Annotated in this window: 57 protein-coding genes (2 of these 57 only partly in view); 27 read left to right on the top strand and 30 right to left on the bottom strand. The window is 62.7% G+C overall.

All coding sequences use genetic code 11. From position 1 onward, the window contains the following. Both trpD and H0241_RS08735 read right to left on the bottom strand, forming a co-directional pair. On the bottom strand, positions 1–27 hold the start of the coding sequence (trpD, locus tag H0241_RS08740) for an anthranilate phosphoribosyltransferase (protein ID WP_181057038.1). It extends 984 nt beyond the left edge of the window; only the first 27 of its 1,011 coding nucleotides appear in the window; its start codon is at positions 25–27; its stop codon lies beyond the left edge, outside the window. 30 nt (positions 28–57) lie between these two features. Then, entirely contained in the window at positions 58–1,953 is a 1,896-nt protein-coding gene (locus H0241_RS08735) for a peptidyl-prolyl cis-trans isomerase (RefSeq protein WP_181057037.1), read from the bottom strand. 146 nt (positions 1,954–2,099) lie between these two features. On the opposite strand from H0241_RS08735, the gene tpiA reads away from it, so the two are divergent. The 5 genes from tpiA (at position 2,100) to H0241_RS08710 (ending at position 7,222) form a co-directional block, all read left to right on the top strand. Further along, positions 2,100–2,870: a triose-phosphate isomerase gene (gene tpiA / locus H0241_RS08730; RefSeq protein WP_181057036.1), complete on the top strand. Its 771-nt coding sequence runs from the start codon at positions 2,100–2,102 to the stop codon at positions 2,868–2,870. Between the two features lie 179 nt (positions 2,871–3,049). Continuing rightward, entirely contained in the window at positions 3,050–3,544 is a 495-nt protein-coding gene (gene secG / locus H0241_RS08725; protein ID WP_181057035.1) for a preprotein translocase subunit SecG, read from the top strand. A gap of 202 nt (positions 3,545–3,746) precedes the next feature. After that, the gene (locus tag H0241_RS08720; protein WP_181057034.1) at positions 3,747–4,865 is read left to right on the top strand and encodes a L,D-transpeptidase; all 1,119 of its coding nucleotides are present in this window, start codon (positions 3,747–3,749) and stop codon (positions 4,863–4,865) included. A gap of 155 nt (positions 4,866–5,020) precedes the next feature. Next, positions 5,021–6,658 carry a CTP synthase gene (locus H0241_RS08715; protein WP_112561656.1) on the top strand — a complete coding sequence of 546 codons (1,638 nt, stop codon included), beginning with the start codon at positions 5,021–5,023 and terminating at the stop codon, positions 6,656–6,658. A 24-nt stretch (positions 6,659–6,682) separates the two neighbouring features. Continuing rightward, positions 6,683–7,222 carry a DUF1697 domain-containing protein gene (locus H0241_RS08710; RefSeq protein WP_181057033.1) on the top strand — a complete coding sequence of 180 codons (540 nt, stop codon included), beginning with the start codon at positions 6,683–6,685 and terminating at the stop codon, positions 7,220–7,222. Between the two features lie 53 nt (positions 7,223–7,275). Here H0241_RS08710 and H0241_RS08705 read toward each other — a convergent pair whose 3' ends face one another. The 5 genes from H0241_RS08705 to H0241_RS08685 form a co-directional block, all read right to left on the bottom strand. Beyond that, on the bottom strand, positions 7,276–8,733 hold the full coding sequence (locus H0241_RS08705; RefSeq protein WP_181057032.1) for an NCS1 family nucleobase:cation symporter-1: 1,458 nt from the start codon (positions 8,731–8,733) through the stop codon (positions 7,276–7,278). Positions 8,734–8,933: 200 nt separating this feature from the next. Beyond that, positions 8,934–9,704 (bottom strand): trehalose-phosphatase, encoded by a 771-nt coding sequence (gene otsB / locus H0241_RS08700; RefSeq protein WP_181057031.1) that lies wholly within the window; start codon positions 9,702–9,704, stop codon positions 8,934–8,936. Continuing rightward, entirely contained in the window at positions 9,701–11,479 is a 1,779-nt protein-coding gene (locus tag H0241_RS08695) for an alpha,alpha-trehalose-phosphate synthase (UDP-forming) (RefSeq protein WP_181057030.1), read from the bottom strand. Before H0241_RS08695 ends, otsB begins: the two co-directional genes overlap by 4 nt. 134 nt (positions 11,480–11,613) lie before the next feature. Next, positions 11,614–13,776 (bottom strand): amylo-alpha-1,6-glucosidase, encoded by a 2,163-nt coding sequence (locus H0241_RS08690; RefSeq protein WP_181057029.1) that lies wholly within the window; start codon positions 13,774–13,776, stop codon positions 11,614–11,616. 43 nt (positions 13,777–13,819) lie between these two features. Continuing rightward, complete coding sequence (locus H0241_RS08685) at positions 13,820–14,881, bottom strand: glycosyltransferase family 4 protein (protein ID WP_181057028.1); 1,062 nt, start codon at positions 14,879–14,881, stop codon at positions 13,820–13,822. Between the two features lie 195 nt (positions 14,882–15,076). On the opposite strand from H0241_RS08685, the gene H0241_RS08680 reads away from it, so the two are divergent. From H0241_RS08680 to H0241_RS08655, 6 genes are all read left to right on the top strand, one after another. Next, the gene (locus H0241_RS08680; RefSeq protein WP_181057027.1) at positions 15,077–15,379 is read left to right on the top strand and encodes a DUF982 domain-containing protein; all 303 of its coding nucleotides are present in this window, start codon (positions 15,077–15,079) and stop codon (positions 15,377–15,379) included. A 180-nt stretch (positions 15,380–15,559) separates the two neighbouring features. Further along, positions 15,560–15,718, top strand: coding sequence for a hypothetical protein (locus H0241_RS08675; protein WP_181057026.1), 159 nt, complete (start codon positions 15,560–15,562; stop codon positions 15,716–15,718). 115 nt (positions 15,719–15,833) lie between these two features. Beyond that, positions 15,834–16,175 carry a hypothetical protein gene (locus H0241_RS08670; RefSeq protein ID WP_181057025.1) on the top strand — a complete coding sequence of 114 codons (342 nt, stop codon included), beginning with the start codon at positions 15,834–15,836 and terminating at the stop codon, positions 16,173–16,175. A gap of 131 nt (positions 16,176–16,306) precedes the next feature. Continuing rightward, positions 16,307–16,708 carry a FixH family protein gene (locus H0241_RS08665; protein WP_181057024.1) on the top strand — a complete coding sequence of 134 codons (402 nt, stop codon included), beginning with the start codon at positions 16,307–16,309 and terminating at the stop codon, positions 16,706–16,708. Further along, positions 16,705–18,159: an efflux RND transporter periplasmic adaptor subunit gene (locus H0241_RS08660; protein WP_181057023.1), complete on the top strand. Its 1,455-nt coding sequence runs from the start codon at positions 16,705–16,707 to the stop codon at positions 18,157–18,159. Before H0241_RS08665 ends, H0241_RS08660 begins: the two co-directional genes overlap by 4 nt. Beyond that, the gene (locus tag H0241_RS08655) at positions 18,156–21,326 is read left to right on the top strand and encodes an efflux RND transporter permease subunit (RefSeq protein ID WP_181057022.1); all 3,171 of its coding nucleotides are present in this window, start codon (positions 18,156–18,158) and stop codon (positions 21,324–21,326) included. Before H0241_RS08660 ends, H0241_RS08655 begins: the two co-directional genes overlap by 4 nt. A gap of 54 nt (positions 21,327–21,380) precedes the next feature. On the opposite strand, the gene H0241_RS08650 is transcribed toward H0241_RS08655, so the two are convergent. Both H0241_RS08650 and H0241_RS08645 read right to left on the bottom strand, forming a co-directional pair. After that, positions 21,381–22,427, bottom strand: a complete 1,047-nt coding sequence (locus H0241_RS08650) for a LacI family DNA-binding transcriptional regulator (RefSeq protein ID WP_181057021.1) — start codon at positions 22,425–22,427, stop codon at positions 21,381–21,383. 81 nt (positions 22,428–22,508) lie between these two features. After that, entirely contained in the window at positions 22,509–23,735 is a 1,227-nt protein-coding gene (locus H0241_RS08645; protein WP_181057020.1) for a glycoside hydrolase family 88 protein, read from the bottom strand. Between the two features lie 150 nt (positions 23,736–23,885). On the opposite strand from H0241_RS08645, the gene H0241_RS08640 reads away from it, so the two are divergent. The 6 genes from H0241_RS08640 (at position 23,886) to dusA (ending at position 31,193) form a co-directional block, all read left to right on the top strand. Next, positions 23,886–24,812, top strand: coding sequence for a carbohydrate ABC transporter permease (locus tag H0241_RS08640; protein ID WP_181057019.1), 927 nt, complete (start codon positions 23,886–23,888; stop codon positions 24,810–24,812). Continuing rightward, positions 24,805–25,701 carry a carbohydrate ABC transporter permease gene (locus tag H0241_RS08635; RefSeq protein WP_181057018.1) on the top strand — a complete coding sequence of 299 codons (897 nt, stop codon included), beginning with the start codon at positions 24,805–24,807 and terminating at the stop codon, positions 25,699–25,701. Before H0241_RS08640 ends, H0241_RS08635 begins: the two co-directional genes overlap by 8 nt. 43 nt (positions 25,702–25,744) lie before the next feature. Then, on the top strand, positions 25,745–26,827 hold the full coding sequence (locus H0241_RS08630) for an ABC transporter ATP-binding protein (RefSeq protein WP_181057017.1): 1,083 nt from the start codon (positions 25,745–25,747) through the stop codon (positions 26,825–26,827). A gap of 34 nt (positions 26,828–26,861) precedes the next feature. Continuing rightward, a complete protein-coding gene (locus H0241_RS08625) occupies positions 26,862–28,088 on the top strand; it encodes an ABC transporter substrate-binding protein (RefSeq protein ID WP_181057016.1) in 1,227 nt (408 codons plus the stop codon). A 139-nt stretch (positions 28,089–28,227) separates the two neighbouring features. Next, positions 28,228–30,093, top strand: a complete 1,866-nt coding sequence (locus H0241_RS08620; RefSeq protein WP_181057015.1) for a DUF2264 domain-containing protein — start codon at positions 28,228–28,230, stop codon at positions 30,091–30,093. A gap of 98 nt (positions 30,094–30,191) precedes the next feature. Next, entirely contained in the window at positions 30,192–31,193 is a 1,002-nt protein-coding gene (gene dusA, locus H0241_RS08615; protein WP_181057014.1) for a tRNA dihydrouridine(20/20a) synthase DusA, read from the top strand. Between the two features lie 5 nt (positions 31,194–31,198). Here dusA and H0241_RS08610 read toward each other — a convergent pair whose 3' ends face one another. Together H0241_RS08610 and H0241_RS08605 are read right to left on the bottom strand one after the other, a co-directional pair. Further along, complete coding sequence (locus H0241_RS08610; protein ID WP_181057013.1) at positions 31,199–31,903, bottom strand: TIGR02281 family clan AA aspartic protease; 705 nt, start codon at positions 31,901–31,903, stop codon at positions 31,199–31,201. 13 nt (positions 31,904–31,916) lie between these two features. Beyond that, positions 31,917–32,150 (bottom strand): DUF1289 domain-containing protein, encoded by a 234-nt coding sequence (locus tag H0241_RS08605; RefSeq protein ID WP_181057012.1) that lies wholly within the window; start codon positions 32,148–32,150, stop codon positions 31,917–31,919. A 198-nt stretch (positions 32,151–32,348) separates the two neighbouring features. Between H0241_RS08605 and H0241_RS08600 the strand changes: the two genes are divergently transcribed. Continuing rightward, positions 32,349–33,347, top strand: a complete 999-nt coding sequence (locus H0241_RS08600; protein ID WP_181057011.1) for a nicotinate-nucleotide--dimethylbenzimidazole phosphoribosyltransferase — start codon at positions 32,349–32,351, stop codon at positions 33,345–33,347. Between the two features lie 9 nt (positions 33,348–33,356). Here the strand turns inward: H0241_RS08600 and H0241_RS08595 are convergent, their stop codons facing one another. Then, complete coding sequence (locus H0241_RS08595; protein WP_181057010.1) at positions 33,357–34,877, bottom strand: sensor histidine kinase; 1,521 nt, start codon at positions 34,875–34,877, stop codon at positions 33,357–33,359. A gap of 75 nt (positions 34,878–34,952) precedes the next feature. On the opposite strand from H0241_RS08595, the gene H0241_RS08590 reads away from it, so the two are divergent. From H0241_RS08590 to H0241_RS08575, 4 genes are all read left to right on the top strand, one after another. Beyond that, entirely contained in the window at positions 34,953–35,576 is a 624-nt protein-coding gene (locus H0241_RS08590; RefSeq protein ID WP_181057009.1) for a thermonuclease family protein, read from the top strand. Positions 35,577–35,624: 48 nt separating this feature from the next. Next, on the top strand, positions 35,625–36,236 hold the full coding sequence (locus H0241_RS08585; RefSeq protein ID WP_181057008.1) for a glutathione S-transferase: 612 nt from the start codon (positions 35,625–35,627) through the stop codon (positions 36,234–36,236). A 1-nt stretch (position 36,237) separates the two neighbouring features. Next, the gene (locus H0241_RS08580) at positions 36,238–36,855 is read left to right on the top strand and encodes a uracil-DNA glycosylase family protein (RefSeq protein WP_181057007.1); all 618 of its coding nucleotides are present in this window, start codon (positions 36,238–36,240) and stop codon (positions 36,853–36,855) included. Positions 36,856–36,999: 144 nt separating this feature from the next. Further along, the gene (locus H0241_RS08575) at positions 37,000–37,491 is read left to right on the top strand and encodes an Lrp/AsnC family transcriptional regulator (protein WP_006333679.1); all 492 of its coding nucleotides are present in this window, start codon (positions 37,000–37,002) and stop codon (positions 37,489–37,491) included. A gap of 11 nt (positions 37,492–37,502) precedes the next feature. Here H0241_RS08575 and H0241_RS08570 read toward each other — a convergent pair whose 3' ends face one another. The 14 genes from H0241_RS08570 to moaA form a co-directional block, all read right to left on the bottom strand. Next, complete coding sequence (locus tag H0241_RS08570) at positions 37,503–38,072, bottom strand: DUF3299 domain-containing protein (RefSeq protein ID WP_181057006.1); 570 nt, start codon at positions 38,070–38,072, stop codon at positions 37,503–37,505. Positions 38,073–38,118: 46 nt separating this feature from the next. Continuing rightward, positions 38,119–38,703, bottom strand: a complete 585-nt coding sequence (locus H0241_RS08565) for a GNAT family N-acetyltransferase (RefSeq protein WP_181057005.1) — start codon at positions 38,701–38,703, stop codon at positions 38,119–38,121. Then, positions 38,663–39,367: a DNA alkylation repair protein gene (locus tag H0241_RS08560; RefSeq protein WP_181057004.1), complete on the bottom strand. Its 705-nt coding sequence runs from the start codon at positions 39,365–39,367 to the stop codon at positions 38,663–38,665. Before H0241_RS08560 ends, H0241_RS08565 begins: the two co-directional genes overlap by 41 nt. A 7-nt stretch (positions 39,368–39,374) precedes the next feature. Then, positions 39,375–40,244, bottom strand: coding sequence for an NAD(P)-dependent oxidoreductase (locus tag H0241_RS08555; RefSeq protein WP_181057003.1), 870 nt, complete (start codon positions 40,242–40,244; stop codon positions 39,375–39,377). A gap of 112 nt (positions 40,245–40,356) precedes the next feature. Then, positions 40,357–41,178, bottom strand: a complete 822-nt coding sequence (locus H0241_RS08550) for an ABC transporter permease (protein WP_181057002.1) — start codon at positions 41,176–41,178, stop codon at positions 40,357–40,359. After that, positions 41,175–41,894 carry an ABC transporter permease gene (locus H0241_RS08545; RefSeq protein ID WP_181057001.1) on the bottom strand — a complete coding sequence of 240 codons (720 nt, stop codon included), beginning with the start codon at positions 41,892–41,894 and terminating at the stop codon, positions 41,175–41,177. Before H0241_RS08545 ends, H0241_RS08550 begins: the two co-directional genes overlap by 4 nt. Positions 41,895–41,977: 83 nt before the next feature. Then, positions 41,978–42,763 carry an ABC transporter substrate-binding protein gene (locus H0241_RS08540; RefSeq protein ID WP_181057000.1) on the bottom strand — a complete coding sequence of 262 codons (786 nt, stop codon included), beginning with the start codon at positions 42,761–42,763 and terminating at the stop codon, positions 41,978–41,980. A 216-nt stretch (positions 42,764–42,979) separates the two neighbouring features. Continuing rightward, complete coding sequence (mobB, locus tag H0241_RS08535; protein ID WP_181056999.1) at positions 42,980–43,483, bottom strand: molybdopterin-guanine dinucleotide biosynthesis protein B; 504 nt, start codon at positions 43,481–43,483, stop codon at positions 42,980–42,982. Continuing rightward, positions 43,480–44,112, bottom strand: a complete 633-nt coding sequence (gene mobA, locus H0241_RS08530; protein WP_181056998.1) for a molybdenum cofactor guanylyltransferase MobA — start codon at positions 44,110–44,112, stop codon at positions 43,480–43,482. Before mobA ends, mobB begins: the two co-directional genes overlap by 4 nt. 4 nt (positions 44,113–44,116) lie before the next feature. After that, positions 44,117–45,037 (bottom strand): DMT family transporter, encoded by a 921-nt coding sequence (locus tag H0241_RS08525; RefSeq protein ID WP_181056997.1) that lies wholly within the window; start codon positions 45,035–45,037, stop codon positions 44,117–44,119. A 224-nt stretch (positions 45,038–45,261) separates the two neighbouring features. Continuing rightward, on the bottom strand, positions 45,262–45,618 hold the full coding sequence (locus tag H0241_RS08520; RefSeq protein WP_181056996.1) for a hypothetical protein: 357 nt from the start codon (positions 45,616–45,618) through the stop codon (positions 45,262–45,264). A gap of 122 nt (positions 45,619–45,740) precedes the next feature. Then, entirely contained in the window at positions 45,741–46,214 is a 474-nt protein-coding gene (locus H0241_RS08515) for a hypothetical protein (RefSeq protein ID WP_181056995.1), read from the bottom strand. Between the two features lie 35 nt (positions 46,215–46,249). Beyond that, entirely contained in the window at positions 46,250–46,549 is a 300-nt protein-coding gene (locus H0241_RS08510) for a hypothetical protein (protein ID WP_181056994.1), read from the bottom strand. 102 nt (positions 46,550–46,651) lie between these two features. Then, entirely contained in the window at positions 46,652–47,647 is a 996-nt protein-coding gene (gene moaA, locus H0241_RS08505; RefSeq protein WP_181056993.1) for a GTP 3',8-cyclase MoaA, read from the bottom strand. 200 nt (positions 47,648–47,847) lie between these two features. Between moaA and H0241_RS08500 the strand changes: the two genes are divergently transcribed. Then, positions 47,848–48,201 (top strand): gamma-butyrobetaine hydroxylase-like domain-containing protein, encoded by a 354-nt coding sequence (locus tag H0241_RS08500; RefSeq protein ID WP_181056992.1) that lies wholly within the window; start codon positions 47,848–47,850, stop codon positions 48,199–48,201. Between the two features lie 66 nt (positions 48,202–48,267). Next, positions 48,268–48,879, top strand: a complete 612-nt coding sequence (locus H0241_RS08495) for a pyridoxamine 5'-phosphate oxidase family protein (protein WP_181056991.1) — start codon at positions 48,268–48,270, stop codon at positions 48,877–48,879. Between the two features lie 26 nt (positions 48,880–48,905). Here the strand turns inward: H0241_RS08495 and H0241_RS08490 are convergent, their stop codons facing one another. Next, positions 48,906–50,048, bottom strand: a complete 1,143-nt coding sequence (locus tag H0241_RS08490) for a TolB family protein (protein ID WP_181056990.1) — start codon at positions 50,046–50,048, stop codon at positions 48,906–48,908. Positions 50,049–50,137: 89 nt separating this feature from the next. Further along, positions 50,138–50,590, bottom strand: coding sequence for a MarR family winged helix-turn-helix transcriptional regulator (locus tag H0241_RS08485; RefSeq protein ID WP_181056989.1), 453 nt, complete (start codon positions 50,588–50,590; stop codon positions 50,138–50,140). 48 nt (positions 50,591–50,638) lie between these two features. On the opposite strand from H0241_RS08485, the gene H0241_RS08480 reads away from it, so the two are divergent. Next, positions 50,639–51,547: an alpha/beta hydrolase gene (locus H0241_RS08480; RefSeq protein WP_181056988.1), complete on the top strand. Its 909-nt coding sequence runs from the start codon at positions 50,639–50,641 to the stop codon at positions 51,545–51,547. Positions 51,548–51,568: 21 nt separating this feature from the next. Here H0241_RS08480 and H0241_RS08475 read toward each other — a convergent pair whose 3' ends face one another. Further along, positions 51,569–51,967 (bottom strand): rhodanese-like domain-containing protein, encoded by a 399-nt coding sequence (locus H0241_RS08475; protein ID WP_181056987.1) that lies wholly within the window; start codon positions 51,965–51,967, stop codon positions 51,569–51,571. A 66-nt stretch (positions 51,968–52,033) separates the two neighbouring features. Next, entirely contained in the window at positions 52,034–52,642 is a 609-nt protein-coding gene (locus tag H0241_RS08470) for a TetR/AcrR family transcriptional regulator (RefSeq protein ID WP_181056986.1), read from the bottom strand. Between the two features lie 101 nt (positions 52,643–52,743). Here H0241_RS08470 and H0241_RS08465 point away from each other — a divergent pair, with 101 nt between their 5' ends. Both H0241_RS08465 and H0241_RS08460 read left to right on the top strand, forming a co-directional pair. Continuing rightward, on the top strand, positions 52,744–53,490 hold the full coding sequence (locus H0241_RS08465) for a 3-oxoacyl-ACP reductase family protein (protein ID WP_181056985.1): 747 nt from the start codon (positions 52,744–52,746) through the stop codon (positions 53,488–53,490). Between the two features lie 216 nt (positions 53,491–53,706). Then, positions 53,707–55,434 carry the 5' portion of a L,D-transpeptidase family protein gene (locus tag H0241_RS08460; protein WP_181056984.1) on the top strand. Its footprint extends 150 nt past the window's final position, so only the first 1,728 of its 1,878 coding nucleotides appear in the window; its start codon is at positions 53,707–53,709; the stop codon falls past the right edge of the window.

Here is a 55,434-nt window from a genome sequence, read left to right as displayed (position 1 = left end):
GGCGATATGGATCTTCAGGGTGCTCATGGGGCCAAGACGTTCATTGAGCCAAGCCGTTCATTGGGCCAAGGCCTGGGCAACGGCGGCCTGGTCGACGCTGACGGCGTACTGCGTCTGCAACTGTGCCACCAGCTGGTCGAGCAAATCGTCGGACATGCCTTGCGTGAAGGATTTCTGCGCATCGTCGGGCACCGAACTGGCGTCGGCTCCGGCCGGCTCGAACACTTCGGCCACCTTGAACAGAATCTGGCCTTCGCCGGTGGGCGAGGGGATCAGCCCGGTGCCGCCTTCGCCGACGCCGAACATCGCTGCGGCGCCGTCCTTGCCGAAATCGACGTCGTCGGCCTCGCGCTTCACGCCGCGCTTGGTCTGCTTTTCGAGTTTCAGCTCGCCGGCGATGACGTCGAGCGTGGCACCGGCCTTGAGGCGCTTTTCGAGCTCGTCAGCCTTGGCGGTCAGCCGCTTGGTCGTTTCCTCTGTCGTCCAGTCCGCCACCACCCTCTGGCGAACCTCGTCCAGCGTGCGGTCGCGAGCCGGCGTGATCGATGTCAGCTCGTAGAACACGAAGCCGTTGTTGGTCGTGGTCAGAGCTTGATTCTCGGTGTTGGGTTCGGCCTCGAACACCGCCTTGATCAGGTCCGGCGATGCCGGCAGGTCCTTGATGATGGTTCCATCCGGCTTGAGGCCGGTGCGGTCGATGGCCTCGACGGTGACGTCCTTGAGCTTCAGCTTTGCGGCGGCTTCGGCGAGCGTGCTGCCGGCGGCGCGGGTGTCTTCGTAATTGTCGTGCACGTCGAGCAGGATGCGGCTTGCTTCGCCCAGTGCCAGATCCTTGCGGATCTGGTCCGACACTTCGGCCAGCGGTTTCACCACTTCCGGCTTGATATCGGTGACGCGCAAAAGCACCGGGCCGAACGTACCCTGGACGACCGGGCTGACTTCATTGACGGCAAGCGCGAATGCGGCATCGGCGACCGCCTTGTCGCTGATCTTGTCCTTGGAGAGCGTGCCAAGCAGCGTGTCGGCCTGGGTCTTGCCCTGCGCGATAACGATCTTGTCGAAGGTGGCGCCCGTCTTCAGCGAATCGGATGCTGCCTTGGCGGCATCCAGCGTCGGAAACACCAGCTGTTCGATGGTGCGCATTTCCGGCGTGGTGTAGCGCCCCTTGTTCTTGTTGTAGTCATCGCCGACCTGTTGGTCGGTCACGGCGCTGACATCCATGATGTCTTCAGGCTCGAGCCGGACATAGGAGAATTTGCGGTATTCAGGCGCCGCGTAGGTTTTCTTGTTGGCCTCGAAATAGGCCTGAAGCACACTGTCGGATGGCGCCTCGATCGGCTCGACCAGCGCCTTCGGCAAGGTCAGATAGTCGATGGTGCGGTCTTCGCCGCGATAGAGCGCGACCGCCTTGAAGAAGGTGTCCGGAGCCTTGAGGCCGTCCGAAACCGCCTCGACGATCTGCTGGCGCACCGCCACCTGGGACCGGTTCTTGAGATAGTCCTCCGGCCGCATGCCGAGCTCGCGCAGCCGCGATTCGAACAGCCGGCGGTCGAACTGGCCATTCGGGCCCTGAAAGGCGGGTTCCTGGCGCGTCAATTCGGCTAGCTTGTCCTTGGAGAAGCCGAGCCCGAGCTTGCGCGCCTGTTCGTCGAGAACGGCGCCCGACACCAATTGCGCCAGAACCTGGTTGTCGATGCCATAGGCCTTGGCCTGCTCGCGGCTGATGCGCTGGCCGATCTGCTGCTGCAGCATATTGATCTGGCGATCGTAGGCGAGGCGGTATTCGGTGATCGACACAGTGGTGCTGCCGGCGGTTATGACCGCGTGATGGCCGGCCAGGAAGCCGCCCGCCAAGCGGGTGGTGACGCCCCAGGCGGCAAAGCTTGCCACCAGCAGTAACAGCAGGGTCTTCGCGACCCAGGTCCCCGCCGCGCTTCTCAGAATACCAAGCATTGTTACTTCCGATTTTTCCGCACTTTCGTGTGCGCCCGAGTCTGAAACAAGCGCAATAGCGCCCTTCCGGCTCACTGTCGATTGCTTTGTGGCCTGATTTTGATAGGGAGGGCGAGACCCTAATGTCGCCCGGAGAACCAGATCCCATGACGCCAGGAATTCGACCGCTCGTTGCCGGCAACTGGAAAATGAACGGCACCAGCGCCTCGTTGAACGAGCTCAGGATGATCGGCAACGGCTTCATGAGCGGCCTCGACGCCGAGACCGAAGCATTGGTCTGCGTGCCTGCCACCTTGTTGTCGCGCGCGGCCGAAATCCTGTCGCGCACGCCGGTGCGGGCTGGTGGCGAGGATTGCCACATCAAGGAGAGCGGCGCCTTCACCGGTTGTGTCTCGGCCGAGATGTTGAAAGACGCCGGCGCCAGCCACGTCATTGTCGGCCATTCCGAATGCCGCGAGCAGCGCAACGAGGACGATGCGACTGTCCAGGCGAAGGCGTCTGCCGCATGGCGAGCCGGGCTCGTCGCCATCATCTGCATCGGCGAGACCAGGGCCGAGCGCGAAGCGGGCGCCGCCCTCGACGTCTTGTCGCGCCAGGTCGCCGGCTCGGTGCCGCCTAGCGCGACGCCAGCCAACACTGTCATCGCCTACGAGCCGGTATGGGCGATCGGCACCGGCCTGACACCGACCGCCGACGACGTGGCCGAAGCGCATGCGCATATCCGCGAAAAACTATCGGAGGGGCTGGGCGCCTCGGTGGCCGGCAGGATCCGCATCCTCTATGGCGGCTCGGTCAAGCCGTCCAATGCGGTCGAACTGCTCGGCGTCAAAAACGTCGACGGCGCGCTCGTCGGTGGCGCCAGCCTTAAGGCGGCGGATTTTCTCGCCATCGCCGAAGCCTACCAGAATATCGGCTAGCCGGCGTTCCGTCGCCGACTTGATCAAAAGCCGCGCTGCGGCCGAAATCGTTGCAAAGGGCGCATTGCTTCCCATATTCCGGCCACGGGCTTGGAAATGCCGTTAAAGCATTGTATGGAGCCGCCTCCAAATCACCGGCCCTGATCGCCAGGGAGCGGCAGGGCTTGCCAGGATAAAATATGGAAACCGTACTGATCGTCATCCACCTCATGGTCGTGCTCGCCCTTGTCGGCGTGGTGCTGCTGCAGCGCTCCGAAGGCGGTGGTCTCGGCATTGGCGGCGGTTCCGGCTTCATGACCGCGCGTGGCGCCGCCAATGCACTGACGCGGGCGACGGCGATCCTGGCCGCGGCTTTCTTCGTCACCTCCCTGACACTCTCGATCGTTGCCCGCTACGGCGAAAAGCCGATCGACATTCTCGACCGTGTACCGGCCGACAGCGGCAATGGCGTGCTCAACCAGTTGCCCGGCACGACGGCGCCGACGCCACCCGCCGGCACCACCGCACCGGCTGCGCCTTCGGGCAATGGCGCCGCCACGACGCCTCCGGCGACCACTCCCGCCACCACAGCCCCGGCGACTGCTCCGGTCCCAGCTCCGGCGACCGATTCGGCCACGCCGCCGGCTGCCAACGGCGTCACCTTGCCGGTCACGCCGCAGGTTCCGAACCAGTAGTCGGATAGGGTCAGATGCCGCGATCTGTTGTTGTTTCAACACAGTCGCGGCAAATGGCGCATGATCACGAAGATTCGACCACGCGTTCCGCTTGAGGCCCATCCGGCACTTCGATTATAGATTGCGCGCGGCACTTTCTGCGCCCTTGGGGGGCGCCGGGCGACGCCGTGGGCAACAAGCATTGAACGATCGGATCTTCGCTATGCAGCTTCGCAGCTTCATTTTCATGGGGTTTTGTGCCGTACTCGGCATGAGCTCCGCGGCCTTCGCCGGCACTCCGGCAATGACTTCACCGCAGGCGGTTGGCAAAACCGCTGTCATCAACGTCGCCGCCAAAAGCGATGCGGCGCAGCTGAAGCTTCTCAAGAAGAAGAAAAACCCGAGCTCGGATGATCTGGCTCAGATCAGCAAGCTCGAAGACAAGATCGCGGCCGACAAGGCGGCTGCCGGCGCCAAGGCGCTCGAGGCCCGCAAGCTGGCCATGCGCGATGCGGCGAAAGCCAAAGCAGACGCCCAGCGCCAGGCCTTCCTGGCCAGCAAGGGTAAGCCGGCTGTGGTCGCTGACGCCAAGTCGGGCAAGAAGATCACCAAAATCATCGTGCCAGTTGATCCGATTGCGCCGATCGAGCCGATCGAGTCGGCCGAACCGCTTCCGGCCGAAGCGATGAACGTCGCGCTGACCGGCAACAATGGCGAATTGCGCAGCGAGGCCCCTGGCCAGAAGCCGCAGAGCGGCGGGCTTTTCGCCGGCCTGTTCGGCGGCACATCTTCTGCCTCCTCGATTGCCTATCTCCCCGAAACGCGGGCGCTCGACCAGGCTCTGGAGAAGCGGCAAGCCAAGAAGCAGTTCAAGGTGAAGCCTGAGTTCGTGCCGCAGGAAGTCGAATTCTCCGGCTACAGCGCTGGCACGATCGTCATCGATACCAGCGCGCGCCGCCTCTACCTTGTTGAATCGGCTTTCACCGCACGCCGCTACGCCATTGCCGTCGGCCGCGAAGGCCTGCAGTTCAAGGGCACGGTTGCCGTTGGCGACAAGCAGGAATGGCCGCGCTGGATCCCGACGCTCGACATGCAGAAGCGCGAGCCCAAGCACTATGGCCAGTACAAGGACGGCATGCCCGGCGGCGGTCAGAACCCGCTCGGCGCCCGCGCCATCTATCTCTATGACGGCAAGAAGGACACGCATCTGCGCATCCACGGCACCATCGCGCCGCAGTCGATCGGAACCAGCGCCTCCAATGGCTGCTTCCGCATGATCAACGAGCACGTCATGGACCTCTACAGCCGCGTCAGGGTTGGCACCAAGGTCGTCATCATCTGACGTTCTCCTAATTCTGCCGAAGGGGCCGGCTTCTGCCGGCCCTTTTGTTTTGACTAAGAACAACAGTCTCGAACCTCGGGACTATCGCGCCTTCTCTGGAAAAAGCTTCAGCGGCGGTTTTTTCTCTGGCGGAATCAATTCGGCCGCGTTAAGCGATGACTCCCATGGCGCGATATGTATTCATCACAGGCGGCGTGGTTTCCTCACTTGGAAAAGGCATTGCCGCAGCGGCCCTTGGGGCTCTCTTGCAGGCGCGAGGCTATCGCGCACGCATCAAAAAGCTCGACCCCTACCTCAATGTCGATCCCGGCACGATGTCGCCTTACCAGCATGGCGAGGTCTTCGTCACCGATGACGGTGCCGAGACCGATCTCGATCTTGGCCATTACGAGCGCTTCACTGGCCGTTCGGCCAATCAGCAAGACAACATCACCACCGGCCGCATCTACAAGAACATCATCGAGCGCGAGCGGCGCGGCGACTATCTCGGCGCGACTGTCCAGGTCATTCCGCACGTCACCGACGAGATCAAGCATTTCGTCCTCGACGGCAATGACGATTACGATTTCGTGCTGTGCGAGATCGGCGGCACCGTCGGCGACATCGAGGCGATGCCGTTCCTGGAAGCCATCCGCCAGCTCGGCAACGACCTGCCGCGCAACAACGCCGTCTATGTCCACCTGACGCTGATGCCCTACATCCCGACGGCCGGCGAGCTGAAGACCAAGCCGACCCAGCATTCGGTCAAGGAACTGCGCGGCATCGGCATTGCGCCCGACATCCTGCTGGTGCGCGCCGACCGTGCCATCCCCAAGGAAGAGCGCAGAAAGCTGTCCCTGTTCTGCAATGTCCGGGAAAGCGCCGTCATCCAGGCGCTCGACGTGCCGCACATCTATGACGTGCCGATGGCCTATCACAAGGAAGGCCTCGATTCGGAAGTGCTGGCCGCCTTCGGCATCGACCCGGCACCCAAGCCGCGCATGGAGCCCTGGCAGGCGGTGTCCAACCGCATCCACAATCCGGAAGGCGAGGTCACCATTGCCGTCGTCGGCAAATATACCGGCCTCAAGGACGCCTACAAATCCCTGATCGAGGCGCTGTCGCATGGCGGCATGGCCAACCGCGTCAAGGTCAAGCTCGACTGGATCGAAAGCGAGATCTTCGAAAAGGAAGACCCGACGCCGTGGCTGGAAAAGGTGCATGGCATTCTGGTGCCCGGCGGTTTCGGCGAGCGCGGCTCGGAAGGCAAGATTCTGGCAGCGAAATTCGCGCGTGAGCGCAAGGTGCCGTATTTCGGCATCTGCTTCGGCATGCAGATGGCCTGCATCGAGGCGGCGCGCTCGCTGGCCGGCGTCGAGCATGCCTCGTCGACCGAATTCGGCCCGACCGACGAGCCGGTTGTCGGCCTGATGACGGAATGGCTGAAAGGCAACATGCTGGAGAAGCGCCGGGAGACCGGCGACCTCGGCGGCACCATGCGGCTCGGCGCCTATCAGGCCGAGCTCACCAAGGGCTCGAAGATCGCCGAGATCTACGGTGACACCCAGATTTCCGAGCGCCACCGCCACCGCTACGAGGTCAACGTCGACTACAAGGAGCGGCTCGAGGATTGCGGCCTGGTGTTTGCCGGCATGTCGCCCGACGGCGTGCTGCCGGAGACGGTCGAATATCCTGACCATCCCTGGTTCATCGGCGTGCAGTATCATCCGGAGCTGAAGAGCCGGCCGCTCGAGCCGCATCCGCTGTTCGCCAGCTTCATCTCGGCCGCGGTGGATCAGTCGCGGCTGGTCTAGGTCGCCGGCGGGGTTTCGCAGCTGATGCAAACCTATGTCGCGCTGCTCTATAGCATCATCCTCGGCGACGGCCGCCGGGTCGTCATGTCCGACCTCAAGGCGATGGCCGAAGGTCTCGGGCTGAAAAACCCGCGCACGCTGGTCGCGACCGGCAATCTGGTCTTCGAGGCGCGGGCGAGCGATATCGCCAGGCTGGAACAGCGGCTCGAAACGGCCTTCGAAAAAACCTTCGGCCGCCATGTCGTCATCATCGTGCGCACTGCCGAGGACTGGCTGAAGCTCGCCGCCGGCAATCCGTTCCCGGCCGAGTCGGCTGAAACTGGCGATCAGGTGGCGGTGCGCATCATGCGCCAGCCTGCGCCCACAGACAGCGTCGCAGCGCTCCAGGCCTATGCCGCCGAGGATGAGAAGGCGGATTGCGTCGACGGCGACATCTGGGTCGTCTTTTCGCGCGAGCGGCCAAGCTCACGGCTGCTCGCGGCGATGAACCACAAGCGCATGGGCATCGGCACCACACGCAACTGGAACACGGTGCGGAGGTTGGCTGAGATGGTGGGGCAGTAGGCAGTAGGCAGTAGGTCTCTATTCCTTGGCACCTACTGCCTATTCCCTTCATTTCATGCCTTTGCTGTCTTCGCCCCAGCGCCGAGCGCCATGGTGCGCAGCACGTAGTAGATCGCGCCGGCGATCGCCACGCCGAAGAACCAGCCATAGACGCCCCACCACGACGGCAGCCAGTTGGTGAAGTTGGGCAGGATCGACGAGAAGATCGCGCCGATGCCGGCGGCGATGAAGGCGTTGACGTGCCAGCCGCCCTGGAAGCGGAACTCGCCGTCCTCGCGATACAGCGCCTCGACATCGACCTCGCCTTTGCGGATCAGATAGTAGTCGACCATCATCACGCCGAAGATCGGCCCCATCGTCGCGCCGATGATGTTGACGAAGGAGGCGGCGCTGCCATCCCATGGCGCGAAGGGATAGAGCACCAGCGCGATCAGCGCCGCGATGTAGCCCCCCTTCTTGAAGTCGATCTGCCGGGGAAAGACATTGGAGAAGTCGAAGGCCGGGGAGACGAAGTTCGCCACCACGTTGATTCCGAGCGTCGCCACGGCGAAGGTCAGTGCGGCAAGTGCTGCCAGGAACCAGCTGTCGAACTTGGCCGAGATCTGGTCGGGGTGCAGCAGCACTTCGTGATAGACGTCGTAGGCGGCGATGGTGGTGACGCCGGCGACCAGCGAGAACAGGATGAGGTTGACCGGCAGGCCCCAGATGTTGCCCTTGCGCAGCGACGCCTGGTCCGGCGCATAGCGGGCGAAATCGCAGAAGTTGAGATAGAGCGCCGAGAAGTAGGTGACCCAGATGGCGGCGACCGCAAACAGCGCCGTCCATGAGCCAGGGGTGCCCGGCACGCCGGCGTCCTTGGTCTTCTCCAGGAGAACATCCATCGGGATGTCGCTGGTGAAGGCGAAGGTCCCGGCCTTGATGCAGAGATAGATCGCCAGGATCAGCATCATCACCCACACGGCAGGGCCGGCCCAATCCTGGAAGCGGCGCACCGTTTCCATGCCGCGCTGGATGATCAAGAGCTGCAGCGCCCAGATGACGACGAAGCAGATCACTTCGAGGCCGCTATGGCCGAGGAAATGCGCGTTGGCGTTGAAATCGGCGAACCATTGCGAGCGGATCAACAGCGCCACGATGGCCCCGGATGCGGCCGCCGTCTGCGCGCCGTACCAGAAGCAGGCGACAATGGCGCGCACCAGCGCCGGAATGTTGGCGCCCCAGATGCCGAAGGAGGCGCGCGCCAGAACGGGGTAGGGCACGCCGGTCTTCACGCCGGCATAGCCGACCATGTTCATCAGCACGTAGATGATCAGTGAGCCGATGCCGATGGCGATGATGAAATTGACGAAGCCGCCGCAAAACAGGAACAGGCTGGCAGCGAGGTAATAGCCCCACAGGCTGTGAACGTCCGACGTCCAGACGTTGAAGATCGAGAATGGCCCCCAGTTCCGCACCTTCGCCGGAGCGAGGTCCTCATTGTAAAGGCCAGGCGATGCGCCTTGTATTGTCACGGTGAATTCCTCCCCTTTTGCCGAACGCACCTCCATGCGTTGGCTGCGCAGGTTAGGCCTGACGCAGGGGAACCGGCAAGCAATCCATTTGCCGGCTTTGGCCTTAAAGATATTCAACGAGAATCGCGCTTATCGATCGGCCTTTGTCGGAGACGGGGCGCAATCGCGGCGGTCTTGATTCGATATGCTGGCTGCCGCGATCACGACGCTTTGCGATTCAACACCGGTGACGTTTCGAAATTGGCGGCAAGCCAGCCTATCGCGCGGGTCACGTCATCGAGCCGGTATTGAGCTACGGTGGGGCCGCGCGGCTTGACCCGGATCGATATACCACCTGCCTCGTTGATCGCCTCGAAACCGTTTTCGTCAGCGGTATCGTCGCCGAGGAAAACCGGCCGCCTCCCGGCAAAGGGCGGGATGGCCATGAAGCGCCGCACGGCAGCGCCCTTGGCCGCCTCGAGCGGCATGAGTTCGACACCGGCATTGCCTGGAATGACCCGGTATCCCTTGGGAAGTTCGGCCAATGCCTGGTCGACAAGCTGGGTGGCCCTGGCCAGCAGATGCGGCGTCGCCCGCGTATGGATGGCGAGGATCGGACCCTTGCGCTCGATATGAACCAGGCCGTCATCCAGCTCGGCTTCGATGGCGTCGGCAAGGGCAGCAATATCGGCGGGCGCATCTGCGGCAACGACCGGACTGTCTGGTGTCAGTCGGTGTTCCAGCCCATAGAGGCCGGCAACACGCAGTCTCAGCGGATGAAACAACCGGTCGGCAACCTCAACCGAACGTCCCGTGATGAAGGCGACGGCGCCGTCCAGTCGTTCGTTGATGGCGCCGAGCAGGTTCCGCAATTCGTCACTGACAGAGACCGCGTCCGGGTGAGCGGCGTGTTCCAGCAAGGTGCCGTCAATGTCGAGGAAAAGCGCCCATTGCCCTGCGGGGAGGTTGGGTGCGGTTGGCAGGCTTGTCATGACGCCACCTTGTGCATGCGCTCGGCTAGCGAGACGATGTTGGTGTCAGTGTTTGCAGGCCGCTCGCCGGCTCCTGTCGCCCGGTCGAGATCGCTGCGTTTGCGTAGCCGCGCCGCGTCCAGCAACATGCTGCCGGCCCAGCGATAGACATTGTTGTCACGCACATTCTCGCGCATGCGCCGCATGCGCTCGCGTTGTTCTTCCACCGGCATGGTCAGGGCCTGCAGCAGTGCCTCGCTCATCATCGCCGCGTCGTAAGGGTTGACGATCAGCGCCTCCAGCAATTCTCGCGACGCGCCGGCGAATGTGCTGAGCAAAAGCGTGCCTTGCTCGTCGTCGCGCGCGGCGACGAACTCCTTGGCGACAAGGTTCATGCCGTCATGCAGGCTGGTGACCATGCAGATGTCTGCGGCGCGATAGATTTCGTAGACTTGTTGCTGCGAATGATGTTCGGCCACCATGATGACCGGCTTGTAGCCGTCATGCCCATAGCGCTGGTTGAGGTCGTCGGCATGGCGCATGCATTCGTCATGCAGTTGCTGGTAGGCCGGCAGCGTGCCGCGGCTGGGCGCCGCAATCTGCAGGAACACCAGTTTGCCGATCCATTCGGGGTGGCGCGTGAACAGCTCGTCCAAAGCCTGAAAGCGGTCGAGAATGCCCTTGGTGTAGTCCAGCCGTTCGACGCCGATGCACAGCTTGACGTCCGGCCGTAGGCCGAACCTGTCACGCAGGCGGGTGCGGCATTCCTCGACAGTGGGAAGCTTTGCCAGCAGTTCGGCCGGCCATTCGATGGAGATGGGGTAGGCGTGCACCAGCGTCGTCTGGCCACCATAAGAGATCGCCGCATCGGCGCGTTCGATACGGCTTTCCAGGAAGCGATCGACGCTTTCGGTAAAATTGTTGGCGTGGAACTGGGTGTGGAAGCCGATGATCGAGCTGCCGAGCAGCCCCTCCAGGATGCGTTCACGCCAGGGGCAGATGCTGAAGACTTCGGAGTTCGGCCACGGGATATGCCAGAAGGTGATGATGATCGCCTCCGGCAGGCGCTCGCGGATCATGCGTGGCAGCAGCGCGAAATGGTAATCCTGGACCAGCACGATCGGCCGCTCGTTGCGTGCCTCTGCCACCACCGTATCGGCGAATTTGCGGTTGACGGCCTCATAGGCCTCCCAGTCCGAGGCGCGGAAGATCGGCCGAGTGAAGGCGATATGGCAGAGCGGCCACAGGCCTTCATTGGCAAAACCGAGATAGTAGCCCTGATATTCGTCCTCGCTCAACCACACGCGGCGCAGCGTGTAGGACGGATTGTTCGGCGGCACCGGCACCCGGTCGTTCTCGTCGACCGTGAGACGATCCGCGCTGCCGCCGCCATAGGCGATCCAGGTGCCGCCGCAGGCGCGGGTGATGGGCTCCAGCGCCGAGACCAGCCCGCTGGCAGGCACGACAAGCTCGACGCCATTGTCCTTGACGTTGTGGATGTAAGGCTCGCGGTTGGAGACGACGATGACCTGTGCGTCCGGCAGGTCATCGGCGAGGATCTTGCGCAAGGTTTCGGGTGACCATGTCACAAGGGCCGCATCGACGGACTGGCCGTTCTTTTCGAATTCGCGCATGACCTTGCGCGCCGCTTCCGCCGCCACATCCTCGCCCACCGTTCGAGCGACTGGTGGGTGGCTGCCGCGCTGCCGGGATATCGAAAACAAAACGGCAAGGGCGGATAGACCGAGGCTTGCCAGGATCACGATCCAGAGCATGTCGACGCCATAATTTGTCATTGAAGTGCCAATCTCCGCCTTCGGCGGTCAGTCTTCTTCGTTGAATTTGAACACGCTCGCCGACGGCTGGCCGCCGGCAGCTGTCATTTTGCAACGCACAAAACTGCGATCGGTTCCCGCGAAAATGATCCAGCTCAGCTTCGCACGATCAGCGGAACCAACCCTTCGTGACGGTCGGCGAGAAAGGCGACGACACGGTCGCCAACGCGCTGGAAAGTCAGATCGACTTTCTTTTCGCCGACACCCAGATGCCTGAGTGTCAGCGTGTCGATACCGATCGGCAGCCGCGGCCGCGTGACATGGATTTCGCCGTTCCAGCCGTCGATTTCCAGGCCGAGGCAGGCCTGCATCAGCATGAAGGCCGAGCCGGCCGACCATGCCTGCGGCAGGCAGGCGACGGGATAGGCGATCGGCGCTTCGCCGACCAAGCGGGTAAAGCCGCAAAACAGTTCCGGCAACCGCATGTTGAAATGCACGGCGGATTCGAATGTGCCGCTCATAAGCCGCACCACATTGTCACGCTCGCCAAACCGCGCCAGGCCGGCGCCGCAAATCGCCGTGTCGTGCGGCCAGATCGAGCCATTGTGGTACGACATCGGGTTGAACAACACCGCATCGTCGGCAAGCGTCCGCACGCCCCAGCCCGACTGGAAGGACGCCGATAGCAGTTGGTCGGCGACCATCTGCGCCCGTGCTGGTTCGGGCAGGCCGACATAGAGGAGGTGGCCGGCGTTCGACGTCCGAACCTTGCAAGGTTCGCCGGCCCCATCGATGGCGAGCGCATAGAAGCCGAGATCCTCCAGCCAGAAATCGCGCTCGACGGCGATCCGCATTTCTTCGGCGCGGTTTTCCCAATGCTCGGCCTGTGCGAACTCGCCCCGGCGGCGGGCGAGAGCGGCCAGGCCCCTGAAGGCGGCAAAGACATAGCCCTGCACTTCGACCAGCGCGATCGGTCCTTTGGGTATCCGCCCGTCGGCGTGGAAGACCGAGTCGAAACTGTCCTTCCAGCCCTGGTTGGCAAGGCCGGATTCGGCGGCGCGCTGATAGGTGACGAAGCCTGTCGCGCGGCTGGCTTCCTCGGTCCACTCGGCGGCGGCGCAAAGCGACGGCCACAAGCTGGCGATGAAGTCCATGTCGCCGGTGCGCTCGGCATAGGCACAAGCGAGGTGGATGTAGAGCGGCGTGGTGTCGACGCCGCCATAGTAACGGCCGAAGGGCAGCTCCTGCAGCGCCACCATCTCGCCCTTGCGCGTCTCGTGCATGATCTTGCCGGGCTGCGAGTCGCTGAATGGCGAGGTCTCGGTCGCTTGGTGCTGGGCGAGGAAGGAAAGCACGCCGCGCGCCAGACCCGGATTGAGCCACAGCATCTGCAGGGCCGAGATCACGCCGTCGCGGCCGAACGCGGTCGAGAACCAGGGAATGCCGGCATAGGGGTACGGGCCGGTCGACAGCTCGGTGGTCAGCAGGGCAACATCGGCGCGGGCGCGCTCGACCCAGTCGTTGAAGACGCGGCCCGAACTGTGCACCGTCGCGCCATGGCGGCGCTTGGCTCGCATGCCGAAGCGGGCGCGCGCCGCAGCCGCGCGAAAGCGATCACGATCAGGCGGCTCGGTGAGTTCCGAACCGACCTCGACATAAAGCACCTTGCTGCTGCGCTTGGTCACCGCGATGAGGAAATCCGCGCGTTCGGCGCTCAACTGGTCCGGCGCCTGCGAGAACGAGATCGCCGACACGCGCGCCAGCCCGTCCAGCCCGTCGTAACGCAAGAGCACGGAAGCGGGCTCGATTTCGGCCGCATGCGCCATACCGCGCTTCGGCCGGGTCGAGCCACGCACCTCGAACATGTCGCGAAAATCGGCCGCGAAGTGCAGCGAAATGCGGATCGCCGAGTGCTCCTGGCTATAATTGGACAAGGTGATGCGTTCGAATAACCGGTCCTGCCACAGCAATCTGACCCGCTCGATATGGATTGCGCCTTGCGGGATGTCGCGGCCGCCGACGCTTTGCATCGGCAGGTTGGTGAGGTTGCTGGTGAACAGCACATTGTCCTGGCTGAGCGAGGCGCCGAGCAGCGATGTCTGCCGCCCGCCGACGGTCAGCCGGAACTCCGACAGCACCCGTGTGTCGTCGCGGAAGAAACCGTCGCCTGCGCCCCTGATATCGCCATAGGCATCGGCCACCGCAAAACAGTCGCCTTGTTTCAGGGCGAACAGCCGGTGCGGCTCGCGCGGCGCTGTTTCGTCGAGGGAGGCAAGGGCCACGGCAGGGTCGAGCTTGCGCTCGTCAAGTTGGGTCATCAATCACAAATCTCTGTTTTGGCCTCGGAACATCCGCCGTCGCTCAAGACGCTTTCGCTTCCGCTGGAATGCCGATCAGGCGCGCATAGGCAGTGAGATAGTCGCGGGCCATCCTGTTGGCGGAGAACCGCTTTTCGAAAACGGCGCGCACCTTGCGCCGGTCGAGCCGCAGCAAGGCCGGTACCGAGGCGACTGCGGCGTCGAGCGAATCGACGATAAAGCCAGTAACGCCCTGGTCGATGACTTCCGGCAGCGCACCGCAATTCCAGCCGATGGTTGGCGTACCGCACGCCATCGCCTCTATCGCGGCAAGGCCGAACGGCTCCGGCCAGTCGATCGGAAACAAGAGCCCGGCGGCATTGCCGAGGAAGACAGCCTTCTCGTCCTCGGCTATCTCACCGATATAGTCGATGCGGTCGCCGTCGATCAGCAGTTCGATCGTCTCGTGGAAATAGGCGCGGTCGTCATCGCCGATCTTAGCCGCCAGCTTCAACTTCATGCCCGAGCGCAAGGCGATGTCGATGGCGCGGTCCGGCCGCTTGTCGCGCGACAGCCGGCCGAGAAAAGCGAGATATGGTTCGTCCGCCGGAGGCTCGAATGTCGGCTGATAGAGCCCGGCCGGCAGGCCGTGGTGGATGGTCGCCAGCCAGTTGGCGTTGGCCAGTCCGGTCCTCTGGCTGCCCGAGATCGAGATTAGGGGAAAGCGCGGAAAGCGCTCATAGGCCGGCGCCAGATCGACATAGTCCAGCCGGCCATGTGGCGTCGTCACCGTCTTATCCGGCATGGTCTCGAAGAACGAGAAATGCAGGAAATGGCTGAGGTGAAAATGAATGATATCAAAGTCATCGGCTCGATTCCTTACATCGGCCAGCATCGCAAGATGCGCTGCTGTCTCCGACTTGAGCGGGCGCGGATCGAGGCGCAGCGCGCGTTCGCGTCCGGGTATCAGTCTGGCCGAGGTGTGACTGTCGCCGCTGGCAAACAGTGTCACCTCATGGCCGAGTTCGACCAGCCCTTCGGTGAGATAGGAAACGATCCGCTCGGTGCCGCCATAGAGCCTGGGCGGCACGGATTCGTGCAAAGGGGCGACGTGGGCAATGCGCATGTGCTGAACTGTCCCTCAAAAGGCGAATACGGGAACGAAATGCATCAGCCGGCCGAACGTTCCGGACAAAAGCCGGCCGCCGGCGATCTCAAGCCAACCAGCGCGAAATTTTTTTGCAACAGGCGGGAACCAAAGCGCGGTGAGCGAGTTTAATAGGGTTGGTTCGCACTGCGGCCGACCAGGGAGAGAAACAAAATGGACCGCCTGCATTTCTTTACGCCGGTGCGCATTGCGCGCGGGCAGGGACACCCCGTCGAGGAAGTCGATAGCGTTGCCGAAGCGATGGTCTTTCTGCAGAAATGGCCGTCGGGACGGCGTGGACCTGTGTATCAATGTGCCCTGAATTGCTGCTCCGCGGCGCTATCTGGCCGGATGTCGCCTGAGGAGGCAAGGAAGGCCTTCACCGGCTTTGCCCGTATCACCCGCCTGCTCGACGACGACATGGCTATGCCAATGGGCGGCGAAAGTATCGCCGAAGTTTACGCGCTGAGGCGCTAGGCGGTCGGTCCAGCCATTTGACGATTGAACACCTGCGCCGTGGCGACGCGGGCAGCGTTCTTCACGCCAGAGTATTCTGGCGCGGCCCTTCACCTTACAGTCTACACTGTGCTTTCATGCGGTGTTTCGCACGACCGGTGGTTGACGGCCCCGGACGGTCCGCACGTGGAGGGGCAGACATTGCCGAGACTGATCCTGGGAACGCTCGGCGCTATCGTCATCGCCCTCATCTGGGCGGTCCTTGCCAGTTTGATGGGCGCGCCATCGATCGTGATCACAGTCGGCGCGGTTGCTATCGGAGCCGGCGTCTACACCTACATCGACAGACGCTCGAATTGAGCCGCAGGTAGGGCGGACGCGGCGAACAATTCAGTCCGCCTCCATTGATCACGTGTTCATCACTTCGCCGCGAACGTCTGTTCAAGCGGCTGGAGTTGTGGCAAGGCTCAACGCAATGAAGCGGTTCGTGCTTGGACGATTGCTGGTGATACTCGCTTTGGCCGGGCTGCTGCTCGCGCCAATCGGCGCGGCTATTGCCGGACCTGCCATGCCGGCTGTTTTGACCGCAGGTATGGCTGTCGACATGGACTGTTGCCCCAAGCAGCAGACTCCGCAGAATGATTGCGGCAAAACCTGTCCCTTCGTCGCTTTGTGCCTGACCGGCCTCAGCGGGCTCGCCGCCGGTGAGGTGCTGTTTACCCCACGGGTGGTAGCGAGTCAGTCGTTACGGCATGGCCGCGAGTTTGAGCTTGCCTCTCTGGCCAGCAAACCACCTTCCCGACCTCCCCGAATCTGATCGTCCAAGGCGATTCTTTCGCCGCTGACGGCGCGGGCTGACACCCACGCCGCCTTTTGCATGGCCGTATGCGCTGTGCAGCCATGCCGTGCGCAGGCACGGCCCGATCAGATCACGGGAATGAAACATACATGAAATCGCACATCAGACTGAATGTCCTGGCGCTCGCTGCGCTGGGCTCCTTCCTCGCCGTGGGCTCGGCATTTGCCGGCGCCGCCGACTACGAATTCCGGCTCGTCGACACGCAAATCAAGCAAGGTGAGGGCGCAATCGTCGCCGTGCGCCTTGTCGACAAACGCTCGGGCAAGACCGTGCCAGACGCGGTGATCTTTACTACGCGTATGGATATGGCTCCTGATGGCATGGAAATGATGGCCACCACCGTTGAGCCGACATCATCCGATGAGCCTGGCGTCTACCGGTTCAAGGCCAACCTCAGCATGGCCGGCGGCTGGCGTTTTTCCGTCGCTGCCAAGGTCCAGGGCGAGGCGGAAACCGTCGAGAGCAAACTGGTTCTCAAGGCTGTCCAATGAGCCGAACATCGGCTTTCTTCGTCCTCGCCGTAATCGCGGCGGGGACGGGGGCGGGTGGCTATTGGGTCGGGCACCAAGGGCTCGATGCCAGCACCGCTATGCCGACCCTCCAAGCCTTGGCAGCACGGCTCACCGGTCAGGAGCCGCAGGCGATGGCTGCGGACGTCCCGCAGGAAACGGTCATCTATTACCGCCATCCCGACGGCAAACCAGCTTACTCGGCAGTGCCGAGGAAGGCCCCCGACGGGCATGATTTCGTCGCCGTTCGCGCCAGTAAAGACGTGAGTTTCGCGCCGCAGGCCACACCCTCGGTTGAAGTTACGCCAGCCCAAACAACAACGGCCGCTGAATCTGGCGTGCGCAAGATCCTCTACTACCGCAACCCGATGGGCCTGCCGGATACCTCGACCACGCCGAAGAAGGATTCGATGGGGATGGACTACATCCCGGTCTTCGAAGGCGAGGCGGACGACGGCGCAACGGTCAAGGTCTCCACCGGCAAGCTGCAACGAACCGGCGTCAAGACGGTGCTGGCGGCAATGGGACAGGTGGTGCGGCCGGTGCATGTGCCGGGCACAGTTCAGCTCGACGAGCGCCGCATCAGCGTGATTTCCACCCGCACCGAGGCCTTCATCGAGGACGTCGCCGACGTGACCGCCGGAGAGGTGGTGGCGGAGGGCAAACCGCTGGTCGGGCTCTATGCCCGCGAGATCACCAGCGCCGGGGCCGCATACGCAGTCAATCTCAAAAGCGGCGCTGCCGCCGATGGCGCGGTGCAGCGCCTGAAAAACCTCGGCGTGCCGGCCGAGACCATCGATACCATCAGAAAGACCGGCAAGGTGCCGCTCAGCGTCACCCTCACCGCACCACGCGGCGGGGTGATCCTCGAGCGGATGGCGGTCGACGGCATGATGGCCTCGGCCGGCCAGACGCTGTTCCGTATCGCGGACATATCCAGCATGTGGGTCATGGCCGACGTGCCGGAATACGAACTGAGCTCGATCCGCGTCGGTGCCGTTGCGACGATCCAGATACGCAGCCTGCCGGGTCGGGAGTTTGCCGGCCGGGTTGATCTGATCTACCCGGAAATCGCGATGCAAACCCGCACGGCCCGAGTGCGCATTCAACTGCCGAATCCTGACCGGGTCTTGCTCGCCAACATGTACGCCGACGTCGATATTGCGACGGGCGACGGCAAGGCGGTGGTGACCGTGCCCGATAGCGCGGTGATCGACACCGGCGATCGCCAGGTGGTGATCGTCGACAAGGGCGACGGTGCCTTCGAGCCTCGTGATGTGAAAATCGGCATGCGCGGTGACGGCATGGCCGAAATTATGACCGGCATCGCCGCCGGCGACCGGGTCGTGGTCTCGGCGAACTTCCTCATCGATGCCGAAAGCAATCTCAGGGCCGCTCTCTCCGGTCTGACACCGGCGGAGGCCAAGCCATGATCGCCAAACTCATCGCCTGGTCTGCGCGCAATCTGCTGCTTGTGTTCTTCGCAGCCACATTCGCCGCCGGAGCAGGGATCTACGCGGTGAAGACCTTGCCGCTGGACGCGATCCCCGATCTGTCCGACGTGCAGGTCATCGTCTTCACCGACTACCCTGGACAAGCGCCGCAAGTGGTCGAGGACCAGGTCACCTATCCACTGACCACCGCCATGCTCACCGTGCCGAAATCGAAGGTAGTCAGGGGTTTCTCGTTCTTCGGCGTGTCCTTCGTCTACGTGATTTTCCAGGATGGAACGGACCCGTATTGGGCCCGCAGCCGCGTGCTCGAGTATCTGAATGCTGCGGCAAGTCGCCTGCCTGCCGGCGTCACGCCAACGCTCGGTCCCGACGCCACCGGCGTTGGTTGGGTCTATCAATACGCAGTGGTCGCCAAGAACATGTCGCTGGCCGAACTGCGTTCGTTGCAGGATTGGGTCGTGCGCTTCGGTGCCTCCAAGGCCGAAGGCGTCTCGGAAGTGGCCGGCGTAGGCGGTTTCGTCAAGCAATATTCAATCGTCGTCGACCCGGCGCGCCTGCGCGCTCAGGGCGTCACGCTCGCCGAGGTCGGTGCGGCAGTGCGAAGCAGCAACATGGACACCGGCGGGCGCACCGTCGAGATCTCGGAATTCGAGTTCATGGTGCGTGGCCGCGGTTATCTGAAGAGCACCGCCGATATTGAGAGCATCGTACTCAGGACCCAAGGCGGTGTGCCGCTGCGGCTCGGTGACGTCGCTCGTGTCGAGATCGTCCCCGACGAGCGCCGCGGCATCGCCGAACTGAATGGCGAGGGCGAAGTGGCCAGCGGCATCGTTCTACAGCGTGTCGGCGCCAACGCGCTCAGCGTCATCGACAACGTCAAGCAAAGCCTCGCCGACGTTCAGAAAAGCCTGCCTGAAGGCGCCGAGATCGTATCGGTCTATGACCGCTCCAAGCTGATCGATTCTGCGATCGAAACGTTGAAATCGACCCTGGTCGAGGAAAGCATCGTGGTAGCGCTGGTGACGATCCTGTTCCTGCTCCACGTGCGGAGCGCCTTGGTGGCGATCATTATGCTGCCGGTCGGCATCCTGATGGCCTTTGGTGCCATGAAGGCGCTCGGCATCGGCTCCAACATCATGAGTCTCGGCGGCATCGCCATCGCGATCGGCGCCATGATCGACGCGGCGATTGTTATGATCGAGAATGCGCATAAGCATCTTGAGCGCGCACCCCCAGACAAGCCACGCATCGAAATCCTGATCGACGCGGCGAGCGAGGTCGGCCCGGCATTGTTTTTCAGCCTGCTGATCATCACGGTCTCTTTCCTGCCGATCTTTACGCTGGAAAGTCAGGAGGGACGACTGTTCGGCCCGCTCGCCTTCACCAAGACATTTTCCATGGCAGCGGCGGCGCTGCTGTCGGTGACGCTTGTGCCGGCGCTGATGGTGGTGTTCGTGCGCGGCCGCATCATCCCCGAGCACAAGAACCCGCTCAACCGCGTTCTGATCGCGCTCTATCGGCCGATCATTGCCGGCGTGCTGCGGGCCAAGACGCTCACCATTGTTCTGGCGCTGGCTGCACTGGCGATCACGGTATGGCCGGCACGGCAGCTCGGCAGCGAGTTCATGCCGGCACTCGATGAAGGCACACTGATGTATATGCCGACAACCCTGCCGGGGATCTCGGTCACCAAGGCGGGCGAGCTTTTGCAGATGCAGGATCGCATCATCAAGTCGTTTCCAGAGGTGGAAAGCGTGTTCGGCAAGGCCGGCCGGGCGCAGACAGCAACCGATCCGGCGCCTACCGAAATGTTCGAAACGATTATCAACCTCAAGCCGAAATCCCAATGGCGGCCGGGAGTCACCGCTGACAGCCTGAAAACCGAGATGGACGCAGCGTTGCAGTTTCCAGGTGTCTCCAATGCCTGGACGATGCCAATCCGCGCCCGCATCGATATGCTCGCCACCGGCATCCGTACCCCCGTTGGCGTCAAGGTCTATGGCACTGACCTCGCGGAAATCGAGAAGGTCGCCCGACAGGTTGAAGGGGTCCTGAAGACGGTACCGGGCACGTCGAGCGCCTATGCCGAGCGGGTCATCGGCGGCTACTATCTCGACATCGTCCCCGACCGTGATGCGCTCGGCCGCTATGGGCTTTCGATCGGCGACGTCCAGGATGTCATCTCCATGGCATTGGGCTCGGAGGTGATCACCTCGACGGTTGAAGGGCGCGAACGCTATGGGGTTGCCATCCGCTATCCACGTGCCTTGCGCAGTGATCCGCAGTCAATCGCCCGCGAGGTGCAGATAGCGATTCCCGGTGGCGGCACGGTGCCGCTCGGTGAGGTCGCCAAGGTCGAACTGACGCGGGGTGCGACCTCCATCCGCACCGAGAACGGCCAGCTGGCGGTTTATATCTTCGTCGACATTGCCGGCCGTGACCTTGGCGGCTACGTCGCCGCCGCTCAGGCGGCTGTGGCGAAGAATGTCACATTGCCAGCTGGCTACTCAGTCGCCTGGAGCGGGCAGTTCGAATATCTCGAGCGCGCCGCAGAGCGTCTGAAGATTGTCGTCCCGATGACGCTGGCGGTGATCTTCCTGCTGCTATTTCTGAACTTCCGTCGCCTGACCGAAACGCTGATCGTCATGTTGTCGCTGCCGTTCGCGCTGGTTGGGGGAGTGTGGCTCATGTGGTGGCTGGGGTTCAACACCTCGGTTGCCGTGGCCGTGGGGTTCATTGCCCTTGCCGGCGTGGCCGCCGAGACCGGCGTCATTATGCTGATCTACCTCGATCATGCGCTGTCCGAAGCGAAGGCAAAGGCAGTTGCCGGGGGGCGGGCGCTGACGCGGCTTGATCTGCACTCTGCAATCATGGTGGGCGCAGTAGAGCGCGTGCGACCGAAGATGATGACGGTGGTGGCGATCATGGCGGGCCTGCTGCCGATCCTGTGGAGTACCGGCACTGGATCGGAGGTCATGCAGCGCATCGCCGTTCCGATGATCGGCGGCATGATCTCGTCGACCTTGCTGACGCTGGTGGTGATCCCGGCGGTCTATGGCCTGGTCAAGGGCTGGCGGCTGCCGCGCGCTGCCAGTGCGCCTAACACCGTTGAACGGGTCGCAGCGCTGCCGCTAGCTGCCGAGTGAAGAGGTCGCCGCCACGCCCTCCGCCGATGGGGGTGGCGGTGCCCCTCGATGCTTTCACCGAGCCGTTTTTCGCACCGGGCCGACGGTGGCGCGTTCGACCAATTGCACGCCGATGTTGACGCGCACAATGTTTGCGCCCGGATCCGCGATGCGTTTCATCAGCATCTGTATGCCGGCACGGCCCAGTTCGAGCCGGTCGATGCGAATGGTCGTCAGCGGTGGGCGGCTATGAAGGGCGACCGCGATATCGTCGAGGCCGATGACGGAGAAATCTTCCGGAACCGAGAAGCCGCTGCTTTGCAGCGCCTGCATGACACCCAGCGCGACGATGTCGGTGCTGCAGAAAAAGGCGGTTGCATCGGCCAGGCTGCCGTCCTGCAGCGCCTGCCGGACAACCTGCTGCGTTTGCGATTCCTGGACGCCGAATTTGGACAGGTCCAGGACATGGCGCTGCGGATCGAACCGGATGCCGGCTTCCTCGAGCGCAACCCTGAAACCCTCGAGCCGGCGGCGCAAGGACAGGCGATGTGGCAGGGCGACATGAACGATCTCGCGATGCCCAGCGCTCAACAAACGCTGCGTCGCCAGCCAACCCGCTGACCAGTTGTCGGGCAGGACACTGTTCAGGCGCATCGTGCGGTCCATGCCGTTGATCAGAACGGCAGGCAGTTTACTGGCGATGATCCTTTCCAGCGCTTCCGGCTGGTCGAGGCCGATCGCGACGATCGCCCCGGTCTTGCCGGCCTGCAGCAGCTCCTCCACCTCGGCCACCACCGAATCGAGGGAAATCAGGCGCACGTCGATCTTCAGCGAATGGGCGGCCGCCTCGTCCAGGGCGCCACGGATGACGTCCTCGTAGAACTGCGAACGCGAATAGAATTCCGCCGGCATCAGCATTGCGGCGCTGTCGACACCCGCTTTATGCAGCGACCGCGCCGTCTTGCCCTGGTAACCGTAACGCTCGGCTATATCGAGGATCTTGCGGCGGCTCTCCTCGCCAACGCCGCTCCTGTTGTTGAGGACCTTCGAAACGGAAGCCACCGAAACGCCAGCCGCATCGGCAATATCGCGAAGGGTAGGGGCGTTGGCTTCGTCGTCCATCAGGAATGTTGCTTCCGATGCTGGGTTTGCTGATTTCCTGAAGGTCGTACAGGCAGGTTACTGTGTATTGCCATTGATTCTCTACCAAAAGAACTGGGTGTGCCCAAGTGAACGCATCAAGGCTTCCATGAAATAATAATCGCCGTAAGGCAGCATGTTGTCCGAAAAGCCGGCAGTGACATGCGCGGCGCCATGCGCGAGCATGCCCTGCGCACCCGCATCTTCGGTGAGATCGCAACTGTCGAGCAGTCCGGCAAGCAGGCGCGCCCCAAAAGCGCGCCAGCGCGCGGCCTCTTCCGGCTCACACTGGTGGGCAAGCATATACACGCCGGCAGCCATGATCGCGCCGGCGGAACTGTCGCGCGGTGCGTTGACGGCATTGGGCGCTGAGTAGTCCCAGACGGGGACGCCGTCGGTTTCCATCAACCCCTCCGCCTTGGCGGCAAGGCGGCGGGCCGCGTCCAGGTAGAGCGGGCTGCCGGTGGCGGTGGCGCATTGCGCGAAGCCATGGATCAGCCAGGCCTGACCGCGCGACCAGCAGGAACCGTCGGCATAGCCCTGGTGCGTCTCGCCACGCAGCGGCTTGCCGCTGGCGGTATCGAAAACGAAGGTGTGGAAGCTGGTGTCATCGGCGCGCACCACATGTTTCAACGTGGTGGCCGCATGTCCCTCGGCGACATCGTAAAAGTCCATGCGCCCGGTCTCGCCATGCGCCCAGTGGAGCAGCGCGAGGTTTTGCATCGTGTCGGCAATGATGCGGCCATTGGCAAATTCGGCCCGCGTCCCGCCATGAATGGACCGCGCGTTCCAGGCCTGGATATAACGACCTTCCGGTCGATATCTCCCCAGCAAGGCGGTCGCGGCCTCCAGCGCCATCTGACGCACTTCGCGGTCACTCGTCATCAGCCAATCGGAGACGCAGCCCAGCGAGAACTGAAAGCCCAGGTCGTGATCCTGCGCGCCGTGGTTGGCCAGAATGCCCCGGAACACAGGGCGGCGGGCACGGGCAGCGTTCAGAAAAACCGGATCACCCGTCAGTTGCAGCGCCAGCCACAATTGTCCTGCCTGGAAACTGATCACCCAATCATAGGGGCCGCAATAGCTCCATGTGTTGTCGGCAAGGCCGATCTTGGGATTGCGCAGACCGATGACGGGCATCGTGGCGCGCAGCCGCTCGATGCAACGGGCCAGCGCCTGCTGGCGCCGGTCGCGCTGGGGGTCCGGATCGGTGACCTCGACGGCCTGGAAATAGCTGCTTCGCTCGACGCCCATGTTGCTGACCTTGTTCAACTGCAGGTCATTTCGCATGTCGACTAAATTTCTGTCAATAGAGAAACTTTCTCTTGACGACAAAACTTTCGAATCCTAATTTGCCGGCATCGGAGGCGTCCGGTTTGGAAAATCGCCGTTCGTGAGCTGCAGCACAGTGCTGTCGCGTCGTTGGGAAAGAGGGATGGCATGTCGGCAGTCGCCGCATTCGAATTGAAGGCGCCTCGCGACCGCTCTGGTCTGCGAGAGCAGCTGGCCGGCTATGGTTTCCTCGCGCCATGGCTCATCGGCTTCTTCGCCTTGACCCTCGGGCCTGCATTGGCCTCGCTTTACTTCTCCATGACCGACTACAGCGGCATGTCGGCGCCGAACTGGGTCGGCGCCGACAACTACCTCCGCATTGCTACCGACGATCCGCGCTTCTGGACGGCAATGAACGTCACCTTCACCTTCGTTCTGCTCTCTGTGCCGCTAAAACTGCTGTTCGCACTGGCGGTTGCAGTTGCGCTGAACAAGGGACTGCGCGGCCTGTCGCTGTTTCGCGCCATCTTCTATCTGCCGTCACTCGTCGGCGGCAGCGTCGCAATTGCGGTGCTCTGGCGGCAGGTTTTCGCCGGCGACGGCCTGCTCAATCAGGCGCTGAATGGCCTCTTCGGCTACGAGGGACCAAGCTGGATATCCAATCCATCCTATTCGCTTTACACGATCGTTCTGCTGGCGGTCTGGCAGTTCGGCTCGGCGATGATCATCTTTCTCGCGGGCTTGCGTCAAATCCCGCAAGACATGTACGAGGCGGCGAGTATCGACGGCGCCGGCCGCAGCCGGCAGTTCTTCAAGATAACGCTGCCGCTGTTGACGCCGGTCATCTTCTTCAACGCCGTGATCCTGACCATCGATGCGTTCAAGGCATTCACCTCGGCCTTCGTGATCAGCGACGGCACCGGCGGGCCAATCGACTCGACGCTCTTCTATACGCTCTACCTCTATCAGGAGGCGTTCATCAATTTCCGCTTCGGCTACGCATCGGCGCTCGCTTGGGTGTTGGTGCTGATCATCGCCTTCTTCACGGCGATGTCGTTCCTGACCGCCAGATTTTGGGTGCACTACGATGACTGACGCGGTCTCTTCATCGGCCGTTGTCGGGGAAGCAGCCGTCGCCGAAACGGCGCAAGGTACCTCGGTCATGGTGCGTGCGCTGATCTACGCGCTGCTCATCGCCGTGAGCTTCATCATGCTCTATCCGATGCTGTGGATGGTCGCGAGTTCGTTCAAGCCGGACAACGAGATTTTCACCTCGACCTCGCTCATCCCGCAAGACTTCTCGCTCGATGCTTACCGGCGCGGCTGGACCGGCCTGAGCGTCGGCTTCGGCCAGATGTTCCTGAACTCGCTGCTCATCTCGGTTCTGGTCGTGATCGGCAATTTGTTCTCATGCTCGATGGCCGCCTATGCCTTCACGCGGCTCCGCTTCAAGGGGCGCGGCTTCTGGTTCGCCTTGATGCTCGGCACGCTGATGATGCCGCAGCACGCCTTGCTGATCCCGCAATATGTGATGTTCCTGAAGCTTGGTTGGGTGAACACGATCCTGCCTTTGGTCGTGCCGAAGTTCCTCGCCATCGACGCGTTCTTCATCTTCCTGATGGTGCAGTTCTTTCGCGGTATCCCGCGCGAACTGGATGAAGCCGCAATCATGGACGGCGCGGGGCCGCTGCGCATCTTCCTGAAGGTGATCCTGCCGCTTTCGATGCCGGTGCTTGCGACCGCCGCGGTGTTCTCTTTCATCTGGACCTGGGACGATTTCTTCGCCCCGCTGATCTATCTGAACGACATCCAGAACTACACCGCGCAGCTCGCGCTTCGCACCTTCGTCGACGCCACTGCCCAGTCGGACTGGGGCGCGTTGCTCGCAATGTCGACGCTGACGGTGCTGCCGATCTTCATCCTGTTCATTCTGTTCCAACGATTGCTGATCGAAGGCATCGCGACGACGGGCATGAAGCGATGACCGGCAACCCGGCGACACCAGCCTTTCAACGAGGTGACATGACATGACCACGCTGTCCCTGAGCAAGATCCAGAAGCGATTCGGCGCCGCCGAGATCATCCGCGGTGTCGACCTCCAGATCGGCAGCGGCGAGTTCGTCGTCTTTGTGGGGCCATCCGGATGCGGCAAGTCCACGCTTCTGCGCATGATTGCCGGTCTCGAACCGATCTCCGGCGGCGAACTGTCGATCGGCGGCAAGCGTATGAACGAGAAGGCGGCTGCCGAGCGCGGCATCGCCATGGTCTTCCAGTCCTACGCGCTCTATCCGCATATGAGCGTCTACAAGAACATGTCGTTCGGGCTCGAGACGGCGCGCATGCCGAAGGCGGAGATCGACAAGCGCGTGCGCAAGGCCGCCGACATCCTGCAAATCTCGCAATTGCTCGACCGCAAACCCAAGCAGCTTTCCGGTGGACAGCGCCAGCGCGTCGCCATCGGCCGCGCCATCGTACGCGATCCAAAGATATTCCTGTTCGATGAACCTCTGTCCAATCTTGACGCCGAGTTGCGCGTTCAGACACGCGTCGAAATCGCCAGGCTGCACGCCGACATCGGCGCGACGATGATCTACGTCACGCACGATCAGGTCGAGGCGATGACGCTGGCGGACCGCATCGTCGTGCTACGTGCCGGCGTCATCGAGCAACAGGGCACGCCGCTCGAAATCTACAACAGGCCGGTCAACCGCTTCGTGGCAGGCTTCATCGGCTCGCCGAAGATGAATTTCCTCGACGTTCGGGCGGTCGCGTCGGGCAGCAATGGCCTGGCCATCGATCTGGCCGGATCGGCAGTGGTGGTACCGGCCACGGATACCCCCGCTCCAGGCGAAAAGCTCAGCCTCGGCGTGCGGCCAGAGCATATCCGGATTGGCGAAAGCAGGGGATTGAAACTCGGCTCGCTCACGGTCGTCCATGTCGAGCATCTTGGCGGCCAGACGATCGCCTATGGCCGCCTTGCCGACAGGCAATCGATGACGGTCGCGCTGGAAGGCCAGCAACGGATTGCCGCCGGCGATGTGCTGGACATCTGCACCGGACCCGAACACTGCCATCTCTTCGACAGTGAAGGTCGCCGCGTCGACGGCTGAAACAACCAAGATCCATTCTTTCAGGGAGGAAAGCATGCTCAACAGACGCGAACTTCTGCGCAACGGACTGCTGTTTGGCGGCGCCGCCGCGATGTCTCAGACGCCAATCCTGAAAGCGCTGGCGCAGGATGCGACCATGCGCCTTTACTGGTGGGGAACGCCCGCCCGGGCGGAGCGCACGCTCGGCGTCGCCAAATTGTTCGAAGCCGCGCATGCCGGCGTAAAGATCAATGGCGAGGTCGGCGGGGCCGACTATTGGCCCAAGCTGACGACGATGATCGCCGGTGGCAACGCTCCCGACATATTCCAGCTGGAGCCGGGCCGTTTCGCCGACTACAGCCGCCGCGGCACCAACCTCCCGCTGAACGACTATCTCGGCAAGGTTATTCGCACCGACAAATTGGCCAAGGGTGTGCTCGATCTGGGTACGGTCGATGGCAAGGTCACCGGGATGCCGCTCTCGCTGAACGCCTTCGCGCTGCTCTATGACAGCGAAGCCTTCAAACAGGCCGGCATTGCGCCACCATCGGCGAAAACCACCTGGGACGATTTCGCCAAGACCTGCATCGAGCTGACCAAGGCCATCGGCAAAAAGAACGTGTGGGCAGTCGGCAATGCCTGCCGCTATAATTATGCCTTCAACGCATTTCTGGTGCAGCGCGGCAAGAAGCTGTTCAACGAGGATGGCAAGATCGGCTTCGACGCGAAGGACGCCAAGGACTGGTACGGCTACTGGGACAGCCTGGCCAAGAATGGCGGCTGCGTACCTGCCGAGATCCAGGCGCTGGACAAGCTGCTGGTTGATTCCAACCCGCTGTCGACCGGCAATGCCGTGATGGCGATCGCCTTTTCCAACCAGTTGCCGGCCTATCAGGCGGTCACCAAAAACCCGCTCGAAATCACCTCATTGCCTATTCTGTCGGAGACTGCGCCGTCGGGCTTGTTCTACCGACCGGGTCTGCACTGGTCGATCGCCAGCACCGCAAAGAACCCGGATCTCGCTGCCCAGTTCATCGACTTCTTCGTCAACGACATTGAAGCCGGCAAGGTGCTGGGTGTCGAGCGCGGTGTGCCGGTCAATCTCGACGTGCGAAATGTCGTCACGCCCACAATCGATGCGGTCGCCAGGAAGACGATGGACTATATCGCGTCTATTGCCGGCCGCGTCGGACCCTATCCGCCGCCGGTTCCGTTGGGCGCTTCGGAGTTCGAGGAGCGTGCATTCCGCCCGATGCCGACAAGCTCGCATTTGGCCAGTTGACGCCGGCTGATGCCGCTGAGCAACTTGTCGCCGAGGCCGGACGCATCCTCAAGGGCTAGAGGTTCTCGGCCCTTGACCGGCGCGGCGCGCCACCTCCCAGTTGGCGCCGCGCCAATTTCTTAGGCACAGCAGGCAGCTCATGCGTGACGATATCTACCCCGATTCCTTGTTCCGACCATGGGCGGGCAATCCACTCGAGACCCGGGCCGACGTCGAAATGGCGCTGAAGGCCCTCGCGCTCCCTGTCGAAAAATACCGCTCCAAAGGTGGTGCGCGCATACGCATCGAGGCGACCGCGGCTCATTTCGGTCAGGCGGCGGCAGACCTTGAAGGCTATTCTCGCCTGCTCTGGGGCCTCGTTCCGGCGCAGGTCGGAGGCGCCGACTGGATCGATTGGGCGCCGATCGCACGCGGCCTCGCGGCGGGGACCGACCCCGGCCATCCCGAATACTGGGGCACGCCCGGCGACCGCGACCAGCGGCTAGTTGAACTTGCGGCGATCGGTTTTGCCCTGCGGCTCGTTGCCGACAAGATCTGGGAGCCGCTCGACGCGAATGCCCGCGCCAATGTGGCGGTCTACCTGCGCCGTGGCCACGAATGCGTGTTTGGTGGCAACAACTGGAAGTTCTTCCGCCTGCTGATCGGCATGGGGCTTAATGCGGTCGGCGCTGACCACGATCGCAGCCTGGACGAGGAATATGTCGCCGAGATCGAAGCCTTGTACCTCGGCGACGGCTGGTACAGCGACGGCGACACGCGCCGCGCCGATCATTACATTCCGTTTGCGTTCCACTTCTACGGCCTCATCCTCGCCGTGCTTGACGGCAGCGGCCACACACAGGCCTACCGACAGCGCGCCAGGTTGATCGCCGACGACATGTCCCGCTGGTTTGCCGACGACGGCCCGGCCCTCGTCTTCGGCCGTTCCATGACGTATCGTTTTGCGATTGCCGGCTTCTTTGGCGCGCTCGCCTTCGCCGACGATGAGGCGCTGCCGTGGGGCGACCTCAAGGGCTTCTATCTGCGCAATCTGCGTTGGTGGGCGAAACAGCCGATGGCCGCGCGGGATGGCATCCTCCCCGTCGGATACGGCTATCCGAACCTGCTGATGTGCGAGCCATACAATTCGCCGCAATCACCCTACTGGGCGTTGAAGGCGTTCCTGCCGTTGGCCTTGCCTGCCGAGCATCCATTCTGGGCGGCGAGGGAACGGAACTGCCCCGAACGGCAAGGTGTCTCCGTCCAGATCCACGCCGGGATGATCATCGCCAATCCGCCCGGCGATGCGATCGCGCTATCAAGTGGCCAGCAAGTGGGGCCACGCGATACATGGGCCCGTTTCGGTTCGCAAAAATACTCCAAGTTCGCCTATTCGGCGCGCTACGGGTTCAGCATCGAAAGCGATCAGACCCGTTTTGCCGATGCCGTTCTCGACAACATGATCGGCTTCAGCGACGACGGCCTCCATTTCCGCATCCGCGAGGACAATGAGGAGGCAATGGTTGCCGACCGTGTGCTGTTCTCGCGCTGGCGGCCCTATCGGGACGTCAAGGTCGAGACCTGGCTGTATTGGCATGGCGATTTCCACGTGCGTGTTCATCGGATCGACACGCCGCGTGACCTGCGTACGACCGAAGGCGGCTTCGCCATTCCGCGCATAGACGGATCGGCCAATGCATTTGAAGCGTTGGAGGGTTCGGCAATCCTTGAGACGCCTTCTGATCTCTCTGCCCTGATCGACCTTTCACCATCGTTCCGGCGTACCGGAAAGGTGCTTCTGGCCCAGCCCAACACCAACCTCGTTGCGCCCAAAACCTGCGTCCCGCAGTTGACGGTGAAAATTCGGGCAGGCCTCAGCGTCTTGAGCTGCGCGGTGATCGCGCTCGGCAACCCGGCAGCGGCGCGCGCGGCACTGCAGACATTGCCGCCGAAGCCCGATCCGCGCGCTCTGCATGCGCTCGTAGCGACCAAGGGCAAACCGGTCACGCTGATGAGGCGCAAATAGAGTGGTTTGAACACCGTGGCGTTGCGGGTAGGAAAATGCCGCGAAATCGCTTATGTGAGCGGCAATTCGAACCGTTTGCAGCGGCAGAGCCACCTAGAATGCAAGAAAACGATTACAAAAGCGTCCGGCTTTCGGTCGCCCCTATGATGGACTGGACGGACCGGCATTGCCGGTTCTTCCATCGCCAGCTGACGCGTCGTGCGCTGCTCTATACCGAGATGGTGGTGGCGGACGCCGTCATCCATGGCGCACGCGAACGGCTGCTTGGCTTTGACGAGACCGAACATCCGGTAGCCCTCCAGCTCGGTGGCTCCGATCCGCAAAAGCTTGCCGAGGCGGCGCGCATCGGCGAGGCTTTCGGCTATGACGAGATCAATCTCAATGTCGGCTGCCCGTCGGACCGCGTCCAGTCGGGCACGTTCGGCGCTTGCCTGATGAAAGTGCCTGACCTTGTCGCCGATTGCGTGGCGGCGATGAAGGCTGCGGTGAAAATTCCGGTGACGGTCAAATGCCGTATCGGCGTCGACGAGCAAGATCCCGAGCCCGCGCTCGATGCGCTGGCTGACGGTGTGTTCGCGGCCGGCGCCGACGCGCTCTGGGTGCATGCGCGCAAGGCCTGGCTGGAGGGGCTGAGCCCGAAGGAAAATCGCGATATCCCGCCGCTCGACTATGACAGGGTCTATCGCCTCAAGGCCGGAAAACCGAACAAATTCATCGGCATCAATGGCGGCATTCAATCGCTTGAGGAGGCTATTCGGCACCTCGATCATGTCGATGGCGCCATGCTGGGTCGCGCCGCCTACCACACGCCGGGCATTCTCGCCGGCGTCGACGCAGCGTTCTACGGCGACAAAGCCGAAGCGTTCGATTTTGCCGCGCTTATCGACACGATGGCCGACTATGCCGCGCTGCATATCGAGCAGGGCGGACGGCTCGGCCACGTCACCCGCCACATGGTCGGGCTGTTCCATGGTCTGCCTGGCGCGCGACGCTTCCGGCAGATTCTGTCGACCGATGCGACAAAGCCCGGCGCGGGGCCGGATGTGCTGAAAGTAGCATTTGCCGCCGTCGATTTCGACCGTGGTGAAAAAGCCGCCTAGGCGATTCAGTCGCGCAAAATCATCCGGTCGCCGCGCACGTCGAAACCCGACAGCGAACCGATGAAATTCATGCCGAGCAGGCTCTGGCTGAGCGCGCCCGGCGCGGCAACCATGACCTGCATGTTCTTGCGCACGATGCCGCCGATCGCCAGTTCGTCAGTGCGCACCGACGCCGCGCGCGCCATGCCGTTGGCGGTCGAGACGGGGATGGTGAAGCTCAACGCAGCCGGATTGAAGCCGGCCGCTTGCGCATCTTCGGCCGTCAGCACCGTGCTGGTCGCGCCGGTGTCGACCACGGTGCGGATCGGCGCGCCGTTGATGGTGATGCGAGCTTCGAAATGGCCGCTGTCGGCCTTGTCCAGGGTCACGGTAGCATGGCCGTCCTCGACGCCCAGCGCCAGCGGGCTGCCGGGAACGAGGCCGGCCGTCACCCGGCTGGCGAAATCCTGCAACTCGTAGCGGTACTGGTAGCCGGCGATGAGGGCCAGCACGATCACGGCCCAGGTGCCGAGATTGCGGGCCATGGCGCCGAGCGGCCGGCCGGATCGGACAAGCCCGGCGCCGACCAGCACGCCGATCGCACCCAGCCAGACCAGCCGGCTGAAATCGGAGTTCTCGACGCCGAACGTGCTGCCGGCGTCGTTGTTGATCATCAGCAACACCAGGCCGACGCCGATTGCCGCCATCACGATCCAGAACAGTCGATTCATTGGGTCTGCCGTTTCACGAGAGGACGTCGCGCTCGCGCGCCATACGGCTGCGGCGGGTTTCCCGGCGCGGCCGGCGCTCGACCGTTTCCAGCCGGGCCGGCAATTCGGCCATGACGCTGCTGCGCACCTCCGGCGTCATGCCCATCCAGGCGCCGATTTCATCGCGCGTGCGGCCGCAACCGAAGCAAAAGCCGGTTTTCATGTCGATCGAACAGACCAGGATGCAGGGGGATTCGATGGCCGTCATGATGTTCTCTTGGGGATTCCGTTGAAGAATCCCTTGTCTCGCTTCCACATGGTGCAACGGCAAAGCCAATGCAAGCCCTCCGGATTTCGCCGCCCGCAGCCGCTTTTGCGGCACGGCCTGGTGTTGCGGCTTGATGGTTGTGCCGGCCGGGCAAGGCGGCTATGCCGCTTGGAAATTCATCAGACGAGCACCGACGCCATGACCAGCGCACTGCCTTTCGACGATTTCCGCGATCTGCTGGCAAACCTGCCGCCGGCTGACGAGGCGGCCGAAGCGCGCGTGCGCACGCTGTTTGCCAATGCCGACAAGCCGATCGCTTCGCTTGGCCGCATCGAGGACATCGCGGCGTGGCTTGCCGCCTGGAATGGGCGCGCGCCGCCGGCGGTGAACCGGCCACTGGTGGCGATTTTCGCCGGCAATCATGGCGTCACCCGTCACGGCATTTCGCCGCGCACTGTCGCGGCGACCGCCAACGCCGTCGAGCTTTGTGCTGCCGGTGGCGCCGCGATCAACCAGGTCTGCATCGCCAACGATCTTGGCCTGAAAGTGTTCGACCTGGCGCTGCACATTGCGACCGCCGATATCACTGAGGACGCCGCGCTCGACGAACGCGGCTGCGCCGCCACCATGGCCTTCGGCATGGAAGCGATTGCCGGCGGCGCCGATCTGATTTGCCTCGGCGATCTCGGCGTCGGCAACTCCACCGTTGCAGCGGCCTTGTGCTCGGCCCTGTTCGGCGGCCGCGGCCGCGACTGGGTTGGCCCCGGCTCGGGCGCCGACACGCCGATGCAGGCACGCAAGGCTGATGTGGTCGACGCTGCGATTGCCTTCCACGGCGCTGCTGTGAAAGACCCGCTCGAAGCGTTGCGTCGGGTCGGTGGCCGCGAGTTCGCTGCCATCGCCGGCGCCATCATCGCGGCCCGGATGCAGAAGATCCCGGTGCTGCTCGACGGCTTTGCCGCGACCGCCGCCGCGGCCGTGCTGCACGCGGCCAATCCGGCTGCACTCGACCATTGTTTGCTAGCCAGCCTGTCGCCGGAGCCCGGCCAAAGGCTGGCCGCCGAGCGGCTCGGCCTCAAGCCGCTGCTCGATCTCGGCGTCAGCCACGGCGAGGGGGTAGGGGCAGCCCTTGCCGCCGGCCTGGTCAAGGCCGCAGCGCTTACCAGTTCAGGCATGGCGGCAGCGGTCAGAGCATAGAACAGGCCGCTAGCGCCGACGAGCCGCTACCGCCTTGGTCGGCAGCGCCGGCAATTCCTCCATCACCCGGCTCAGCGGGAAGATGGCGATCGCCTCGGTGCCTTCGCGCAACTTGGAAAGAAGTTCGAATTCGCCGCCATGCATGGCGAGCAGGCCCTGCACGATCGGCAGCCCGAGTCCGGTGCCCTGTTCGGCGCTCTTGATGGCGATCGAGCCCTGGCCGAAGGCGGACAGCACGATCGGGATTTCGTCGTCCGGTATGCCCGGCCCGTTGTCCTTGACCGAAATGTATTGGCCGCCGCCCGCCGTCCAGCCGACGCGCACACGAACTTCGCCGCCAGTGGCGGTGAACTTGATGGCATTGGACAGAAGGTTGAGGATGATCTGCCGCACCGCGCGCTCGTCGGCGAACAGGCGCTGCAAGGTGATTTCGAAGTCCTGGACGATGCGGATGTCCTTGTTGCGCGCCTTCAACTCCATCATGTGGCAGCAATCTTCAGCGATGTTGAGCAGCATCACCGGCTCCTCGTTGAGCTGGTAGCGGCCGGCCTCGATGCGCGACAGGTCGAGGATCTCGTTGATCAGGTCGAGCAGATGCTGGCCGGAATCGTGCACGTCGCTGGCGTAGTCGCGATAGGTGGGGTTGCTCATCGGTCCCAGCACCTCGTTGGCCATCACCTCGGAAAAACCGAGAATGGCATTGAGCGGCGTTCTCAGCTCATGGCTCATCGAGGCGAGGAAGCGCGACTTCGCCAGATTGGCGTCTTCGGCCCGCCGACGAGCTTCGTCCGACATCGACTTTGCCGTCTCCACCTCGGCGAGCAACGCATCCTTTTCGGAGCGGAACGACAGAAGCATCAGCGACGAGCGGTTGAGATGGCGCGCGATATAGACGAAGAACGGCAATGCGGCGACCAGCAGCCCGACCATCATCGTCTCGACCGGCATCCACAGCTTCGTTTCGGCATAGGCATAGACCGCCACCGGAATGACGAAGGTGGCGAGCAGCGAGCCGCGCAACGACGACGCCGTAATGGCGGTCGCCGCCATCGCCAGCAGCAGCACGATCGCCTTGACCACCTGGAAATGGTCGATCTGGCAGGCGGTGCAGCCGATCCAGGCGAACCACGCCCAGCCGAGGCCGCACAGCGAATGGCCGATCAGAAAATCCCGGCGTGTCAAAATAGGGTCGAGTTCGGCCGCTTCGGTGCGTTCGACGCGCCGCGCCATGAAGGCAACGATCGAATAGCAGATCAGCGTGAACAGCGCCCAGATGCTGATCTGCTTGTCCATCCCCGCCAGAAGCCCGGTCGCCGCGATCGCCAGCACCAAAAGCGGAATGACGGTCGCACCCCCGACCATGGCGCGCGCATGCAGCTTCAGCAGCTCGCGGTCGAAGTCGAGATTGCCGACCTGTTGCGAAAGACGGTCGCGCGTTCTGCGCACCGCGCGCGCCACATCGCTGTTGCGGTGCGGTTTCCTGCGGTCCACAATGAATTTATCCGCTGTGTTCGAGCGTAGCAGAGGCATGGAAACTTCAATTTATGCGCGCAGCGATCTCAAATCGTTAAGCTACGTTCGAATGATTAAGAGACTGTTTGCCATATGAGCCGTTCGTGGTCGCCAAGGCCGCGCCGGCGATACTATCCGCCACCGCCGCGAAGCCTGTGGCGCAGATTGCTGGATTATGCGCTGACGATCATCGTGCTCGGCCTGCTGATCCTGCTCGCCGCGCGGCTCGACCGCTTCGAGACGCGCAAGGCGGAGGGGGCTGCGATCGTCAACGATGGCGATTCACTCACGCTTGGCACTGAACGCATCCGCATGCGCGGCATCGATGCTCCGGAATACCAGCAGATCTGCCGCAAGGACGGCGCTGACTATGCCTGCGGCAGGCTGGCGCGCCAGGCGCTGGTGCGGCTGATATCAGGCAATCCGGTGACCTGCAGCGGCTGGCAGCGCGACCGCTATGGCCGCCTGCTTGGCGACTGCAAGGCCGGCGGCAAGGATTTGAACCGGGCCCAGGTCGAGGCCGGCTGGGCCATTGCCTATGGCGACTATGAAACCGAGCAGGCCGTTGCCCGCGCCGGCAAGGCCGGTATCTGGGCCGGCACGTTCGACGAGCCGCAGGACTGGCGCGAAAGCCACCATGAGGGACCGGCCGAAAGACGGCACGGCACGCTAGCTTCGCTCGGTGACGCCTTGTGTGAATTTTTTCGGTTCCGGTAAGGAGCGCGCCGTGTCCTATAGTCTGTCGGCAAGATCGGGAGGATTGAGATGAAACTGTTCGACGGTGGCCGCGCCCCCAATCCGCGGCGTGTCCGGGTCTTCCTCGCCGAGAAGGGCATCGAGGTGCCGCTTGTGCCGGTCGACATGGGCGCAATGGGTCACAGGCAGGAGCCGGTCAGTTCACGCAACCCGCTGCGGCGGCTGCCGGTGCTAGAGCTCGACGACGGCACAATCATCACCGAATCCGTCGCCATCTGCCGCTATTTCGAGGAATTGCATCCCGAACCGCAGCTGTTCGGGCAAGGCGCGCTCGGCAAGGCCAAGGTCGAGATGTGGCAAAGGCGCATGGAGTTCAATCTGCTCAGCTGCGTCGCTCAGGCCTTTCGCCATATCCATCCGGCGATGAAAGAGTGGGAAATTCCGCAAGTCCCCGAATGGGGCGAAGCCAACAAGGTGAAAGCGGTCGAATTCCTGAGCTTGCTCGACACCGAACTGGCAAACCGGGAATTCGCCGCCGGCGAGGCCTATTCGATCGCCGATATCACCGGGATGATCGCCATCGACTTCATGAAACCGGCGCGCATCAAGGTACCGGACGAGTGCGCCAACGTGCTGCGCTGGTACAGCGCCGTCTCGAGCCGGCCGAGCGCTTCCGCCTGAGATGGAGGCGGAGCTTGAACGCCTGACGGCAAAGATCCGCGCCTGCCGCATCTGCGTCGACAATCCGGTCGGCCGGCCGCTGCCGCATGAGCCGCGCCCGGTGCTGCTGCCGTCATCCAGCGCCCGTATCCTGCTCGCCGGCCAGGCGCCGGGCACCAAGGTTCATTTGTCCGGCATGCCGTTCACAGACGCGTCCGGCGACCGGCTTCGAAGCTGGCTGGGCGTCAGCACGGACGAATTCTACGATACGGAGAAATTCGCCATCGTGCCGATGGGGTTCTGCTTTCCCGGCCAGGACGCCAAGGGCGGCGACCTGCAGCCGCGCCGCGAATGCGCGCCGGCCTGGCGCGCCCCGCTGATGGCGCTGATGCCGCAGATCGATCTCGTTCTGACCATCGGCTCCTACGCGCAGTCCTGGCACATGGTCGCGGCGCAGCGCGCCTCGCTGACCGAAACAGTGAGGGACTGGCGCGCCATCTGGGATACGCCGGCCAGCCTGAAAGTGCTGCCACTGCCGCATCCGTCATGGCGCAACTCAGGATGGTTGAAGCAGAATCCATGGTTTGAAATGGATTTGCTGCCGTTCCTGAGATCGGAAATCCGCTATCGCATTGCTTAAGCTTTAAGCAAGATATCACTCGCTTTTGTGCCATTCTGCAGAATTTCTTTCTTGTGAAAGGCCGAAATAAGAGGGAGTATAGCCAATCTATTCCCAAAGCGCGCCGCGCCCGAGGGAACGCGGCCTGCACCAGGGAGCACCTCAATGGATCGCCTCGACAGAAAAATTCTCCGCCTCCTGCAGGAGGACGCCACGCTCGCGGTTGCCGATGTCGCCAAGAAAGTCGGCCTGTCGACCACGCCCTGCTGGCGCCGGATCCAGAAGCTCGAGGAAGAGGGCGTCATCAAGCGGCGCGTTGCCATCCTTGACCACGAGAAGGTCAATGTGCGCGTCACCGTCTTCGTGTCGATCCGCACCAATTCGCACAGCCATGAATGGCTGCGCCGCTTCTCCGAGGTGATCCAGGAATTTCCCGAAGTGGTCGAATTCTACCGCATGAGCGGCGACGTCGACTATCTCCTGCGCGTGGTGGTGCCCGACATCGCTGCCTATGACGCCTTCTACAAGCGGCTGATCGCCAAGATAGAAATCCGCGACGTGTCGTCGTCCTTCGCCATGGAGCAGATCAAGTACACGACCGAAATGCCGCTCGACTACATGGTGCTGGACAAGGAATCAGGCGCCAACGCGGCTTGAGGCTAAACCCGTTAGTTCTTCTTTTTGTTTAGGAAAGTCCAGGGCGAGTTGACCGGCAGAGTGATCGTGTCCGGCACGTTGTCGACGGCCACGACCTCCGCCTTGCGCACGGTATAGCCGGACTGAATGACGCTTACGCCGTCGAGAATGAACAGCTGGCTCTTCTCCATGCCGGGCTGCAAGGCGCCGGTCACGGCAACCGCCTCATAGGCCTGCGACATCTTGTAGGGATGGGCCGGCGTGACCAGCACGATCTGGTTCGGCGGCGGCGTCGGCATGTGGCTGCAGGCGCCTGTCCATGGCACCAGCAGGAACTGGTAGACGAGGTCGCCGTCGCGGTCGACCGGAAATGCATAGCCGGCTAATTGTACGGTCTTGTCCTGCAGGTTGAGCGACAGCGTCTCGCCATGATCGGGCAGTTTTGCCGCGATCATCGGCAGGCCGGCATCTTCGGCAACCGCCTGCGTCGCCGGCCGCAGATCCTTCCAGAAGATGTGCGCGGTTTGGCCCGAAGCATTGGTAGTGGCGGACACCAACAACGCGGCCGCAAGCGCCAAGCTCGATCGGAGATATTTGCTCATTGGCCGCTTCCTTCGTGAAGGAGTAAAGACGCCGTGGACAACGGCGTCAACGCTCGAGCCGCATCACATGTCTGCGAGAGCCGGCCATGCCGATCTCATGGAACCCGCGGGCGTCGAACATGTCGCGAAACCCCATGAAACGATAGCTTGGCGATGCCTCGTCGACCGGGTAGGCCTCGATCGTCCTGGCGCCCTTGGCAAAGGCGTGATCGATGGCAGCGTCGAGCAGGGCGACCGCCAGCCCGCTGCCGCGCAGCGCCCTCGGCACATAGAAGCAGACGATCGACCAGATGCCGGTCTCGCCATCATCCTGTTGCGGCGACAGCTTGCGGTAGGTCTGGCGCGGCGCGACCGAGCACCAGCCGACGGTCTTGCCATCGAGCTCGGCAAGAATGCCGACCGGCGTGCCAGCCTCGACGAGCGCCATCATGGCCCGTTTCAACTCAGCGTGCTGAACCTGTTCGCGGCGGCCGGGCAGGGGCCGCCAGGCCATGCACCAGCAATATTTCGGACCGCCCGGCGCTTCGAAGAGGCCCTCGAAATCGGCGCGCGTCTTTCGCGTCACCGCGGTGAACCGGAGTTTGCCCAGGTCAGGCTTTTCTGGCGGCGATCCGCTCGATGATCTTGTCATTGGTCAGTTCCCGTACGGCGTCCTTGCCGATCCAGCGCGCCGTCTTGTCCGGGGACGTAGCGAGCTTTTGCGCCATGGCAAGGGCAGCGCCGTGCATCTGCATCGAGCGCTTGCCGATCGAACGAAGCGCCCAGTTTACGGCCTTCTTCACGAAATTGCGGCTGTCGGTGGCATGCGCTTCAATGATCGGCAGGAAGCCGAGGAAGGTCGCAACCGGCTCCTGCTTCCGATGAACGACGGACCAGGCAATCATGGCAAAGGCCGTGCGTCGAACGAACTCCCGCTCGTCCGCTGCGAACTCCTCGATCAGTTCCTTCCAGGCATCGGTGTCGACGAAGAGATCGGAGACGCCGTCAACGATATCCCAGGAATCGAAGGATGCCGCCCATTGCCTTGCATTCGCTGCGGAAAAGCGCTTCGGGTCGGCCGTGACGGAGGCGATGAACTGCGCCTCCATGATGCCGCTCTGCCAGAGCTCGAACGCGCGTTCGTGGTTGCGCTTGATCTTTTTGGCGATCTGCCGCTGCATGCCATGCGAAATGCCAAGCGCCCGCTCGATCTTGATGCCATAGCGCAGCATGCCGCGGCGATTGTCCTCCGAACCGATCGACCGCAAATGGGCGACGATGTCGTCGGCGCTCGACTGGGGCAAAAGCTCGGCCATCCCCAGCCTATTTCTCCAGGCGCGCCAGCAAGGAAGACGTATCCCAGCGCTTGCCGCCCATCGCCTGTACATCCTTGTAGAACTGGTCGACGAGTGCGGTCACCGGCAGTCTGGCGCCATTGCGGTCGGCTTCATCGAGGCAGATGCCGAGATCCTTGCGCATCCAGTCGACGGCGAAGCCGAAATCATATTTCCCGGCATTCATCGTCTTGTGACGGTTCTCCATCTGCCAGGAACCGGCCGCCCCCTTGGAGATCACCTCGATGACCTTTTCGATGTCGAGCCCGGCCTTCTTGCCGAAGTGGATGCCCTCGGCCAGGCCCTGCACCAGCCCGGCGATGGTGATCTGGTTGATCATCTTGGTGAGCTGGCCTGCGCCCGACGGCCCCATCAGCCCGACCATGCGGGCAAAGGCGTCGATGACCGGCTTGGCCTTGTCGAAGGCAGCCTGATCGCCGCCGACCATCACCGTCAGCACGCCGTTTTCAGCCCCCGCCTGGCCGCCGGAGACCGGCGCGTCGAGGAAGGAGAAGCCAGCCTTTTGCGCGGCGTCGGCCAATTCGCGCGCGACCTCGGCCGAGGCGGTGGTGTTGTCGATAAAGACCGAGCCATTCTTCATCGCGGCGAAGGCGCCCTTGGCCCCGATTGTCACCGAGCGCAGATCGTCATCATTGCCGACGCAGGAGAAGACGAAATCCTTGCCCTCGGCCGCCTCGGCCGGTGTCACGGCGAGTTTGCCGCCATGCTGGGCCACCCATTGCTCGGCTTTGGCAGCGGTGCGGTTGTAGACGGTGACGCTGTGGCCGCCTTTGTTCCTGAGGTGCCCGGCCATGGGATAGCCCATCACGCCAAGACCGAGAAATGCCACAGATGCCATAGGTTTGCCCTTCAGATGGAAGCGGAAGTTGTCCGCGCAAGCTCTAGGCTCTGCGCGCAATTCGTCAAGACGCGCATGAGCCGATCGACTGGTACAGCCTGGTCGACGCCAGTCAGCGCTTCAGATGGATGGTGATCCGCCGCTCGATCCATTCGACGCCATGGCGCAAGATCTCGACCATCACCAGATAGACAAGGGCGACCCAGATATAGGCCTGGATGTCGAACGAGTTGGCAAAGGCAAGCTTGGCCTGGCCCATCAAATCGTAGACGGTGATGATGGCGACGATTGCCGAGGCCTTGACCATCAGGATCAACTCGTTGCCGTAGGGACGCAAGGCGACGATCAACGCCTGCGGGAGGATGATCTTTCGCAGCGTCTGCAACTTGTGCAGGCCAAGCGAGGCGGCACCTTCCCACTGGCCTCTTGGCACGCTTTCGATGGCGCCGCGCAGGATTTCGGCCTGATAGGCGGCGGTGTTGAGTGCGAAGGCAAACACACCGCAATTGAAAGCGTCTTTGAAAAAATCCCAGAGGCCAACCGTTTGAAGCTCAGCCCTGAACGATCCCAGTCCGTAGTAGACCAGATAGGTCTGGACCAGCAGCGGCGTGCCGCGGAAGAAGTAGACATAGCAATAGGCGAGGCCGGACAGGATCCGGTTGCTGGACATGCGCCCATAAGCGACCGGCACGGACAGGATCGCTCCGAGCACCATCGATATGCAGACCAGCAACAGCGTGGTTTGAAGGCCTTTCAGATAGGCCGGGGCATATTTGGCGAAGAAGTCGGCGTTCCAGGCAAAGATCAGATAAGCGACGATGCCGAGGCCGAACAGGATCCAGAAACCGACCATCGCATAGCCGATGACGCGGCTGCGCGGCCAGCCGCGCGCCCGTGGCGGCGGCCGTTCGGCCAAGGCGGCGGTGACGCTCATCGTTGTGCCTCTCGCTTGCCGAGCGAGCGCAGGATCGCGCTGGTGGCAAAGGATGAAACGACAGCCAGACCAAGGAAGACCAGGGCCGCAACGCCATAGAACAGGAAAGCGTGCTTGGTGACGCGGGCAGCAGTGTAGGCATTGCGCAGCGTCTCGGCGAGGCCGACGACCGACACGAGCGATGTATCCTTGAGCAGGCTAAGCCAGCAGTTCTCAAGTCCGGGAAACGCAATGCGAAGGAGTTGCGGCAAGATCACCTTGCGCATGGTCAGCCAGTTCGACAGGCCGATGGCATAGCCGCCCTCATACTGACCTTTCGGAATGGCGCGAAAGGCTGAAAGAAACACCTCGCTGGCATAGGATGAAAAGATCAGAGACAGCACGATCATGCCGGCGACGAAGCTGTTGACGTCGATAGTCGCGTCGGGCCGGAAATATCGCACGAGATGCTGCAGCAGAATTGGTACGCCGAAGAAAAACAGGAACAGCGTCACCAGTTCCGGCAAGCCGCGGAAAACCGTGGTGTAGATATTGGCGGCCAGCCGCAGCGACGGTTCTTCGGATTGTTTGGCCCAGGCGACGAAAAAGCCGATCGTCAGGCCGATGGGCAGGGTCGCCAGCGCAAGCGCGATGGTGACCAGTGCGCCATAGGCAATATCGTCAATCCAGCCATCGGGTCCCCAACTCAGAAGTATCCATATGTTCTGGCTTGGCATTGACGGGTCTTGTCTCCACTTCTGTCAGCGATGGACCAAGGCGGCAGGAGGAATTTCCCCTGCTGCCGCCTTGTTTCAGACGATCAGGACTCAGCGCCGAAGACGTCGAACTTGAAGTATTTGTCGTTGATTTCCTTGTACTTTCCGTTGGCGCGGATGGCGTCGATGGCGCTGTTGAGCTTGTTGACCAGATCCGTCTCGCCCTTGCGCACGGCGATGCCGGCGCCCGGTCCAAAGATTTCGACTGGCTGCGGCGAGGGCTGGCCGAGAATCTTGCAGCAGGCGCCATCAGGCGAATCCAGGAACTGCTGCAACACGACGATATCGTCCTCGATCGCGTCGAGACGGCCATTGGCGAGATCGGCCTGCTCTTCTGGGCTGCTCGGATAGCCCTTGACCGTGCTGTCCGTATAGGTCTTCGAGGCATAATTGAAATGCGTCGTCGTGGTTGCGACGCCGATGGTCTTGCCGGCGAGGTCTTCCTTGGTCACGCCCTTGAGGGTTGAATCTTTTGGCACCGCCAGCGCCGAGGGGGTGTTGTAGTATTTATGCGAGAAGTCGACCTTTTCCTGACGCTCCGGCGTGATCGACATCGAGGCGACGATGGCGTCGAACTTGCCGGCCTGCAGCGCCGGGATGATGCCGTCCCAATCCTGGGCAACGAAGGTGCATTTGACCTTCATCTCGTCGCAGAGCGCCTTGGCGATGTCGATGTCGAAGCCGACGAGCTGGCCGTCGGAGGTCAAATTGTTGAATGGGGGGTAGGCGCCTTCAGTGCCGATTCTCAGGGTCGTTTCCTGAGCTTGGGCGACGCCGAGCGTCAGCAGCGCAGCCGATGCGGCGAGCGCGATACGCAGTGCAATACGCATGATAGTCCTCTCTTTATGGCTCCCGGCCGTCGTTCCGAAACGGCTCTGTGGGGCGGTGCTTTTGACCGCCCGCTGGCGCGATACTCCCACTGTTTTCGGGAGAAAAGCAACTGTAAAACCGTTGCTTGCGGGATTTGCGGGTCCAGCCGATGCTGACGCCGGGTTAGACAATGCAACCGCTGAAGAGAGCGGCTGAACCGGGCTCAGGCAGGGGCCTCAAGGTTTGAGGCTGGTGGCGCGCTCGATGAAGTCAGCTATCCCTCCGGCATCGTTGAGATCGAACACGGGCAGGCTTTCGCCGCTGACCGCGAAGTCGGCGGCAATCGCCACGATATGCCCGTCATTTGCCGACAGCGGCGACCGGTCCTTCGCCTCCAGCCGCCTTGTTTCGATCTTTTTGTGCGCCTCGCGCTTGTAACCTTCGACCAGCACGATGTCGCACGGTGCCAACCGCGACAGGATCGTCTCCAGCATTGGCTCGTCCTCGCCGCGCAATTCGTGCATCAGCGCCCAGCGTGTGCCCGACACCACAGCGACCTCGGTGGCGCCCGCCTGGCGGTGGCGAAAGGAGTCGGCGCCCGGCTTGTCGATGTCGAACTCATGGTGGGCGTGTTTGACCGTCGACACCGTCCAGCCGCGCCGGACGAGTTCGGTGACCAGTTTCTCGGTCAGTGTGGTCTTGCCGGAATTCTTCCAGCCGGTGATGCCGAAGATGTTCATGGCCCGATGCTCTGCAACAGACGTTCGGCCACCGCAAGATCGTCAGCAACATTGATGTTGAAGAACGGGTCGATCTCACCGCCGCCAAGAGCGGACAAGGGAAACTCCACCTCGACAAAGTCATGGCGTTCGATGAAGGCGGAGACCCGCCTGTTGTCCTCGTCGACCAGGAAATGGCGCAAGGCCTGGCGCAGTCCGAGCGGCCATAGCGCGAAGGTCGGATGCCGCCGGCCGCTGGAACTGGCAACCGCGATCGAGCCCGGCCGACTGGCTGCGGCGGCGGCCAGCCTCGCGACCAGATCGGCCGACAGGAACGGCGTGTCGCCGGCGGCCGTCACCAATGCCTCGCAGACGGTGTTTGCCGCTGCCCATTCGAGGCCGGTGAGGATCCCGGCCAGCGGTCCGGCATGGCCTTCCACCGTATCGGCGAGAACCGGAAGTTGGACCGCGGCGAAGCGCGCCGGGTCACCATTGGCGCTCACCACCAGCGATCCCACCTGCGGCGCCAGGCGGGCAACGACATGGTCGAGAAGCGGACGCCCGCCAAGGGCGAGCAAGGTCTTGTCGCCGCCGCCCATGCGCCGTGACAGGCCGCCGGCCAGGATGATCCCTGCAATGTCTCGGCTCATGGCCCTATATGCCGTCCGGCGCCATGTTGGGTCCAGCGCTTTCAGCGGCGGGCTTCTGCCGGCCGACGACCCGCTCGCGATAGAGCGTATAAAGACCGGAACCGATGATGACGGCGGAGCCGAGGATCATCGGCAGGTCCGGGACATCGCCGAAGATGGTGAGGCCAAGCAGCATCGACCAAAACAGGGCGGTGTATCGGAATGGTGCGATGAAGGAGATGTCACCGGCCCGCATTGCCATGATGATGAACTGATAGCCGATCAGCACCAGCACCGCTGCCAGGGCCAGCAGCGCCGTGCCTTTGCCCGACATCGGCGTCCAGCCGCCCATAGGCGACAGCAGCACGGCGCCGACAATGGTCATGGCGATTGCGGTCGCCGTCGACACCAGCAAGGTCGGGATAGCCTGCGGGATGCGCTTGGTGGCGAGGTCGCGCACCGCACAGCAGGCGACGCTGACAAGTGCGTATAGCGAATAGACGCTGAACCCTTCAAAGCCTGGCCGTACGATGATCAGCACGCCGCCGAAACCGACGGCGATCGCCAGCCAGCGCCGCCAGCCGACGCCTTCGCCAAACACAAGTGCCGCCCCCATCGTCACCGCCAGCGGAAGCGCCTGCAGCACCGCCGACACATTGGCGATCGGCAGATGCGCCAGCGCAACGAGGAACGCCACGGTGGCGCCGGCCTCGCCGACCACACGCAACGCCACCAGCGGCTGCAGCATCGAGCCCGGTCGCGCGAGCGCGCCTTGTTGCCAGGCGAGCAGGCCGACGAGCACCGACGCAAAGGCGCCGCGCACCAGCATGACCTGCGCCATGTTCATCGATTCCGACGAGAACTTGGTGATGGCGTCGTTGAGGGTGAAGCCGATCATGGCCACCATCATGAACAGCGCACCGCGAAGATTTGGGGAAAGAGGCAAGGGCGTTACCGGTTTTGCAAGAGCAATTCCAGGAAAAGTGTGAAACGGTTTTCCGTCCGGAATTGCGTGAAAACAAAGAATAGAGCGGTTCGACGTTTCGGTGAAACGGTGAACCGCTCAAGCCTGTAGCAGCCGGCGGCAAGACAGCAACGTCAAAGAAATAGGCCACGGATTTTCACCCGTGGCCCGCAAATCCCCGAGAGCCGGTCAGATGATCGGCAGCCTCATTTCGGCGTCAGCACCTCGGTGCCGCTGCCGTTCTTGCCGGCGATCGTCCACAGGCCGTGCAGCGAGCCGTCGTCCTCTACCTTGTAGACGACGAGGCCGATTTCCTTGCCCATGACATAGCCGGCGGAGAAGGCATTGTCGTTGCGCATGCAGATGCCGTCCGAAGACGACCCGCCCGTCTCCCAGTGGATGGTGCAGGTGGTCTCGCTGGTCAGCGTGATGGTGGCCTCGCCGCCATATTTCGAGCCGTCGAAATTGGTTCCGGCGACGGTATAGGTACCGCCGATTGACTGTGCGGCCGCCGGCGCGGCGGCAAGGCCAAGCATTGCAAGAGAAAGTAAGAATGTGCGCATGTCGTATTCCCCCAAATCGAGCGACGAGCCGCTATGTCTAGGAATCTAGGCCCGAACGCGCTTGCGGTAAATCCGCCAGCCGTTTGCGCATAAGACTTTTTCTGGGATGTGTCCGAAAATGCTCAACGTGCTTTGAGGCTGCCGGCAATGGCGCCGACAAGCGGATCGTATTTCGCTTTCACGGCCGGCGGATAGTCGATCCAGACGGTGCGGATGACGCCGTCCTTGCCGAACAGGCGCCGCTCGTAAAATATCTTGCCATCCTTCAACCCCGACAGCACCGCCCAATTCTTGCCGATTTTGCCGTAGCTGATCTCGTAGCCCGCCTCCTTGCTGGCCTTCTCCTCGGCGACAAAACTCTTCGGGGTGTCGTCGCTGACATTGAGGATGCCGGAGCAGATCAGGCTGGCGCCGTCGGCGCTGAGCCATTGCTGACCATCGCCATTGTCCGGCTCTGGCTGGCGGTCGGTGAATATCTCGTCGGGAAAGGTGCAGACAGTGCCGAAGCGCACATTGGTGTAGGTGAAAGGCGCGGCGACAGCGCTGCCTGCCGCGATCAGCGCAACGGCCGCCAAACTAGGAAAAAGGCGCCTCATTCGATGTCTCCAGCCAACAACCGGGGGGTAGTGTCTCAGTTTGAAATTGCTTCAGGCTCATCCCATGCGACGGGAGCCCATGGCTGAGCTGCTACCCAAGCCTTAACGGCTTCTATTGAAAGATGCTCCCCGGAAAAGAACGGGCTGCAGGCATAAAGGTAGCCATCTAAAGTCTCGGGAACAGGCAGGCTCTCGTCATACTCGCCGGTGTTCTCGCCATCTTCGGCGAAGCGCGAAGCTGAAAAACGAGCCGGGAAGGAGTGGATTTCGACACGGTGAGGTATCAGGCCATCATAATACCATGTGCCGACTGCTACGACCCTATCTTGGTTCATTCTGCCACTGGCTTTTGTAAGAACCACACTTGCCCGGCTTCCGCGCAAACTGAGACACTACCCAACCAACCGGGGCATCCTTGCACCGAATCGCGGAAAAAATCAGCCGCCGGTGACGCTCATATGTCTCGACACCGAGGGGCGGCTGGTGCGGCGGTCGATGATGAAATCATGCCCCTTCGGCTTGCGGCCGATCGCTTCGTCGATGGCATCAGCGACCAGTTCGTTGCCTTCGGAGGCACGCAGCGGCGCGCGCAGGTCGGCGGCATCTTCCTGGCCCAGGCACATATAGAGCGTACCGGTGCAGGTCAGCCGCACGCGGTTGCAGCTTTCGCAGAAATTATGCGTCATCGGCGTTATGAAGCCGAGCCGGCCGCCGGTCTCGGCGACATGGACATAGCGGGCCGGGCCGCCGGTCTTGTAGGGGATGTCGCTCAGCGTGAACTGACGCTCCAATGAGGCGCGCAGCAAGGACAGCGGCAGATACTGGTCGGTGCGGTCGGTGTCGATCTCGCCCATCGGCATGGTTTCGATGACGGTGAGGTCCATGCCGCGGCCATGCGCCCAGCGCATCATTTCGGGCAGTTCGGCGTCGTTGAAATCCTTCAACGCAACGGCGTTGAGCTTGATCTTCAACCCCGCCGCCTGAGCGGCGTCGATGCCAGCCATGACCTTGCCGAGATGACCCCAGCGGGTGATGGCGTGGAACTTGTCGGCATCCAGCGTATCCAGCGAAACATTGATGCGCTCAACACCGCAATCGGCGAGCTCGGCGGCAAAGCGCGACAGCTGCGAGCCGTTGGTGGTGAGCGTCAGCTCTTCCAGAGCGCCGCTTTTCAGATGCCGCGACAGCTGGCGCACCAGATGCATGATGTTCTTGCGCACCAGCGGCTCGCCGCCGGTGAGGCGCAATTTGCGCACGCCCTTTTCGATGAAGACGGTGCAGAGCCGGTCGAGTTCCTCGAGCGACAGCAGGTCCTTCTTGGGCAGGAACGCCATGTCCTCGGCCATGCAATAGGTGCAGCGGAAATCGCAGCGGTCGGTGACCGACACGCGCAAGTAGCTGATCGTGCGACCGAAAGGATCGATCATGTCCATGCGTCAAGCGTTTCCAATGGCTGCGAGTGGCGCCGTTATATACAGCTATGTGATACGATCCAACCCGCCATTCAAGATAGCCGCTCTTGATCTTTGGTAACATTCCCTGGCCGACATCCGATGTCGGCAGGGTTCAAATGGCCTTTTCCGGCTGCGCGAAGCAGCGTAGGGAAGGGCGGATTGAAGCAGGATCAATGACAATGACGGCGCCGAAGGAACTCAGGGTCTCGAAGGACAGAAAACTGCTGTCCGTTACCTTTCCCGATCATAGCCCGTTCGAACTGCCGGCCGAACTGCTGCGCGTCGCGTCGCCCTCGGCCGAAGTGCAGGGCCATTCGCCGGACCAGCGGGTGACGGTGCCCGGCAAGCGCAACGTCGCCATCCTCAAGATCGAGCCGGTCGGCAATTATGCCGTGCGCATCACCTTCGACGATTTCCACGACACCGGCATCTTCACCTGGAACTATCTGCACACGCTCGGCCACGAAAAGGACGAGCGGTGGAATGCCTATCTCGCGGAACTCCAGGAGAAGGGGCTGAGCCGCGACCGTTAGCTCGCCGATATCGTCAAAACGTCATTGATTGGGAGTAGCGCCGGCAAAGGTTTGGAGACGGGAAAAATGTCTGACATCACATCGGTTGAACAGTTGGAAGCGCTGTACGGCCTGCCGGGCGAGGCGTCGACGGTCAAGGAACTCGACCATGTCATCCCCGAATATGCCGCCTTCATCGAGGCCTCGCCCTTTGTCGCTTTGGCAACCAGCGGACCGGAAGGGCTCGACTGCTCGCCGCGTGGCGATCTCGCCGGCTTTGTGCGCATCCATGATCCGAAGACGCTGATGATGCCGGACAGGCGCGGCAACAACCGCGCCGATTCGCTCAAAAACATCATCCGCGATCCGCGCGTCGGGCTGCTGTTCCTGGTGCCGGGCTCGGGCACGACGCTGCGCGTCAACGGCTGCGCCCGCATCACCACCGATACAGCACTTTGCGCCTCCTTCACCGTCGAAGGCAAGCCGGCGCGCTCGGTCACCGTGGTCGATGTCGATTCGGTCTATTTCCAGTGCGCCCGCGCCATCGTCCGCTCGGAACTGTGGAACCCGGCAAAACACGTCGACCCGAAATCGCTGCCGACGCCGGGAAAGATCCTGGAAGTCACCAGCCGCAAGAACATCGACGCCGAAATCTACGACAAGGAATGGCCGGAGCGCGCGAAGAAGACGATGTGGTGAGCCAGACGCCAGGCTTTGCCGCGGCGCTATTGCCCCAATCTGACGAACAGCACCGTCCCCAGTTTGTCGCCCAATTGCGCGATGACCATGGTGTCGTTCGAAGCCCAGATGAACGGCTGCTGGCCGCAACAGACCGTCGGGAAAAATCCTCCGCCGACAAGCAACCGGGCCGGCTTGCCAGGCGCCTCGGCAAGAAACAGGCCGCCGGGCATATCGGCGTTGGTTCTGTCGTAGGTGATATAGGCCAGCGCCGACCCGCTCGGCGACCATGCCACCCCGACGACGTTCTGGACACGATCGACCGGCACGATCTCGCCACTGGCAAGATCGATTGTCTTTGCATCGACGCCGCTGGCACTTCGCCCGAGCAGCAGCAGGAATTTCCCGTCGGCTGAAAAAGCCAGGCCAGCCGGGTTGCCCACGTCACTCATCGCCGCTATGCGCTTTGGCGTCGCTTCACCGAGGGTCAAGAGATAGGTGCCGGCTTTACCGGCATCGTCCTTGTCGTCCGCCACGCTATAGGCGACCTGCTTGCCATCCGCAGAAACCGTCATTGCCCAAACCTGAAAATTGCCTTTGGCGGCAATTTCGAACGCAAGGTGAGGATCGCCACCGTCGGCTTTGATCGTCATCAGGCTCGTCGCAGCGCCTTGCTCGATGCCACCTTTGGGGATTGCGTAGCGGATGAAGACGATCGTGTCGCTGTCGATCCAATGAGCAAGAAGGTCCAGGTTCGCAGGCCCTTTGCCGTCCCTAAGGCTGTCGTCGAATCCGTCGTCAGTCAGGTTCCTGACGCTAAATGTGACCGGATCGAAAAGCCGGATGTCGGTGTCGCGGAAAGCTTGCAATGCATCGGCATACGTCGGCATCAGCAACTGGCTGCCCGATGGCGACCAGAACATATCGGCGGCTTCGCCCGTGCGATTGTCGGACGTGGATGGCGCGCAGGCGATCTTTGCCCAGGGTCCGATCTGAGCCGGAGCCAGCAGGCAGAACTCGCGGCCGTTGAGATGCAGCACCCGGCTGCCGTCGGGTGACAGCAACGCCGCCTTCTGGCCCGCACTGGTCCACATATCCTCGATCACCTTGGTGTCGAGGACGCGATATCCAGCATAATCTTGTGCGGCCGCAGGGCTGCACAGGGCCGCAACGATGCCAGCGGCAAGCATGGAAAAACTGCGCAGAGTGAAACGCATATCGATCGGCCCCTCGGACGAAACGCAAGAGCATGATCTCCCAGGGATCATGCCCTGGCTGCTCAGGTGTCTTTCAGTACATCGTAGATCTTGCGCATCTGATCGCCGATCATGTCGCATTGTTCCGGCGTCGACTGGCTCATCGCCTTTTCGATCAGCGCCATATGCACCTTCAGCGCCTTCATCAAAAGGTCCGTGCCGGCCTCGGTAAGCGTCAGCCGCAGCACGCGCTTGTCCTTCTCGTCGCCTTCGCGGCGGAGCAGGCCACGGCTCTCGAGCTGTGGCAACAGCATGGTGATGTTGGAGCGGCCGACCAGCAGTTTGCGGGCGAGATCGTGCTGCGACATGCCGGGATGGCGATAGAGGTTCATCAGCACGTCGAGCTGCGCCGGCTTGAGGTCCAGCGGCGCCAGCTTCACCGCCAGCGCGCGCTCCAGCACATGGCAGGCGCGCGCCACCGCGACCCAGTTGCGAAAGCGTGGGTTGTCCCAGGGCAGCTCTTGTTTAATGTTCATGTTTGAACTATTATGTTCATGCTTGAACGGAATGGATGGATCGCCACTATGGCATCATTTGGACTGAAGGTCATCCGGGGCGTGTTCGGCGCCGCCGAGCATGTAGCGCCACGCCTGAGCGGTCGCGCCGCGTTCGAACTGTTCTGCCGCACCCCCAGCGTCAAGGCGCTCAGCGACGGCGAGAAGCGCGCGGTCGACCGTGCCGCCGGCTTCATGGCCGAGGCGCGCCACCACCGGCTGAAGACCAAGGCCGGCTGCGTCATGGTGCACGAATTCCGGCCTGAGCCGGGCAGGGCATCCGCCGGCACGGTGCTGGTCATCCACGGCTGGCGCTCGCGCACCGAATATATGCGCGCGCTGATCGAAGGCTTTCGCAATGCCGGCTACAGGGTCGCCTCGCTCGACCTGCCGGGCCACGGCCAGTCGCTGGGCCGTCATCTCAACATGGTCAATGCGGTCGAGGCTGCCAGCGTGGCCAGCGACTGGTTCGGGCCGTTCAAGGCGATCGTCGGCCATTCCTTCGGCGGCGCTGTTGCCGCCAACGCCATTGCCGGGTCCATCAAGGGTATCCAGCCGGTGGCGGCCGAGCGGCTGGTGCTGGTCGCCGCGCCGAGCTCCTTGCCGGCAATCTTCGCCGACTTCAGTCGCATGCTCAATGTCGGCCCGCGTTCGCAGGTCTCAATGGCTGATCAGGTGAAGCGACTGTCGGGCCGGCCGCTCAACGAATTCACCGGCGACCGTCAGCTGGCCGAGGCGTCGGTGCCGACGCTGGTCATCCATGCGTCCGACGACCGCGAAGTCTCGGCCGACCATGCCACACGCTACGCCGGCGCAGGCAGCCACGTGCGGCTGCACTGGGCCGATGGGCTCGGCCATCGCCGCATTCTCGCCGACAAGGGCGTCATCGAACGAGCCGTGACTTTTGTCGGAAGTGAGCGCGAACCGATCCTGCATTGATCGCGATACTGGCGAAGTGAGCTAGGCCTTCTTCCTGCCGCCCGGCTCGACCGGCAATCCGGCCGCTTTCCAGGCGGTGTAGCCGCCGAGTATGTGCTTGACCGGCGACAGCCGCATATCCTGCGCTGTCTTGGTGGCCAGCGCCGAGCGCCAGCCGCCGGCGCAGAAGAAGACAAAGCTCTTGCCCGAGGCGAAGAACGGCTTGTGGTAGGGGCTTTCCGGATCGATCCAGAATTCCAGCATGCCGCGGGTGACATGTTTGGCGCCGGGGATCTGGCCGTCCCGTTCCACTTCGCGAGGGTCGCGCAGATCGACGAAGATTGTACCCTCGTCGTCGAGCAGCCCGGCCGCTTCCTCCGGCGAGACCACCTCGATCTCGGCATTGGCCTCGTCGAGCAACTCGCGATACCCTTTTTTCACGAACAATCCCTCCCGGCCGCGCGGTTTCGCCGCCGACCCGATTTCCAGCACAACATCAGCACTTTGTCACGCCGTTCCGGAAAGCCCCTGCCACGCCGCCATTGCCCCGGCGACGGTCGCCAGAAGTGCTGCGCGCGAGGCGCCGTCGCGGGCCTGGATCGACATGCCGTGCTGGACCGTCGCATAGAAGGTCGCTGCCGCGTCACTGTCGAAGCTAGTCGGTAATTCGCCTTCCGCCACACCGCGTTCCAGCCGTCTCAGCAAGGCTGTGTGGTTTTCGGCGCGGCGGCGGCGCAAATCATCGCAGATCGCGCCGCTGCTTGAATCCTTGTGCAACGCGCCAAGCGCGATGAGACAGCCCTGCGGGCGGTCGCTCTGCGAATAGGCTTTTGCCGTCTGGCGCAGGAAGTTCTCGATCGCCTGGCATGCGGTCGGCGCCTCGTCCAGCGCGGTCCAGATCTCGGTGCCTTCGTTGCGGGTGTAATAATCGGTCGCCTCGAGGAACAGCGCCTCCTTGCTCCCGAAGGCGGCATAGAGGCTGGGCGAGCTGATAGCCATCGCCGCGGTTAGATCGGCGATCGAGGTGCCCTCATAGCCTTTGGCCCAGAACAGCTCCATCGCCTGCCGCAAGGCGGCGGTTCGATCGAAGGTGCGGGGACGGCCTCTTTCCGGCATGGCGCTCTTTTTCTGTGTTGATCGATACATAATTCAGTTGACCTTATCGGGCAAGGCTGCCAGATATTTATGTATCGATCGTTACATAAAAGGAGAATGACATGTCATCGAACGGATTGAACGGCAAAGCAGCGCTCGTCACCGGCGGCAGCCGCGGCATAGGTGCTGCGATTGCCAAGCGGCTTGCGGCCGATGGCGCCGATGTCGCCATCACCTATGTCAACAGCGAGGCGCCGGCGCGCGCGGTCGTTACCGAGATCATTGCTGCGGGCGGCCGCGCCATCGCCATCCAGGCCGACAATCGCGACGCCGCCGCCATCGAAGGCTCGGTCACCGAGGCGGTGAACGCCTTCGGCCGGCTCGACATCCTCGTCAACAGCGCCGGCATCTGGCGCGCCGCGCCCATCGAAGACCTGTCGCTGGCCGATTTCGATGAGACCATGGAGGTCAATATCAGGGCGCCATTCGTCGCCTCGAAGGCGGCAGCCGCTCACATGGGCGAGGGCGGCCGCATCATTTCGATCGGCAGCAATCTGGCGGAGCGCGTCACCGACACCAGCCTCAGCGCCTATTCGACCAGCAAGGCTGCCCTGGTCGGCCTGACCAAGGCGCTGGCGCGCGACCTCGGTTCACGCGGCATCACCGCCAATGTCGTTCACCCCGGTTCGACCGACACCGATATGAACCCGGCCGAAGGCCCGCACGCCGAACACCAGCGGCAGAAGATGGCGACGCCTCGCTTCGGCAAGGCCGACGAGATCGCCGGCATGGTTGCCTGGCTGGCCGGTCCGGAAGGGCGATTCGTCACCGGTGCGGCGCTGACAATCGACGGTGGCGCCAACGCCTGAAGCAACAGCCCGCTTTGATGATCTGGGGGCGGCGGCGACGCCGCTCCTGGTGTCACGGTGTTGTGAAACCGTTCTGCAACAGGCCCGTCGAAATTTATGGAAGCTTAACGAAATCGGTATGAATCAGTATAGTAGCGCCTTACATCCGCCATGCGGTTGGCACGATCGTCTAGCGGCGCGGAACGGGAGCCGGCTTGCAGCCGGAGCGGGTAATCCATGAAATTCCTAGGAAACAAAGCCACTGTGATGCCGCTTGTGGTTGTGGCAACGCTGGCCTTCGGTGTACCGCAGGCCAGCGCGCAGGGGCTGTTCGACATGCTGTTCGGCGGCGGCGTCAGACACAATCAGCAGGGCGAGTTCCCACCACCGCCGAAGCGCAAGCCGAAGCCCGCCGTATCGGGCGGCGGCACCAAAATCAGCAGCCCGAGCTACTACACCTACAAGGCCGACCGGCTGGTGCGAGTCGATTTCACGGCATTGGTGGCAGCATCCCCTCAGGTGGCAACTGCCGAAGACGCCGCCTTTGTGCCGTCGGCGACAAGCACCGCCTTCCGCGAAGCGGTTGCAGGCCTCAGCGACTATGAACTCTATGCCGAGCCCGATATCGCCAAGGCACTGATTGCCTATTACTCGGCCAATCCGGACTTCGTCTGGGTGAACGAAGGCAAGCCGAATGCCCGTGCCCAGGATGCGGTGCGGGTGCTTGGCGAAGCGGCAAGCTATGGCCTCGCACCTGCCGACTACTCGGTCGAGGTGCCGGCAGCCAACGCATCGGCGGTCGATGCCGACGCGCATCTGAAGGAACTCGTGCGCTTCGAGATGGCGCTGTCGGCGCGCGTGCTGCGCTATGCACATGACGCCCAGAGCGGCCGCGTCGATCCCAACCGCATCACCGGCTACTATGAATTCCCACCGAAGCCGGTCGACATGGAAGGCGTGCTGAAGACGCTCGCCCACACCCAGGAAGTGCGCACCTATCTCGAATCACGGCATCCGCAGAATACGGAATATCAGGCGCTGCGCGTCGAACTCGAATCGTTGCAGGCCAGCGCCGAAAACGAAATCGTCGTCGATCCCAAGCTGTTGCTGAAGCCCGGCGAGACCAGCGCCGAACTGCCGAAGCTGCTGACGCTGATTTCGCGCAATCTCGATGACGAGATGGGCGGCGCCTATGGCGAAATCCTGGCCCGGCTCGGTACCAGCGACGTCTATGTTCCCGAACTGGTTCCGATCATCAAGGCCGTGCAGGTCAAGGCCGGCATGAAGGGCGATGGCGTCATCGGCCCGCGCACCGTCGCTTCGCTAGCCGGCGCCTCCAAGGCCGACAGGCTGCAGAAAGTGCAGGTAGCACTGGAAGAGCTGCGCTGGATGCCGTCCGATCTCGGCAGCCCGCGCGTCTTCATCAACCAGCCTGCCTTCACCGCCAGCTATATCGACAATGGCGAGGAGAAGCTGAAGACCCGCGTCGTCATCGGCCGGACCACCAACCAGACCGCCTTCTTCTTCAAGGAGATCAAGCAGGTCGATTTCCATCCCTATTGGGGCGTGCCGCAGTCGATCATTGTCAACGAGATGCTGCCCAGGCTGCGCAGCGATCCGGGCTATCTCGACCGTGCCGGCTACGAGGTGACCGATTCGCGCGGCAGGCGGGTTCCCTCGTCTTCCGTCAATTGGGGCGCCTACGGCGCCAACATCCCCTACAGCGTGCGCCAGCAGCCGAGCGAAGCCAATGCGCTCGGCGAGTTGAAGATCCTGTTCCCCAACAAGCACGCCATCTATATGCACGACACGCCGCAAAAATCGTTCTTCGAGCGTGACATGCGCGCGCTGAGCCACGGCTGTATTCGCCTGCAGGATCCGCGCGGCATGGCGGCGGCGGTGCTCGGCACCTCGGTCGACGACATCGCCGAGAAGCTGAAACACGGCCATGCGACCGAAGACGTG

Source organism: Mesorhizobium neociceri (assembly GCF_013520985.1).
Classification (GTDB): Bacteria; Pseudomonadota; Alphaproteobacteria; order Rhizobiales; family Rhizobiaceae; genus Mesorhizobium; species Mesorhizobium neociceri.
Note: the sequence above shows the minus strand (reverse complement) of the source record. Positions and strands in the feature narration are given on the sequence as shown.

Excerpts from the sequence above, each read along its gene's own strand:
- H0241_RS08735 (WP_181057037.1), bottom strand. The coding sequence starts at position 1,953 with ATGCTTGGTATTCTGAGAAGCGCGGCGGGGACCTGGGTCGCGAAGACC.
- tpiA (WP_181057036.1), top strand. The coding sequence starts at position 2,100 with ATGACGCCAGGAATTCGACCGCTCGTTGCCGGCAACTGGAAAATGAAC.
- secG (WP_181057035.1), top strand. The coding sequence starts at position 3,050 with ATGGAAACCGTACTGATCGTCATCCACCTCATGGTCGTGCTCGCCCTT.
- H0241_RS08720 (WP_181057034.1), top strand. The coding sequence starts at position 3,747 with ATGCAGCTTCGCAGCTTCATTTTCATGGGGTTTTGTGCCGTACTCGGC.
- H0241_RS08715 (WP_112561656.1), top strand. The coding sequence starts at position 5,021 with ATGACTCCCATGGCGCGATATGTATTCATCACAGGCGGCGTGGTTTCC.
- H0241_RS08710 (WP_181057033.1), top strand. The coding sequence starts at position 6,683 with ATGCAAACCTATGTCGCGCTGCTCTATAGCATCATCCTCGGCGACGGC.
- otsB (WP_181057031.1), bottom strand. The coding sequence starts at position 9,704 with ATGACAAGCCTGCCAACCGCACCCAACCTCCCCGCAGGGCAATGGGCG.
- H0241_RS08695 (WP_181057030.1), bottom strand. The coding sequence starts at position 11,479 with ATGACAAATTATGGCGTCGACATGCTCTGGATCGTGATCCTGGCAAGC.
- H0241_RS08690 (WP_181057029.1), bottom strand. The coding sequence starts at position 13,776 with ATGACCCAACTTGACGAGCGCAAGCTCGACCCTGCCGTGGCCCTTGCC.
- H0241_RS08685 (WP_181057028.1), bottom strand. The coding sequence starts at position 14,881 with ATGCGCATTGCCCACGTCGCCCCTTTGCACGAATCCGTGCCGCCCAGG.
- H0241_RS08680 (WP_181057027.1), top strand. The coding sequence starts at position 15,077 with ATGGACCGCCTGCATTTCTTTACGCCGGTGCGCATTGCGCGCGGGCAG.
- H0241_RS08670 (WP_181057025.1), top strand. The coding sequence starts at position 15,834 with ATGAAGCGGTTCGTGCTTGGACGATTGCTGGTGATACTCGCTTTGGCC.
- H0241_RS08665 (WP_181057024.1), top strand. The coding sequence starts at position 16,307 with ATGAAATCGCACATCAGACTGAATGTCCTGGCGCTCGCTGCGCTGGGC.
- H0241_RS08660 (WP_181057023.1), top strand. The coding sequence starts at position 16,705 with ATGAGCCGAACATCGGCTTTCTTCGTCCTCGCCGTAATCGCGGCGGGG.
- H0241_RS08655 (WP_181057022.1), top strand. The coding sequence starts at position 18,156 with ATGATCGCCAAACTCATCGCCTGGTCTGCGCGCAATCTGCTGCTTGTG.
- H0241_RS08650 (WP_181057021.1), bottom strand. The coding sequence starts at position 22,427 with ATGGACGACGAAGCCAACGCCCCTACCCTTCGCGATATTGCCGATGCG.
- H0241_RS08645 (WP_181057020.1), bottom strand. The coding sequence starts at position 23,735 with ATGCGAAATGACCTGCAGTTGAACAAGGTCAGCAACATGGGCGTCGAG.
- H0241_RS08640 (WP_181057019.1), top strand. The coding sequence starts at position 23,886 with ATGTCGGCAGTCGCCGCATTCGAATTGAAGGCGCCTCGCGACCGCTCT.
- H0241_RS08635 (WP_181057018.1), top strand. The coding sequence starts at position 24,805 with ATGACTGACGCGGTCTCTTCATCGGCCGTTGTCGGGGAAGCAGCCGTC.
- H0241_RS08630 (WP_181057017.1), top strand. The coding sequence starts at position 25,745 with ATGACCACGCTGTCCCTGAGCAAGATCCAGAAGCGATTCGGCGCCGCC.
- H0241_RS08625 (WP_181057016.1), top strand. The coding sequence starts at position 26,862 with ATGCTCAACAGACGCGAACTTCTGCGCAACGGACTGCTGTTTGGCGGC.
- H0241_RS08620 (WP_181057015.1), top strand. The coding sequence starts at position 28,228 with ATGCGTGACGATATCTACCCCGATTCCTTGTTCCGACCATGGGCGGGC.
- dusA (WP_181057014.1), top strand. The coding sequence starts at position 30,192 with ATGCAAGAAAACGATTACAAAAGCGTCCGGCTTTCGGTCGCCCCTATG.
- H0241_RS08610 (WP_181057013.1), bottom strand. The coding sequence starts at position 31,903 with ATGAATCGACTGTTCTGGATCGTGATGGCGGCAATCGGCGTCGGCCTG.
- H0241_RS08605 (WP_181057012.1), bottom strand. The coding sequence starts at position 32,150 with ATGACGGCCATCGAATCCCCCTGCATCCTGGTCTGTTCGATCGACATG.
- H0241_RS08600 (WP_181057011.1), top strand. The coding sequence starts at position 32,349 with ATGACCAGCGCACTGCCTTTCGACGATTTCCGCGATCTGCTGGCAAAC.
- H0241_RS08595 (WP_181057010.1), bottom strand. The coding sequence starts at position 34,877 with ATGCCTCTGCTACGCTCGAACACAGCGGATAAATTCATTGTGGACCGC.
- H0241_RS08590 (WP_181057009.1), top strand. The coding sequence starts at position 34,953 with ATGAGCCGTTCGTGGTCGCCAAGGCCGCGCCGGCGATACTATCCGCCA.
- H0241_RS08585 (WP_181057008.1), top strand. The coding sequence starts at position 35,625 with ATGAAACTGTTCGACGGTGGCCGCGCCCCCAATCCGCGGCGTGTCCGG.
- H0241_RS08580 (WP_181057007.1), top strand. The coding sequence starts at position 36,238 with ATGGAGGCGGAGCTTGAACGCCTGACGGCAAAGATCCGCGCCTGCCGC.
- H0241_RS08575 (WP_006333679.1), top strand. The coding sequence starts at position 37,000 with ATGGATCGCCTCGACAGAAAAATTCTCCGCCTCCTGCAGGAGGACGCC.
- H0241_RS08570 (WP_181057006.1), bottom strand. The coding sequence starts at position 38,072 with ATGAGCAAATATCTCCGATCGAGCTTGGCGCTTGCGGCCGCGTTGTTG.
- H0241_RS08565 (WP_181057005.1), bottom strand. The coding sequence starts at position 38,703 with ATGACAAGATCATCGAGCGGATCGCCGCCAGAAAAGCCTGACCTGGGC.
- H0241_RS08560 (WP_181057004.1), bottom strand. The coding sequence starts at position 39,367 with ATGGCCGAGCTTTTGCCCCAGTCGAGCGCCGACGACATCGTCGCCCAT.
- H0241_RS08555 (WP_181057003.1), bottom strand. The coding sequence starts at position 40,244 with ATGGCATCTGTGGCATTTCTCGGTCTTGGCGTGATGGGCTATCCCATG.
- H0241_RS08550 (WP_181057002.1), bottom strand. The coding sequence starts at position 41,178 with ATGAGCGTCACCGCCGCCTTGGCCGAACGGCCGCCGCCACGGGCGCGC.
- H0241_RS08545 (WP_181057001.1), bottom strand. The coding sequence starts at position 41,894 with ATGCCAAGCCAGAACATATGGATACTTCTGAGTTGGGGACCCGATGGC.
- H0241_RS08540 (WP_181057000.1), bottom strand. The coding sequence starts at position 42,763 with ATGCGTATTGCACTGCGTATCGCGCTCGCCGCATCGGCTGCGCTGCTG.
- mobB (WP_181056999.1), bottom strand. The coding sequence starts at position 43,483 with ATGAACATCTTCGGCATCACCGGCTGGAAGAATTCCGGCAAGACCACA.
- mobA (WP_181056998.1), bottom strand. The coding sequence starts at position 44,112 with ATGAGCCGAGACATTGCAGGGATCATCCTGGCCGGCGGCCTGTCACGG.
- H0241_RS08520 (WP_181056996.1), bottom strand. The coding sequence starts at position 45,618 with ATGCGCACATTCTTACTTTCTCTTGCAATGCTTGGCCTTGCCGCCGCG.
- H0241_RS08515 (WP_181056995.1), bottom strand. The coding sequence starts at position 46,214 with ATGAGGCGCCTTTTTCCTAGTTTGGCGGCCGTTGCGCTGATCGCGGCA.
- H0241_RS08510 (WP_181056994.1), bottom strand. The coding sequence starts at position 46,549 with ATGAACCAAGATAGGGTCGTAGCAGTCGGCACATGGTATTATGATGGC.
- moaA (WP_181056993.1), bottom strand. The coding sequence starts at position 47,647 with ATGGACATGATCGATCCTTTCGGTCGCACGATCAGCTACTTGCGCGTG.
- H0241_RS08500 (WP_181056992.1), top strand. The coding sequence starts at position 47,848 with ATGACGGCGCCGAAGGAACTCAGGGTCTCGAAGGACAGAAAACTGCTG.
- H0241_RS08495 (WP_181056991.1), top strand. The coding sequence starts at position 48,268 with ATGTCTGACATCACATCGGTTGAACAGTTGGAAGCGCTGTACGGCCTG.
- H0241_RS08490 (WP_181056990.1), bottom strand. The coding sequence starts at position 50,048 with ATGCTTGCCGCTGGCATCGTTGCGGCCCTGTGCAGCCCTGCGGCCGCA.
- H0241_RS08485 (WP_181056989.1), bottom strand. The coding sequence starts at position 50,590 with ATGAACATTAAACAAGAGCTGCCCTGGGACAACCCACGCTTTCGCAAC.
- H0241_RS08480 (WP_181056988.1), top strand. The coding sequence starts at position 50,639 with ATGGCATCATTTGGACTGAAGGTCATCCGGGGCGTGTTCGGCGCCGCC.
- H0241_RS08470 (WP_181056986.1), bottom strand. The coding sequence starts at position 52,642 with ATGCCGGAAAGAGGCCGTCCCCGCACCTTCGATCGAACCGCCGCCTTG.
- H0241_RS08465 (WP_181056985.1), top strand. The coding sequence starts at position 52,744 with ATGTCATCGAACGGATTGAACGGCAAAGCAGCGCTCGTCACCGGCGGC.